The organism is Ideonella aquatica, assembly GCF_018069755.1.
In the GTDB taxonomy this organism is placed as follows: Bacteria; Pseudomonadota; Gammaproteobacteria; order Burkholderiales; family Burkholderiaceae_C; genus Ideonella; species Ideonella aquatica.
The window spans coordinates 1-55795 of record NZ_JAGQDE010000008.1 but is presented as its reverse complement, the minus strand read 5'-3'; the positions used below and the strand labels follow the sequence as shown (position 1 = coordinate 55795).

At 68.8% G+C, this 55795-nt stretch carries 54 protein-coding genes, 1 tRNA gene and 1 pseudogene (1 of these 56 cut by a window edge); 28 read left to right on the top strand and 28 right to left on the bottom strand.

All coding sequences use genetic code 11. The annotated features are described in order from the left end of the window. Nucleotides 1-2106, top strand: partial view of an ATP-dependent Clp protease ATP-binding subunit ClpA gene (gene clpA, locus KAK06_RS10805; RefSeq protein ID WP_210802086.1) — the 3' portion only. Its footprint begins 216 nt before the window's first position; only the last 2106 of its 2322 coding nucleotides appear in the window; the start codon falls outside the window, past its left edge; its stop codon occupies nt 2104-2106. A gap of 52 nt (nt 2107-2158) precedes the next feature. On the opposite strand, the gene KAK06_RS10800 is transcribed toward clpA, so the two are convergent. Genes KAK06_RS10800 through KAK06_RS10785 form a run of 4 tightly spaced genes read right to left on the bottom strand, consistent with a single transcriptional unit; the run spans nt 2159 to nt 4760 of the window. Continuing rightward, entirely contained in the window at nt 2159-2932 is a 774-nt protein-coding gene (locus KAK06_RS10800; RefSeq protein WP_210802085.1) for a M90 family metallopeptidase, read from the bottom strand. Continuing rightward, nucleotides 2920-3705: a UDP-2,3-diacylglucosamine diphosphatase gene (locus KAK06_RS10795; RefSeq protein ID WP_210802084.1), complete on the bottom strand. Its 786-nt coding sequence runs from the start codon at nt 3703-3705 to the stop codon at nt 2920-2922. Before KAK06_RS10795 ends, KAK06_RS10800 begins: the two co-directional genes overlap by 13 nt. Continuing rightward, nucleotides 3698-4201, bottom strand: coding sequence for a peptidylprolyl isomerase (locus tag KAK06_RS10790; protein WP_210802083.1), 504 nt, complete (start codon nt 4199-4201; stop codon nt 3698-3700). The genes KAK06_RS10795 and KAK06_RS10790 overlap by 8 nt, the downstream gene beginning before the upstream one ends. A 7-nt stretch (nt 4202-4208) precedes the next feature. After that, entirely contained in the window at nt 4209-4760 is a 552-nt protein-coding gene (locus tag KAK06_RS10785) for a peptidylprolyl isomerase (protein ID WP_210802082.1), read from the bottom strand. 121 nt (nt 4761-4881) lie between these two features. Between KAK06_RS10785 and cysS the strand changes: the two genes are divergently transcribed. The 6 genes from cysS (at nt 4882) to KAK06_RS10755 (ending at nt 10747) form a co-directional block, all read left to right on the top strand. Next, nucleotides 4882-6258, top strand: coding sequence for a cysteine--tRNA ligase (cysS, locus tag KAK06_RS10780; protein WP_210802081.1), 1377 nt, complete (start codon nt 4882-4884; stop codon nt 6256-6258). Nucleotide 6259: 1 nt separating this feature from the next. After that, nucleotides 6260-6919 carry a DNA-3-methyladenine glycosylase family protein gene (locus KAK06_RS10775; protein WP_310741067.1) on the top strand — a complete coding sequence of 220 codons (660 nt, stop codon included), beginning with the start codon at nt 6260-6262 and terminating at the stop codon, nt 6917-6919. 45 nt (nt 6920-6964) lie between these two features. Further along, complete coding sequence (locus tag KAK06_RS10770; RefSeq protein ID WP_210802080.1) at nt 6965-7936, top strand: acetyl-CoA carboxylase carboxyltransferase subunit alpha; 972 nt, start codon at nt 6965-6967, stop codon at nt 7934-7936. After that, complete coding sequence (tilS, locus tag KAK06_RS10765; protein WP_247652794.1) at nt 7851-9266, top strand: tRNA lysidine(34) synthetase TilS; 1416 nt, start codon at nt 7851-7853, stop codon at nt 9264-9266. Before KAK06_RS10770 ends, tilS begins: the two co-directional genes overlap by 86 nt. Nucleotides 9267-9329: 63 nt before the next feature. Then, nucleotides 9330-10619 carry an aspartate kinase gene (locus tag KAK06_RS10760; RefSeq protein WP_210802078.1) on the top strand — a complete coding sequence of 430 codons (1290 nt, stop codon included), beginning with the start codon at nt 9330-9332 and terminating at the stop codon, nt 10617-10619. Between the two features lie 34 nt (nt 10620-10653). Continuing rightward, nucleotides 10654-10747, top strand: a tRNA-Ser gene (locus tag KAK06_RS10755). Between the two features lie 101 nt (nt 10748-10848). On the opposite strand, the gene KAK06_RS10750 is transcribed toward KAK06_RS10755, so the two are convergent. From KAK06_RS10750 to mltG, 8 genes are all read right to left on the bottom strand, one after another. Beyond that, nucleotides 10849-11193 (bottom strand): hypothetical protein, encoded by a 345-nt coding sequence (locus tag KAK06_RS10750; protein ID WP_210802077.1) that lies wholly within the window; start codon nt 11191-11193, stop codon nt 10849-10851. 145 nt (nt 11194-11338) lie between these two features. Continuing rightward, nucleotides 11339-11566: a hypothetical protein gene (locus KAK06_RS10745; RefSeq protein ID WP_210802076.1), complete on the bottom strand. Its 228-nt coding sequence runs from the start codon at nt 11564-11566 to the stop codon at nt 11339-11341. Nucleotides 11567-11725: 159 nt separating this feature from the next. Continuing rightward, on the bottom strand, nt 11726-12391 hold the full coding sequence (locus KAK06_RS10740; RefSeq protein ID WP_210802075.1) for an ankyrin repeat domain-containing protein: 666 nt from the start codon (nt 12389-12391) through the stop codon (nt 11726-11728). Continuing rightward, a complete protein-coding gene (locus KAK06_RS10735; RefSeq protein WP_210802074.1) occupies nt 12388-13185 on the bottom strand; it encodes a TatD family hydrolase in 798 nt (265 codons plus the stop codon). Before KAK06_RS10735 ends, KAK06_RS10740 begins: the two co-directional genes overlap by 4 nt. A 37-nt stretch (nt 13186-13222) precedes the next feature. After that, nucleotides 13223-13600, bottom strand: coding sequence for a PilZ domain-containing protein (locus KAK06_RS10730; protein ID WP_210802073.1), 378 nt, complete (start codon nt 13598-13600; stop codon nt 13223-13225). Beyond that, nucleotides 13597-14640, bottom strand: coding sequence for a DNA polymerase III delta subunit-related protein (locus KAK06_RS10725; RefSeq protein ID WP_210802072.1), 1044 nt, complete (start codon nt 14638-14640; stop codon nt 13597-13599). The genes KAK06_RS10730 and KAK06_RS10725 overlap by 4 nt, the downstream gene beginning before the upstream one ends. A 1-nt stretch (nt 14641) precedes the next feature. Next, nucleotides 14642-15256: a dTMP kinase gene (gene tmk / locus KAK06_RS10720; protein ID WP_210802071.1), complete on the bottom strand. Its 615-nt coding sequence runs from the start codon at nt 15254-15256 to the stop codon at nt 14642-14644. Beyond that, a complete protein-coding gene (gene mltG / locus KAK06_RS10715) occupies nt 15253-16251 on the bottom strand; it encodes an endolytic transglycosylase MltG (protein WP_210802070.1) in 999 nt (332 codons plus the stop codon). Before mltG ends, tmk begins: the two co-directional genes overlap by 4 nt. Nucleotides 16252-16318: 67 nt before the next feature. Between mltG and ygfZ the strand changes: the two genes are divergently transcribed. The 3 genes from ygfZ to KAK06_RS10700 are packed head-to-tail and all read left to right on the top strand — an operon-like array spanning nt 16319 to nt 18514. Then, nucleotides 16319-17245 (top strand): CAF17-like 4Fe-4S cluster assembly/insertion protein YgfZ, encoded by a 927-nt coding sequence (gene ygfZ / locus KAK06_RS10710; RefSeq protein ID WP_210802069.1) that lies wholly within the window; start codon nt 16319-16321, stop codon nt 17243-17245. Continuing rightward, entirely contained in the window at nt 17235-17573 is a 339-nt protein-coding gene (locus KAK06_RS10705) for a DUF4936 family protein (protein ID WP_210802068.1), read from the top strand. The genes ygfZ and KAK06_RS10705 overlap by 11 nt, the downstream gene beginning before the upstream one ends. After that, nucleotides 17564-18514, top strand: a complete 951-nt coding sequence (locus KAK06_RS10700; protein ID WP_210802067.1) for an NRDE family protein — start codon at nt 17564-17566, stop codon at nt 18512-18514. Before KAK06_RS10705 ends, KAK06_RS10700 begins: the two co-directional genes overlap by 10 nt. A 19-nt stretch (nt 18515-18533) precedes the next feature. On the opposite strand, the gene KAK06_RS10695 is transcribed toward KAK06_RS10700, so the two are convergent. Together KAK06_RS10695 and KAK06_RS10690 are read right to left on the bottom strand one after the other, a co-directional pair. Continuing rightward, nucleotides 18534-19391, bottom strand: a complete 858-nt coding sequence (locus KAK06_RS10695) for a YbgC/FadM family acyl-CoA thioesterase (RefSeq protein ID WP_210802066.1) — start codon at nt 19389-19391, stop codon at nt 18534-18536. After that, complete coding sequence (locus tag KAK06_RS10690; RefSeq protein ID WP_210802228.1) at nt 19388-20302, bottom strand: alpha/beta hydrolase; 915 nt, start codon at nt 20300-20302, stop codon at nt 19388-19390. Before KAK06_RS10690 ends, KAK06_RS10695 begins: the two co-directional genes overlap by 4 nt. Nucleotides 20303-20397: 95 nt before the next feature. On the opposite strand from KAK06_RS10690, the gene gbd reads away from it, so the two are divergent. After that, nucleotides 20398-21546 (top strand): 4-hydroxybutyrate dehydrogenase, encoded by a 1149-nt coding sequence (gbd, locus tag KAK06_RS10685; protein ID WP_210802065.1) that lies wholly within the window; start codon nt 20398-20400, stop codon nt 21544-21546. Nucleotides 21547-21626: 80 nt separating this feature from the next. Here gbd and aceA read toward each other — a convergent pair whose 3' ends face one another. After that, nucleotides 21627-22943, bottom strand: a complete 1317-nt coding sequence (aceA, locus tag KAK06_RS10680; RefSeq protein ID WP_210802064.1) for an isocitrate lyase — start codon at nt 22941-22943, stop codon at nt 21627-21629. A 250-nt stretch (nt 22944-23193) separates the two neighbouring features. On the opposite strand from aceA, the gene KAK06_RS24670 reads away from it, so the two are divergent. The 4 genes and pseudogenes from KAK06_RS24670 (at nt 23194) to KAK06_RS10670 (ending at nt 24584) form a co-directional block, all read left to right on the top strand. Beyond that, a complete protein-coding gene (locus KAK06_RS24670) occupies nt 23194-23373 on the top strand; it encodes a hypothetical protein (protein WP_375140889.1) in 180 nt (59 codons plus the stop codon). Nucleotides 23374-23376: 3 nt separating this feature from the next. After that, nucleotides 23377-23493 (top strand): annotated as a pseudogene (locus KAK06_RS24665) (agmatinase); the annotation flags it as partial. Nucleotides 23494-23578: 85 nt separating this feature from the next. After that, nucleotides 23579-23875, top strand: a complete 297-nt coding sequence (locus KAK06_RS24660) for an arginase family protein (RefSeq protein WP_375140888.1) — start codon at nt 23579-23581, stop codon at nt 23873-23875. Nucleotides 23876-24038: 163 nt separating this feature from the next. Then, nucleotides 24039-24584, top strand: coding sequence for a hemerythrin domain-containing protein (locus KAK06_RS10670; protein ID WP_210802063.1), 546 nt, complete (start codon nt 24039-24041; stop codon nt 24582-24584). A gap of 30 nt (nt 24585-24614) precedes the next feature. On the opposite strand, the gene KAK06_RS10665 is transcribed toward KAK06_RS10670, so the two are convergent. Further along, nucleotides 24615-25094 (bottom strand): Lrp/AsnC family transcriptional regulator, encoded by a 480-nt coding sequence (locus tag KAK06_RS10665; protein ID WP_210802062.1) that lies wholly within the window; start codon nt 25092-25094, stop codon nt 24615-24617. A 210-nt stretch (nt 25095-25304) separates the two neighbouring features. On the opposite strand from KAK06_RS10665, the gene KAK06_RS10660 reads away from it, so the two are divergent. From KAK06_RS10660 to KAK06_RS10600, 13 genes are all read left to right on the top strand, one after another. After that, nucleotides 25305-26600, top strand: coding sequence for an NAD(P)/FAD-dependent oxidoreductase (locus KAK06_RS10660; protein ID WP_210802061.1), 1296 nt, complete (start codon nt 25305-25307; stop codon nt 26598-26600). Between the two features lie 14 nt (nt 26601-26614). Further along, nucleotides 26615-27409 carry a gamma-glutamyl-gamma-aminobutyrate hydrolase family protein gene (locus tag KAK06_RS10655; protein ID WP_210802060.1) on the top strand — a complete coding sequence of 265 codons (795 nt, stop codon included), beginning with the start codon at nt 26615-26617 and terminating at the stop codon, nt 27407-27409. Between the two features lie 90 nt (nt 27410-27499). After that, nucleotides 27500-28867 (top strand): glutamine synthetase family protein, encoded by a 1368-nt coding sequence (locus KAK06_RS10650; RefSeq protein ID WP_210802059.1) that lies wholly within the window; start codon nt 27500-27502, stop codon nt 28865-28867. A gap of 28 nt (nt 28868-28895) precedes the next feature. After that, a complete protein-coding gene (locus tag KAK06_RS10645; RefSeq protein WP_210802058.1) occupies nt 28896-30308 on the top strand; it encodes an aspartate aminotransferase family protein in 1413 nt (470 codons plus the stop codon). 173 nt (nt 30309-30481) lie between these two features. Then, entirely contained in the window at nt 30482-31597 is a 1116-nt protein-coding gene (locus tag KAK06_RS10640) for a polyamine ABC transporter substrate-binding protein (RefSeq protein WP_210802057.1), read from the top strand. A gap of 20 nt (nt 31598-31617) precedes the next feature. Next, nucleotides 31618-32730 (top strand): ABC transporter ATP-binding protein, encoded by a 1113-nt coding sequence (locus KAK06_RS10635; RefSeq protein ID WP_210802056.1) that lies wholly within the window; start codon nt 31618-31620, stop codon nt 32728-32730. Between the two features lie 10 nt (nt 32731-32740). Further along, nucleotides 32741-33670, top strand: coding sequence for an ABC transporter permease (locus tag KAK06_RS10630; RefSeq protein WP_210802055.1), 930 nt, complete (start codon nt 32741-32743; stop codon nt 33668-33670). 1 nt (nt 33671) lies between these two features. Further along, a complete protein-coding gene (locus KAK06_RS10625) occupies nt 33672-34514 on the top strand; it encodes an ABC transporter permease (protein WP_210802054.1) in 843 nt (280 codons plus the stop codon). Between the two features lie 40 nt (nt 34515-34554). After that, nucleotides 34555-35886, top strand: coding sequence for a DUF3138 family protein (locus KAK06_RS10620; protein ID WP_247652785.1), 1332 nt, complete (start codon nt 34555-34557; stop codon nt 35884-35886). A 70-nt stretch (nt 35887-35956) separates the two neighbouring features. After that, on the top strand, nt 35957-37444 hold the full coding sequence (locus KAK06_RS10615; RefSeq protein WP_210802053.1) for an aldehyde dehydrogenase: 1488 nt from the start codon (nt 35957-35959) through the stop codon (nt 37442-37444). 4 nt (nt 37445-37448) lie between these two features. Beyond that, nucleotides 37449-38783, top strand: coding sequence for a type III glutamate--ammonia ligase (gene glnT / locus KAK06_RS10610; RefSeq protein ID WP_210802052.1), 1335 nt, complete (start codon nt 37449-37451; stop codon nt 38781-38783). Beyond that, entirely contained in the window at nt 38767-39924 is a 1158-nt protein-coding gene (locus tag KAK06_RS10605) for an ABC transporter substrate-binding protein (protein WP_210802051.1), read from the top strand. Before glnT ends, KAK06_RS10605 begins: the two co-directional genes overlap by 17 nt. Further along, nucleotides 39921-40814, top strand: a complete 894-nt coding sequence (locus tag KAK06_RS10600; protein WP_210802050.1) for a DMT family transporter — start codon at nt 39921-39923, stop codon at nt 40812-40814. Before KAK06_RS10605 ends, KAK06_RS10600 begins: the two co-directional genes overlap by 4 nt. Here KAK06_RS10600 and KAK06_RS10595 read toward each other — a convergent pair whose 3' ends face one another. The 12 genes from KAK06_RS10595 to infB form a co-directional block, all read right to left on the bottom strand. After that, nucleotides 40815-42251, bottom strand: a complete 1437-nt coding sequence (locus KAK06_RS10595; RefSeq protein WP_210802049.1) for a DUF1501 domain-containing protein — start codon at nt 42249-42251, stop codon at nt 40815-40817. A 13-nt stretch (nt 42252-42264) separates the two neighbouring features. Further along, nucleotides 42265-44040: a DUF1800 domain-containing protein gene (locus tag KAK06_RS10590; protein WP_247652784.1), complete on the bottom strand. Its 1776-nt coding sequence runs from the start codon at nt 44038-44040 to the stop codon at nt 42265-42267. Nucleotides 44041-44120: 80 nt separating this feature from the next. Continuing rightward, on the bottom strand, nt 44121-45101 hold the full coding sequence (gene dusA, locus KAK06_RS10585) for a tRNA dihydrouridine(20/20a) synthase DusA (protein ID WP_210802047.1): 981 nt from the start codon (nt 45099-45101) through the stop codon (nt 44121-44123). Continuing rightward, entirely contained in the window at nt 45098-46042 is a 945-nt protein-coding gene (ylqF, locus tag KAK06_RS10580; RefSeq protein ID WP_210802046.1) for a ribosome biogenesis GTPase YlqF, read from the bottom strand. Before ylqF ends, dusA begins: the two co-directional genes overlap by 4 nt. Further along, nucleotides 46039-46890, bottom strand: a complete 852-nt coding sequence (locus KAK06_RS10575; RefSeq protein ID WP_210802045.1) for an alpha/beta fold hydrolase — start codon at nt 46888-46890, stop codon at nt 46039-46041. Before KAK06_RS10575 ends, ylqF begins: the two co-directional genes overlap by 4 nt. A 7-nt stretch (nt 46891-46897) precedes the next feature. Then, entirely contained in the window at nt 46898-48016 is a 1119-nt protein-coding gene (locus KAK06_RS10570) for an enoyl-CoA hydratase/isomerase family protein (protein WP_210802044.1), read from the bottom strand. Between the two features lie 13 nt (nt 48017-48029). Next, nucleotides 48030-48947 (bottom strand): DMT family transporter, encoded by a 918-nt coding sequence (locus KAK06_RS10565; protein WP_210802043.1) that lies wholly within the window; start codon nt 48945-48947, stop codon nt 48030-48032. Next, nucleotides 48944-50194, bottom strand: a complete 1251-nt coding sequence (locus tag KAK06_RS10560) for a hypothetical protein (protein WP_210802042.1) — start codon at nt 50192-50194, stop codon at nt 48944-48946. Before KAK06_RS10560 ends, KAK06_RS10565 begins: the two co-directional genes overlap by 4 nt. Nucleotides 50195-50202: 8 nt before the next feature. Then, the gene (gene typA, locus KAK06_RS10555; RefSeq protein ID WP_210802041.1) at nt 50203-52029 is read right to left on the bottom strand and encodes a translational GTPase TypA; all 1827 of its coding nucleotides are present in this window, start codon (nt 52027-52029) and stop codon (nt 50203-50205) included. A gap of 16 nt (nt 52030-52045) precedes the next feature. Then, nucleotides 52046-52987 (bottom strand): tRNA pseudouridine(55) synthase TruB, encoded by a 942-nt coding sequence (gene truB, locus KAK06_RS10550; protein ID WP_210802040.1) that lies wholly within the window; start codon nt 52985-52987, stop codon nt 52046-52048. 4 nt (nt 52988-52991) lie between these two features. After that, a complete protein-coding gene (gene rbfA, locus KAK06_RS10545) occupies nt 52992-53357 on the bottom strand; it encodes a 30S ribosome-binding factor RbfA (protein ID WP_210802039.1) in 366 nt (121 codons plus the stop codon). An 84-nt stretch (nt 53358-53441) separates the two neighbouring features. Further along, nucleotides 53442-55795, bottom strand: a 2354-nt coding sequence (gene infB, locus KAK06_RS10540; protein ID WP_210802038.1) for a translation initiation factor IF-2, incomplete at its 5' end; no start/stop codon positions are given.

Here is a 55795-nt window from a genome sequence, read left to right as displayed (position 1 = left end):
GAAGAAGTCGACACGCAGCCGACACTGGGTTTCCAGCGTGTCATCCAGCGCGCGATCATGCACGTGCAATCCACCGGTGGCGGCAAGAAGGAAGTCACCGGTGCCAACGTGCTGGTGGCCATCTTCGGCGAGAAAGACTCGCACGCCGTGTACTACCTGCACCAGCAGGGCGTCACGCGCCTGGACGTGGTCAACTTCATTGCCCATGGCATCAAGAAGAGCGACCCGCCCGAGCCCACCAAGGGCAATGGCAGCGAAGGCAGCAGCGGTGGCGGCAATGAGTCCGAGAAGGACGAGGGCGGCGAGGGCAAGGGCTCACCGCTGGACCAGTTCACCACCAACCTCAACCAGAACGCCCGTGATGGCAAGATCGATCCGCTGATCGGCCGCGAACACGAGGTGGAACGCGTCATCCAGGTGCTGTGCCGCCGGCGCAAGAACAACCCGCTGCTGGTGGGCGAGGCCGGCGTGGGCAAGACCGCGATCGCCGAGGGCCTGGCCTGGCGCATCACCGAGGGCGATGTGCCCGAGGTGCTGGCCGACGCCACTGTCTACGCGCTCGACATGGGTGCGCTGCTGGCTGGCACCAAGTACCGCGGCGACTTTGAGCAGCGCCTCAAGGGCGTGCTCAAGCAGCTCAAGGACAGCCCCAAGAGCATCCTGTTCATCGACGAGATCCACACGCTGATCGGTGCCGGCGCGGCCTCGGGCGGCACCCTGGATGCGTCCAACCTGCTCAAGCCGGCGCTGTCGTCGGGCGCGATGAAGTGCATCGGCGCGACCACCTTCACCGAGTACCGCGGCATTTTCGAGAAGGACGCGGCCCTGTCGCGGCGCTTCCAGAAGGTCGACGTGGTCGAGCCCACGGTCGAGCAGACGGTGGAAATCCTCAAGGGCCTGAAGTCGCGCTTCGAGGAGCACCACAACGTCAAGTACGCGCTGGGCGCGCTGCAGGCGGCGGCCGAGCTGTCGGCCAAGTTCATCAACGACCGCCACCTGCCCGACAAGGCGATCGATGTGATCGACGAGGCCGGTGCCGCGCAGCGCATCCTGCCCAAGAGCAAGCAGAAGAAGACCATCACCCGCAACGAGGTCGAGGACATCGTCTCGAAGATCGCCCGCATCCCGCCGGCCTCGGTGTCCTCGGACGACCGCGGCAAGCTCAAGACGCTGGAGCGTGATCTCAAGAGCGTGGTCTTCGGTCAGGACCCGGCGGTCGACGCGCTGGCTGCCTCGATCAAGATGGCCCGCTCGGGCCTGGGCAAGTCGGACAAGCCGATCGGCGCCTTCCTGTTCAGCGGCCCCACCGGTGTGGGCAAGACCGAGGTCGCCAAGCAGCTGGCCTACATCCTGGGCATCGAGCTGATCCGCTTCGACATGTCCGAGTACATGGAGCGCCATGCGGTCAGCCGCCTGATCGGTGCGCCCCCGGGCTATGTGGGCTTTGATCAGGGCGGTCTGCTGACCGAGGCGATCACCAAGAAGCCGCACGCCGTGCTGCTGCTGGATGAAATCGAGAAGGCCCATCCGGATGTCTTCAACGTGCTGCTGCAGGTCATGGACCACGGCACGCTGACCGACAACAACGGGCGCAAGGCCGACTTCCGCAATGTCATCATCATCATGACGACCAATGCGGGCGCCGAGACCATGCAGAAGTCCACCATCGGCTTCACCAGCAAGCGCGAGCAAGGTGACGAGATGGGCGACATCAAGCGCCTGTTCACGCCCGAGTTCCGCAACCGCCTGGACGGCATCGTCAACTTCCGCGCACTGGACGAAGACATCATCCTGCGCGTGGTCGACAAGTTCCTGCTGCAGCTCGAGCAGCAGCTGGCCGAGAAGAAGGTGGACGTCACCTTCACCGACCCGCTGCGCAAGCACCTGGCCAAGAAGGGTTTCGATCCGCTGATGGGCGCGCGTCCGATGCAGCGTCTGATCCAGGACACGATCCGCCGTGCACTGGCCGACGAACTGCTGTTCGGCCGCCTGGTCGATGGCGGCCGCCTGACGGTGGACCTGGATGCCGAGGGCCAGGTCAGCCTGGACATCCAGCCGGCCGGCAAGAGCGGCGACAAGCCGCGGGCCGAGGCCACGGCGGTCTGATCCGGCCGCACGCCAGCATCGCCAGGGGCGCCTTCGGGCGCCCCTTGTTCGTTCAGCCGGCCGCCGGATCCTGCCGGTAGTAGCTGGCCAGCAGACGGTACAGGCGAGGGTGTTCGTCGCGCAGCGCCGCCGCGGCGACGAAGAAGGCCTCGCTCGCCACGGCAAAGAACTCCTCGGGCGCCTCGGCGCCGTAGGGATCGATCAGCGTGTCTTCGCCAGCGTCGACGCGTTGCACAAAATCCTCGAACTCGGCATCCAGCACCTCGATCCAGGCCTGGCGGTGGGCCGCGGTGGCCAGCAGCGGCACGCCGTCGGCCACACCGTCGCGCATGTCCAGCACATGGGCGAACTCGTGGATCACCACGTTGTAGGCCATGTCGGCCTGCTCACCGGCCTGGGCCACGTCGTGCCAGGACAGCATCACCGGGCCGCCTTCCATGGCCTCGCCGGTCAGCGCCTCGTCGTACTCGTGGACCACGCCGTCCTCGTCGATCACGCTGCGCGGCGCCACCACCTCATCGGGCTGCACGACGATGCCAACGAAGCCGTCGTAGTGGTCCAGTGACAGCCCCAGCAGCGGCAGACAGGCCTGAGCGGCAATGCACACCGCCATCAGGTCGTCGATGACCAGGCCGTGGGCGCCATGGAACTGCTTGCGGGCCAGGAACAGGCTGCTGAGGCGGCGCAGGGCGGCCACATCGGCGGCCGAGCGCTCGGCAATGAAGGGGTAGGCCTGCAGCACCGCCTGCCACAGCCGGTCGTCGATCGCGTGGCGGGCCAGCTGGCGCTGCTCGCGCCAGTCGGCCAGCCGGCTCAGCCAACCCATTGACCGTCAGCCGGCAGCGGATGGCGCTGCCAGCCCCGCGCGGTCCAGGCCAGCACCTCAGCACGCCGGGCGTGGTCCAGGTCCCAGTCGCTCAGCACGCGGCGGGTCCAGCCTTCGGCGCGCACCTCGTCGCCAGGGCGATGGGTGTGGCCGTGCACCAAGGTCGTGGCCTGGGCGCGGTGCAGCCAGTCGCTGGCCAGCGCTGGGTCGGGGTCGGCATAGGTCTCCACGGCGCGGCCAGCCTGGCTGGCCTGCGAGGCTGCCCGCAGGCCGCCGGCAATCGCCTGCCGCTCAGCCAGAGGCCGCGCCAGGAATGCGGCCTGCCAGGCGCTCTGGCGCACCTCGGCGCGAAAGCGCTGGTAGGCGCTGTCGTCCAGGCACAGCGCGTCGCCGTGGCTCAGCAGCACGCGCTGGCCAAAGGCCTCAAGCACGCAGGGATCGGCCAGTGCGGTGCAGCCGCTGCGCTGAAAGAAGTCCTCGCCCAGCAGGAAGTCGCGGTTGCCGCGCATCACGGCCAGGGGGCGGCGCGCGCTGGCATCGCGCAGGGCAGACACGACCTGGGAAACCGAAGGCTGATCGGCCGCATCATCGCCAATCCAGGCCTCGAACAGGTCGCCCAGGATGATCAGCAGGTCGGCCTGGCTGTGAGCCAGCCAGGACAGACAGGCCTCGGTCGTGCGCGGCAGTTCTGCGCAGAGATGGAGGTCCGACACGAACTCGATGCGCCGGGCGCCCGCGGGCGCCGTCAGCACATCCAGGCCGAACTCAGGCAATCTCGGTGGCCTTGATGATCGTCACCGCCTCGACCGGCACGTCATCGTGGTAGCCCCGGCGGCCGGTGCGCACTTTCTCGATCGCATCAACCACCTCGGTGCCGGCCACCACCTTGCCGAACACGGCATAGCCCCAGCCGCTGGGCGACTCGGACTTGAAGTTCAGGAAGTCGTTGTCGGTGGCGTTGATGAAGAACTGCGCGGTGGCCGAATGCGGCGCATTGGTGCGCGCCATGGCCACGGTGTACTTGTCGTTCTTCAGGCCGTTGTTGGCCTCGTTGGGAATGGCCTCGCCGGTGGGCTTCTGGTCCATCGACTCGGTCATGCCGCCGCCCTGGATCATGAAGCCCTTGATCACGCGGTGGAACACCGTGCCGTCATAGTGGCCCTGGGCCACGTAGTCCAGGAAATTGGCCACCGACTTCGGGGCCTTGGCATCGTCGAGTTCCAGGCGGATGACGCCGGCGGAGGTGGTCAGTTCAACAGTCTTGGTCATGGTGGGTTCAGTCCTCGATCGAGGCCTTCTTGATGGTGACGGGTTGCAGCGGAACGTTCTGGTGGCCAGCCTGGTTGCCCACCGGCACGCCCTTGATCTTGTCGACGACCTCCATGCCCTCGATCACCTTGCCGAACACGGCGTAGCCGCCGCCGTAGGTGTCGAGGCGGACGTTGTCGACCACGTTGATGAAGAACTGCGAGGTGGCCGAGTCGGGGAAGCCGGTGCGCGCCATGGCGATGCTGCCGCGCAGGTTGGACAAGCCCTTGCCGGCCTCCAGCGGGATCGGCGGGCGGGTGGGCTTCTCGCTCATGTCGGGTTTCATGCCGCCGCCCTGGATCATGAAGCCGTCGATCACGCGGTGGAAGATCGTGCCGTCATAGTGGCCGGACTTGGCGTACTGCACGAAATTGGCCACGGTCTTGGGCGCCTTCTCGGCGTCCAGCTGCACCACGATGTCGCCCGCGCTGGTGGTGAGGCGCACCTTCTGGGCCCAGGCGGGCAGGGTGAGCAGGGCGGACAGGGCGATCACGGCGCCGGCCAGCAGGGGGCGTGTCACGGTAGGAGGCTCCTTGGCTATACTGCCTCGATTCTACCGAGCACCCGTTTTCCCCCGCGGCGCTCCGGCCTGTCGGCGCCATCCGTCCACGGTGCGCGCTGCCCTCCCTCCAGTCCCGTCGATGACGCTGCGCATCCACAACACGCTGACCCGCCGGGTCGAAGATCTGTTGCCACTCGAGCCTGGTCATGTGCGCATGTACGTGTGCGGCATCACCGTCTACGACCTCTGCCACATCGGCCATGCGCGCTCGAACATCGCCTTTGACATCGCCCGGCGCTGGCTGGAGGCGAGCGGCCTGCGCGTCACCCACGTGCGCAACATCACCGACATCGAGGACAAGATCATCCGCCGCGCGGTGGACAACGGCGAGACCGTGCGCGCCCTGACCGATCGCATGATCGCCGAGATGTACGCCGACTTCGACGCGCTGGGCATCCTGCGTCCCACCCACGACCCGCGCGCCACCGACTATGTGCCGCAGATGCTCGACATCGTGCGCACGCTGGAAGACAAGGGCCTGGCCTACCGCAGCAGCAACGGCGACGTGAACTACGCGGTGCGGCGCTTCCCCGGCTACGGCAAGCTGTCGGGCAAGTCACTGGACGAGTTGCAGGCGGGCGAGCGCGTGACCGTGGCCGATGGCAAGGAAGACGCGCTGGACTTCGTGCTGTGGAAGTCGGCCAAGCCCAGCGAGCCGACCGATGCCAAGTGGCCCAGCGCCTACGGCGAGGGCCGCCCCGGCTGGCACATCGAGTGCTCGGCCATGGCCTGCGCGCTGCTGGGTCAGACCTTCGACATCCATGGCGGTGGCGCCGACCTGGAGTTCCCGCACCACGAGAACGAGATCGCCCAGAGCGAAGGCGCCAACGGCGTGCCGCTGGCCCGCACCTGGATGCACAACGGCTTTGTCAACGTCGACAACGAGAAGATGTCCAAGAGCCTGGGCAACTTCTTCACCATCCGCGAGGTCCTCAAGTCCTTTGATGCCGAGACGATCCGCTTCTTCGTCGTCCGGGCCCACTACCGCAGCCCGCTGAACTACTCGGACGTGCACCTGGACGACGCACGCAACGCGCTGCGCCGCCTGTACACCGCGATGGCCAGCGTGCCGGCGCAGGACGTGGTCATTGACTGGTCCGAAGGCCATGCCGCGCGCTTCAAGGCCGCGATGGACGAGGACCTGGGCACGCCCGAGGCGGTGGCCGTGCTCTTCGACCTGGCCAGTGAACTCAACCGCAGCCGCGATCCGCGCCTGGCCGGCCAGCTCAAGGCCCTGGGCGGCGTGCTGGGCCTGCTGCAGCAGGACCCTGCAGCCTATCTGCAGGGCGGCGCCGATGACGCCGATGCCGCCCGCATCGAGGCCCTGATCGCCGAGCGCCAGGCTGCCAAGCAATCGCGAGACTTTGCCCGCGCTGATGCCATTCGCGCCCAGCTGACGGCCGAGGGCGTGCAGCTCAAGGACGGCCCGCAGGGCACGACCTGGGTCAGGGCCTGACGTGGGAACGCGCAGTGCGGCCGGCGTCACGCCGGATTACTGGGACGAGGCCTGCAAGCACCTGGCCAAGCGCGACCGGGTCATGAAGAAACTGATCCCGCAGTTCGGTGAGGCCCGCCTGCACAGCCACGGTGACGCCTTCACCACGCTGGCCCGCTCGATCGTCGGCCAGCAGATCTCGGTGAAGGCCGCACAGTCGGTGTGGGAGCGCTTTGTCGCGGCCGTGGGCGGCGCCGGTGCCAACAAGCGCCTGCAGCCCGCCGCCGTGCTGGCGCTGGATGTGCCGGCGCTGCGGGCGGCTGGGCTGTCGGCCCGCAAGGCCGAGTACCTGGGCGACCTGGCCCGGCATTTCGACGATGGGCAGGTCCATGTGCGCCAGTGGCAGGGCATGGACGATGAGGCCATCATCGATGAGCTGGTGGCCATCCGCGGCATCGGCCGCTGGACCGCCGAGATGTTCCTGATCTTTCACCTGATGCGGCCGAACGTGCTGCCGCTGGACGACCTGGGCCTGCTCAAGGGCATCAGCGTCAATTACTTCAGCGGCGAGCCGGTATCGCGCGCCGAGGCGCGTGAGCTGGGCGAGGGCTGGGCGCCCTACCGCTCGGTCGCCACCTGGTACCTCTGGCGCAGCCTGGACCCGCTGCCGGTCGACTATTGAGAACCCGTTGGGATTGGGCACAATGCATGCCCAAGGAGTGGCTGAATGAGCAAGCGACATTTCCTGGACTTCGAGCAACCGATCGCGGAGCTGGAATCCAAGATCGAGGAACTCCGCTTCGTCCAAAGCGAATCGGCGGTGGACATCTCCGAGGAGATCGACCGCCTGGACAAGAAGAGCCTGCAGCTCACCAAAGAGATCTACCAGCAGCTGACGCCCTGGCAGGTCACGCAAATTGCGCGGCACCCGCAGCGGCCCTACACGCTGGACTACGTGAACGAGATGTTCACCGACTTCCAGGAGCTGCACGGCGACCGCGCGTTTGCCGATGACCTGTCCATCGTCGGCGGACTGGCGCGCTTCAACGGCCAGGCCTGCATGGTGCTGGGCCACCAGAAGGGCCGCGACACCAAGGAACGCGCGGCGCGCAACTTCGGCATGTCGCGCCCCGAGGGCTACCGCAAGGCACTGCGTCTGATGAAGCTGGCCGAGAAGTTCGGCCTGCCGGTGTTCACCTTCGTCGACACGCCAGGCGCCTACCCCGGCATCGGCGCCGAGGAGCGTGGCCAATCAGAAGCCATTGGCCGCAACATCTACGAGATGGCACAGCTGGAAGTGCCAATCATCACCACCATCATCGGTGAGGGCGGCTCGGGCGGCGCGCTGGCGATCAGCGTGGCTGATCAGGTGCTGATGCTGCAGTTTTCGGTCTACTCGGTGATCTCGCCAGAGGGCTGTGCGTCCATCCTCTGGAAGACCGCCGAGCGGGCCTCGGACGCCGCCGAGGCGCTGGGCATCACCGCCCACCGATTGAAAGCCCTGGGCCTGATCGACAAGATCGTCAGCGAGCCGGTCGGCGGCGCCCACCGCGACCTCAAGCAGATGTGCTCGCAGCTCAAGCGCGGTCTGGTCGATGCGCTGCGCCAGGTGTCTGATCTGGCCGTGCCGGAGCTGCTGGAGCGCCGCTACGAACGTCTCAAGTCCTACGGTCGCTTCAACGACACCACCGACCGCTGAGCCCCGGCGCCCCTGCGTTGCGGTGGCCCTCAGCGGCGGCCGTGACAGCACGGCGCTGTGCCACGCCACCGTGCGAGCCGCACAGGCCTTGGGCCTGAGGGTGGTGGCCCTGCATGTCCACCATGGTCTGCAGCCCGAGGCCGACGACTGGGTGCGCCACCTGCAGCGGCAGTGTGGCCGATGGCGGCGCGCCGGCTGGCCGCTGCGTCTGCGCGTGGCCCGTCTGACCCAGCGCCCCCCTGCCGGCGCCAGCATCGAAGCCTGGGCACGCCAGCAACGCCATCAGATGCTGGCCCGCCTGGCGGCGGAGGAGGGCGCCACGCTGCTGCTGCTGGCTCACCACGCCCAGGACCAGGCCGAGACCGTGCTGCTGCAGGCCCTGCGCGGCGCGGGCGCGGCGGGCTTGGCTGCGATGCCCGCCAGCGTGGTGCGCGGCGGCCTGACCTGGGCGCGGCCCTGGCTGGCCTGCTCGCCGGATGCGATCGACCATTACGTGGACCGCCACGGCCTGAGCCACATCGAAGACCCCAGCAACCGCGACCCGCGCTTCGAGCGCAACCGCCTGCGTGTGCAGGTCTGGCCTGGCCTGCTCGCCGCCTTCCCCGACGCTGAACAGGCGCTGGGCACGGTGGCGCGCCAGGCCTGGCAGGCGGCCGAGTTGATTGACGAGGTCGCGGCGGCGGACCTGGCCACACTGCGCAGTCCGTCAGACGGGCTGGACCAGCGCGCCTGGCTTGCCCTCAGCCCGGCACGCCAGCGGGCCAGCCTGCGCCGGTGGCTGAAAGAGCAGGGTGCCGGGCAGGCCAGTGAGCGCTTCATCGAACGCCTGCTGAGCGAGTTGCCACGCGCCAGGAGTGGTCGCTGGCCGGTGGACGCGCTGTGTGAGCTGCGCCTGTACCGCGGCACCCTGCGCCTGGCACGGTTGACGCCCGGCAACACCGCCGCCACCGACACAGCCCTGTGGCCGCCGACCGCTCCCACGGCGTGCCTTGTCCTGCCGTCGGGCCTGGGCTGGGTGCAGCTGCGAGCCGTGGAGGAGGGCGGACTGCCCTGGTCCCGCCTGGCGGGCAGCACCTGGCGGCCAAGGGGGGGCGGCGAGCGTTTCTCGCTCGGGCCGGACCGCCCCGCCCGCAGCCTGAAGCAGCAATTCCAGGCGCTGGGCGTGCCCGCATGGCAGCGTCAGGGGCCCTTGCTGTGGTCCGGGGAGCAGCTGCTGTGGGTGCCCGGACTGGGCGTGGAGGCGCGGGCGCGTGCTGCGGCGGGCGAGCCACAGCTCAGCCTGCGCTGGTCGGCCGAGGCGCCGGATGCTGCAGCGCAGCAGCTAGAATAGGGGGTTTTTCGCCCGCCGTCGGCGGGCGCAGATTCCGCTTCGACCCACTCTTCCAATCCTTCCATGGCTTTGATCGTTCACAAGTACGGCGGCACGTCGATGGGCTCGACCGAGCGCATCCGCAGCGTTGCCAAACGCGTCGCCAAGTGGGCACGCGCAGGCCACCAGCTGATCGTCGTTCCCTCGGCGATGAGCGGCGAGACCAACCGCCTGCTGGCGCTGGCCAAGGATGTGTCGCCTGCCCAGCAGACCGCAGCCATGCTGCGCGAACTCGACATGATCGCCTGCACCGGTGAACAGGTCTCGGTGGGCCTGCTGTCGCTGGCCCTGCAGGCCGAGGGCATGGAAGCAGTGAGCTACACCGGCTGGCAGGTGCCGGTGCGCACCGACTCGGCCTACACCAAGGCCCGCATCCAGAGCATCGACGATGCCCGCGTGCGCGCCGACCTGGCCGCCGGCCGGGTGGTGGTGATCACCGGCTTCCAGGGCGTGGACGAGGACAACAACGTCACCACCCTGGGGCGTGGGGGCTCGGACACCTCGGCGGTGGCCATCGCAGCGGCAATGAAGGCCGACGAGTGCCTGATCTACACCGACGTCGACGGTGTCTACACCACCGACCCGCGCATCGTGCCCGAGGCCAAGCGCCTGCACACCATCAGCTTCGAGGAAATGCTCGAGATGGCCAGCCTGGGCTCCAAGGTGCTGCAGATCCGCTCGGTGGAGTTTGCCGGCAAGTACCGCGTGCCGCTGCGCGTGCTCTCCAGCTTCACGCCCTGGGACATCGACATCACTGAAGAGGCCGCCTCCGGCACCCTGATCACCTTCGAGGAAGACGAAAAAATGGAACAAGCCGTTGTCTCGGGCATCGCCTTCAACCGCGACGAAGCCAAGGTCACCGTGCTGGGCGTGCCCGACAAGCCCGGCATCGCCTACTCAATCCTGGGCCAGGTGGCCGAGGCCAACATCGACGTCGACGTGATCATTCAGAACGTGTCGCACGACGGCAAGACCGACTTTTCATTCACGGTTCACCGCAACGACTACCAGCGCACGCTGGATCTGCTCAAGACCAAGGTGCTGCCAGCCACCGGCGCCGCCGAGGTGCTGGGTGACGCCAAGATCTGCAAGGTGTCGATCGTCGGCATCGGCATGCGCAGCCACGCCGGCGTGGCCAGCACCATGTTCCGCGCGCTGAGCGAAGAGGGCATCAACATCCAGATGATCACCACCTCCGAGATCAAGACCTCGGTGGTGATCGACGAGAAGTACATGGAGCTGGCGGTGCGTGCGCTGCACAAGGCCTTCGATTTGGATGCCTCGATCGAGCCGACCGCCGAGAGCGCCGACTGAGGCCAATAATCTGGTTAGAATGCGAGCTTAGGTTGGAGACGTGACCGAGAGGCCGAAGGTGCTCCCCTGCTAAGGGAGTATGGGGTCAAAAAACTCCATCGAGGGTTCGAATCCCTCCGTCTCCGCCAACCAACGGCAAAGGCCCCGCATGAGTGATCATGCGGGGTCTTTTTCCTGGGTGCTTGGGGCTCGCGCCGGGCGCTGTGGACCCGCGTGATGCCCGCTGTGCTCAGCCCGCACGGCTGAGCATGGTGCGCAGGTCCTGCAACTCCTGGCGCACGGCGTCGGGAAAGCCGCGCCGGCCGCCTCGGCGATCGCACAGCAACTCGTCCAGCGCGGCGCCCGCGGCAGCGGAGTCCGACCACACGCTGCTCAGCAGATTGGCCAGGCGCGGAAAGCGCAGCGCCAACTCGATCGGGCGGTCATTGATGTCGAAGGACTGGATCCAGCGCACCGCGCCGAACGACAGCCGCAGGTCGCTGATCTCCAGTGCGCGGCGTTGTCCGCTCGGCCCGTCAGGGCCGGGGTCGGTCGGCGCTGGGCCGCGGATGATGGATGAGATGGGCACCGCCATGCGGCGATGCTGCGCCGGTCGCCGGTGGGACGAGAAGCCCCTAGCTTGCGGCTCCCCCTAGATCGGCACGAACGGCCCCTCCAGGAGTTTACATAATATACATTGTCACGCTTTAGACAACGGGCGCTGGCCGGCCCGGCGGCGGTCAGCTCAGATCGTCGGCGTCGCCGAGGTCCGCATCGTCGAGCTCCACCGAGCGGTCGAAGGCGGCCTGGTCGTCGATCACGATCTTCGGGATCAGCGGCTTGTCCAGCGGGCGGCACACGCGGCGCTGCAGGCGGTTCAGGCGCTCGGAGCGCTCGACGGCCTGGATGATGGCCTCGGGGTTCGTCATCATCGTGAACGGGTTGCTGCGGGTCTGGGTGGAACGCATGGGACTCTCCTGGCGGGGGCTCCGTGGGTCCGGAGCCGATGACCCAGACTGTAGAGAGGACCCTCTGCCGACAGTAGTCGGCGCGCCGACAAAGCCTGTGTCAGCGTTTGCCTGACAAGCGTGTCCGAAAGACGCGACCGGCGGCCTGGTCCGAGTCGTTCAGCGGGCGGCGCCCGCGCGCTGGCGCCGCAGGCGCTCCAGCGTCTCGACCATCCAGTCGCGGTCGGCGCCCTGGGCAAAGGCCACTGCATCGAGACCCAGGTTGTTGCGGGCGGCCAGATCGGCGCCGCGCTCCACCAACAGCTTCACTGAACGCTCGTCGCCATAGCGCGCAGCCATCATCAGCGGCGTGCTGCCATTGGCCGAGCGTGCGTCCACCGGAGCGCCCTTGTCCAGCAGCAGCTTCACTGCGGCCACGCTGGGTCCGGTGGCAGCGTAATGAATCGGCGACCAGGCTTCCTGGTGGATGGCCGCACCGCGGTCCATCAGGCGCTGCATACGCTCGATCTGCCCCTTGAGCGCTGCCATCATCAGCGGTGTCTCGCCCACGGCATTGCGCTGGTCCAGGCGGATGCCAGGCCAGGTCAGCAGCAGCTCAAAGACCTGCGGGTTGTCCTCGCGCACGGCCAGGTACAGCGCGCACTGCCCCCGCTCATCCAGCACATTCGGGTCGAGACCGCGCTCCAGCGCCGAGCGCACGCCGCTGACGTTGTCGACATTGACCGCCCGGAAGAAATCGACATAGAGGTCAGCCCGCACCCCCGGGGCCCCCAGCAGCAACCCGGCCAGAGCCAGGACAAGACCAGCGCGTCGCCAGACGATCATGCGTGCTCCTGGGGGATCTGAACGCCAAAAAGACGCTCGAAATTGCGGGTGCTGGCCTCGGCGATCTGGGCCAGCTCGGCACCACGTTCGCGGGCGATCTCGGCGGCCACATGAGGCACATAGGCCGGCGTGTTGGTCTTGCCGCGGTAGGGTACCGGCGCCAGGTAGGGGCTGTCGGTCTCGATCAGCAGGCGCTCCAGTGGCAGCATCCGCGCCACCTCGCGCAGCTCACCGGCATTGCGGAAGGTCACGATGCCGGACAGCGACACATGAAAGCCCAGGTCCAGCGCTGCGCGGGCCACCGACACTGTTTCGGTGAAGCAGTGGAACACCCCCCTCACCCGTCCCTGCCCTTCCTCGCGCAGGATGGCCAGCGTGTCGTCCGAGGCGCTGCGGGTGTGGATGATCAGCGGCAGATCCGCCGCCAGCGCGGCACGGATGTGTACCCGGAAGCGCTCGCGCTGCCAGGCCATGTCGGCGATGCTGCGGCCGCCCAGGCGGTAGTAGTCCAGACCGGTTTCGCCAATCGCCACCACGCGCGCGTCGCCGTGCGCCAGCTGCAGCAGCTCATCGACGCTGGGCTCATGCACGCCCTCGTTGTCAGGGTGAACGCCCACGCTGGCCCATAGGTAGGGTGCGGTGTGGGCAATGGCGCTGACCTCGGGGAACTCTTCCACCGTGGTACAGATGACCAGCGCCGCGCGCACCTGGGCGGCCTGCATGTCGCGCAGCACCTCAGGCAGGCGCTCGCGCAGGCCCGGAAAGCTCAGGTGGCAATGGGAATCAACAAACATGGGCGGCAGATGGGCGGCACGCCGCAGCGGCCGCGTCTCAGATGGTCTGGGTCGGCTTGGACGATGAGATCGAGGTGCCCAGCAGCTCCTCGATCTTCAGCTTCAGCAGCCGGGTTTTCTCGTCCGACGGAAAGCGCACGCCCACGCCCTGGGTGCGACCGCCCGGCGTGTTGGCCGGCGTGATCCAGCCCACTTTGCCCGCCACCGGGTAGCGCTGCGGGTCGCCTGGCAGCGACAGCAGCAGGTAGATGTCGTCGCCCAGCTGGTACTCGCGCGTGGAGGGCACGAACAGCCCACCTTCGCTGAACAGCGGGATGTAGGCGGCATACAGCGCGCCTTTCTCGCGAAAGACGAGCTGGATCACGCTGGGGCGCGTGCCGGTCGGGGCCGCGGCGCGCGGTTCGGTCTCGCTCATGGACGCAGTGTAGCCGGGCGGGGGGTGGGCGCACGCCCTGCAGGCACCCCGAACGACAGGGCGGTCTGGCCCTGCAGGACCAGCGATTCGATCAGCAGGCCGGCGTTCCAGGGGTGATCCTGCTGGCGCACCGCCTGCGCCAGTGCGCGCGACCAGGGCACCAGGGCCTCCAGCCGCAGCGTGGCAGGCAGCATGCGGCGGTCGAAGTAGCGCGGCTCGCCGCCCACCGCCACGGCCATGGCATCGTGGCACAGCTGCTGCAGCTGACGCAGCGCATCGGGTGGCGCCAGCGCACTCAGGCCCTGGGCATCGCCCCGGGCCACCTGGCGAGGCAGGTCTCGCCAGGCCTCGGCCCGCCAGCCCTGCTGGGCGGCCTGCCAGGCGCTCAGGGCCTGGCCCTGGCAGGCGCGCAGCAGTTCCTCAGTGTCGTTCAGTCCCTGCTGCACCAGCCAGGTCTGGACCTGGGCATCGTCGGGGCTGGGCAGGCGCCAGCTTTGGCAGCGGCTGCGGATCGTGGGCAGCAACTGGCCGGCGTCCTCGGTGCACAGCAGCAGGCGCAAGCCCGTGGCCGGCTCTTCCAGCGTCTTGAGCAGCGCGTTGGCCGAGACCTCGTTCATCGCATCGGCCGGCGACAACAGCAGCACCTTGCCGCGGCCGCGGCCACTGGTGGTGTGGCTCCAGTCGATCGCCTGGCGCACCTGCTCGACGCGGATGTCCTTGCTGGGCTTGCGTTTGCTGGACTTGGCGTCGGCATCGCCTTCGTCGCCCGCGGTCAGGCCCAACGCCAGTTGCCAGGTTTCGGGCAGCACCGGCCGCAGGTCGGGGTGGGCCTGCTGATCAGCCAGGTGGCAGCTGCCACACTGGCCGCAGGGCCGCGGGCCGCCGGATTCGCACAGCCAGGCGCGCGCCAGACGCCAGCCCAGGGCCAGCAGGCCGTCGCCAAAGCGCCCTTGCAGGATCAGCGCGTGGCCGCGCTGCTGGGCCAGCAACTGGGCCAGCGGCTGGTCCAGCCAGGGCAGGGTCAGTGGTTCCAGTGTCATGTCAGCAGCGCTGAGCCAGGCAATCCAGCACCGCCTGGCGCACGGTCTCCAGCGGGTGGCTGGCATCCAACCGCACCAGGCGCGATGGCGCGGCAGCGGCACGGTCGGCGTAGCCCTGGCGCACGCGGGCGAAGAAGTCGATGTCCTCGCGCTCCAGGCGGTCGGCCTCACGGGCCGCGGCGCGGCGTTGGGCGGCCACCTCGGGCGCCACATCGAACCACAGCGTCAGGTCCGGTCCCCTGCCCTGCTGAACCCAGGCTTCCAGCTGGCCCAGCTGCGCCAGGTCGAAGCCGCGGCCAGCGCCCTGGTAGGCGAAGGTGGCGTCGGTGAAGCGGTCGCACAGCACGGTCTGGCCATCTGCCAGCGCCGGCAGGATCACGGTCTGCAGGTGGTCGCGCCGGGCGGCGAAGACCAGCAGCGCCTCGGTCAGCCCATCCATGGCGCGGTGCAGAAACAGCTCGCGCAGCGCTTCGGCCAAGGGCGTGCCGCCCGGCTCGCGCGTCAGGCGCACACGGTGTCCGCGCTCGCGCAGCCAGGCGGCGGCGGCCTCGATGTGCGAGGACTTGCCGGCGCCATCGATGCCTTCGAAGCTGATGAATCGGGCACCACCGCTCATGGGCTGCGCCGTCGTTGGAACGCGTTCACCGCGCGATTATGGTCGGTCAATGAATCGCTGAAGACGCTGCTGCCATCACCGCGCGCCACGAAGTACAGCGCCCGGCTGGCGGCCGGCCGCGCCACCGCACGCAAGGAGGCCAGGCCGGGCATGGCAATCGGCGTGGGCGGCAGGCCGCGGCGGGTGTAGCTGTTGTAGGGCGTGTCGGTTTGCAGGTCGATCTTGCGCAGGTTGCCGTCAAAACGTTCGCCCAGGCCGTAGATCACGGTGGGGTCGGACTGCAGCGGCATGCCGATGCGCAGGCGATTGACGAACACGGCGGCCACCAGCGGCCGGTCGGCCTCGCGCCCGGTCTCCTTCTCGACCACCGAGGCCAGCACCAGCAGTTCGTCGGGGCTGCTCAGTGGCAGCTCGGGCATGCGCTCGGACCAGGCGCTGTCCAGCCGGCGCTGCATCGCCTCGCGGGCGCGGCGCAGCACGGTCAAGTCGCTGACGCCGCGGCTGTAGACATAGGTGTCGGGGAACAGCCGGCCCTCGGGCGAATCGGCTGCCAGCCCCAAGGCGGCGGCCACCTGGGCGTCGCTCATGCCGGCGGTCTCTGGCCGCAGGTGCTCGGCGGCGGCCAGCGCCTGGCGCACCTGGCGCCAGTTCCAGCCCTCGATCAGGCGCACGGTCTGCATCGTCTGGTCGCCGCGCACCATCATGTCCAGCAGATCGCGTGGCGTGGTGGCCTGCTCCAGCGCATAGCTGCCGGCGCGGATGCGGCGCGCATCGCCCGAGGCGCGGAACCACCAGTACAAGGCCTGGGCGCTGGTGTCCACGCCAGCGGCCACCCAGGCCTGGGCGACCTCGCGCGGCGAGGTGCCGGGCTCGATCGACACCTCCACCGCGGCCTGCCGCAGCACCAGGGGCTGGTGCAGCCACCAGGCCACGGCGCCGCCCATCAGCAGCGCGGCCAGTGCCAGCAGCGCCAGCAGCTTCAGGATCCATCTCATCGGGCGCCGGGCCTCAAATTCCAAGCCCGCCACCGGGCCATTGCGGGTGGCGATGATAATCGCCGGCATGAACGCAACCCTGCCCCTGACCGCCCCCCTCGACGGCGTGCAGCGCCTGGAGGACTGGGCCCTGATCCACGCCAGCGGCGACGATGCCGGCAGCTTCCTGCAGGGACAGCTGAGCAACGACGTGCTGGGCATGCAGCCCGGAGAGGCCCGCTGGGCCGGCTACTGCACCGCCAAGGGGCGGCTGATCGCGACCTTCCTGGTGGTGCGTCAGCCTGGCGGCGGCTATCTGCTGTCCTGCAGCGCCGACCTGCAGCCGCAGGTGCTCAAGCGCCTGCGCATGTTCGTGCTGCGCGCCAAGTGCCAGCTGACCGAGCCGCCGCTGCAGGTCTGGGGCCTGGTGGGCACCTCGGGGGCGCAACTGGTGGGTGCGCCGGCCGCGCCGATGCACGCCGCGGTCGCAGCCGGCGGTCTGGCGGTGCGTCTGCCCGACAGTCAGGGCCAGCCGCGCTGGCTGGCCTGTCTGCCCAGCGACCAGGTCCCGACCGGGCCTGCCTTGAGTGCGGGCCTGTGGTCCTGGCTGGAGGTCTGCAGTGGCGTGCCGCGCGTCAGCGCCGCCACCACCGAAGCCTTCGTGCCGCAAATGGTGAACCTGGAGCTGGTGGGCGGCGTGAGCTTCAAGAAGGGCTGCTATCCAGGCCAGGAGGTGGTGGCGCGCAGCCAGTACCGCGGCACCCTCAAGCGCCGCGCACTGCTGTGGCACGGTGACGCGCCGATGGCCGCCGGCCAGGAGGTCTTCTCCGCCGCCGACCCCGGTCAGCCCGCCGGCATGGTGGTGCTGGCCGCGCCGGCGCCCGGCGGCGGCTGGGACGCGTTGGTCGAGACCAAGCTCGACGCGCTGGCCACGCCGCTGCACCACGGTGCGCCGGACGGCCCGACACTGGCGGCCCGCCCCCTGCCCTATCCGCTGCCTGCGGATGCCGCCTGAGCGGGCTGGCCCGGTGCCCGGCACCGCCTGGTTCATCTACTATCGGGTTGATTCGCCCCAGGGCCTGAAGGTGATTGTGCAAGCCCGCGGCCTGATCGCCGAGGCCTGCACGGCCTGTCCCGGCCTGCGTGGACAGCTGATGCAGCGCCCGCAACCCGACGCCGCGACCGGTGAACTGACGCTGATGGAGATCTACCACCTGCCCCCGACGCTGGATGCCCCAGGCCAACAGGCGCTGCAAGTCCTGTTGTCCCGGCTGGCCCACGAGCGCCTGGGCGCAGCGCTGGCCGGGCGCCGCCACCTGGAGGTCTTCGAGCCATGTGCCTAGTCGCGCTGGCGCTGGACGCGCACCGGCGCTTCCCCTTGGTGCTGGCAGCCAACCGCGACGAGTTCTTCGAGCGCCCCGCCGCGCGTCTGGCCTGGTGGACGCCCGCGGGCGGCGGCCCGGCGGTGCTGAGCGGGCGCGACCTGTCGGCCGGCGGCACCTGGCTGGGCCTGACCGCCGAAGGTCGCCTGGCCGTGGTCACCAATGTGCGCAAGCCGGTGCTGCCCGATCCGCAGGCGCCCTCGCGTGGCGGCATCGTGCTGCGCTGGCTGAGGGGCGACCAGCGGCCCGAGCAGTTCTGGCCATCGGTGGCGCTGTCGGGCCACCAGCCCTTCAACCTGCTGGCCGCCGACTTCCGCGAAGGCCTGAGCTTTTGGGCCAGCAGCGAGCAGGCCTGCCCGCGCCGGCTGGAGCGCGGCATCGCTGGCGTCAGCAACGGTCTGCTGGACGAGCCCTGGCCCAAGGTGCGGTTGCTGAAGGAGCGCCTGCACGACGCGATCGACGTGGCCGCCTCGGTCGACGACCTGGCCAGCCGACTGATGGCGGCGCTGGCCGACCGCCAGGTGGCGCCGGACGACGAACTGCCCGACACCGGCATCGGCACCGAGCGCGAACGCTGGCTGTCGAGTGCCTTCATCCGCTCGCCCGATGGCCGCTACGGCACGCGTTGCTCCACGCTGGTGATCACCGAGCGCCAGCCCAAGCACCTGGTCACGCACGTTTTCGAGCGCACCTTCACCGCCGGTCCGGGCGTGGCGCTGCTGCGCCGCTCCACGCTGCACGACTGGCCGCCCAAGTACCGCCTGGACACCGATACCGAGCCCGAGCGTTCAGTCCAGGTCACCCCCGTGGCCGAAGGCCAGCTGGCCGAGCACCGGCCCGACGCCGAGCTGCCGCGCAAGCGCCGCGTGCGCAGCCTGCTGCGGCCCGCCGACAAGCTCTGAGCCCAGCGGCCTGGGGCCGCTACAGCGCGCAGACCATCTCGATGTGGGCGATGCCCGCCTCCTCGAACTCCGGCCCGCGGGGCGTGAAGCCGGCACGGCGGTAGAAGCCTGCGGCACTGGTCTGCGCGTGCAGCAGCACCTCGCGCTCGCCGCGCTGACGCGCCGCGGCCATCAGCGCGTCCAGCACATGGCGGCCGATCTGGCTGCCCCGCATGGCGCGCTGCACGGCCATGCGGCCGATCTTGGCCACGCCGGGCACATGCTCCAGCAGCCGACCGGTGGCCAGCGGCAGACCAAAGCGGTTGAAGGCCACCGCATGCACACAGATGGCGTCGGCGGCATCCCACTCCATGTCGGCCGGAATGCGCTGCTCCTGCACAAAGACCTGCTGGCGGATCGCGCCGGCCTCGCGGCCCAGTTCGTCCCAGCTGCCCACGCGCACCTCGACCATCGGCTCACCGGCCTCGAAGCCCTGCAGCACACGGCGCAGATCGGGGGGCACCGGCAGCGACTTCTTCGCCACCGGGTCGGCGAAGACATAGACCAGCTCGCCGCTGACCAGCAGTTCCTCACCGCGGAACACGCCGCTGACCCAGCGCATCGACGAGTTGCCGATGTGGTCGCAGCGGATGCCCGTCTCGATCGCGTCGTCGTACTCGGCTGAGGCGTGGTACTCCAGCGCCGCCTTGCGCACAAACAGGTCGCCGCCCAGGGCCTCCATCGTGGCGTGGTAGGGCAGCGCCAGCGCGCGCCAGTAGCCCGCCACCGCGGTGTCCATGTACATCAGGTAATGGCCGTTGAAGACGATCTTCTGCAGGTCCACCTCGGCCCAGCGCACGCGCTGGCGGTCCAGGAATCGGAAATCGGCGCGTTTCATGCGGTCCAGGCCTTTCGCAGGGCATCGGCCGCGGCCTGCTGGGCCAGGGCGGCCTCCTTCAGCACGCGGCCCATCTTGATGAAGTCGTGGGTCAGGCCCCGGTAGAGCTCCAGCTCGACCGGCACGCCAGCCAGGCGCAGCCGGTCGGCATAGGCCAGGCCTTCATCGACCAGCGGATCGCACTCGGCCAGCAGCACGCAGGCCGGGGCCACGCCGTCCACGTCCGGCGCCAGCAGCGGCGCGAAACGCCAGTCGCTGCGGTGGTGGCGGTCGATGTAGTGGTCGAAGAACCAGGCGATCGCCGCCGCATCCAGCAAAAAGCCATTGGCGAACAGCGCGTGCGAGCCGGTGTCGGCATGCGCCGTGGTGCCGGGCGTGATCAGCAACTGCAGCGCCAGCGGCAGGCCGGCGTCACGGGCCTGCAGCGCGCACACCGCCGACAGCGTGCCGCCGGCGCTGTCGCCACCCACGGCCACGCGGCTGCTGTCCAGCCCCAGTCGGTGGGCGCCGCCCTCGATCAGCCAGCGCAGCGTGCTGAAGGCATCGTCCACCGCCGTGGGAAAGCGGTGCTCGGGCGCCAGCCGGTAGTCCAGCGACAGCACCGCCCCGCCGCTGCGCAGTGCCAGTTGACGGCACAGGCTGTCGTGCGTCTCCAGGCCACCGATGACGAAGCCGCCACCGTGCAGGTACAGCAGCAATGGCAGGCGCTCAGCAGACGGGGCATACAGGCGCGCCGCCAGCATCGCCCCGCCAGCGCCCGGCACCTGCAGATCCGCCACCCGCGGCAGCGGCGCGCGCGGGGGCTCCAGCACCTCGGCGCCAGCCACGTAGGCGCGCCGGGCCTCAACGGGCGACAGGCTGTGGAAGGGCGGGCGCTTGGCGCGCTGGATCCGCTCCAGGATGCCGGCCATGGCCGGCGTCAGCAGGTGGGTACTCAAGGAAAGTCTCGGGGGCACACAGGCGCAGGCCTGAGCATACTGTGCCCTCCTCCCTCCCGAACTCCGTCATGGCCCGCATTCTGTACCTCACCCAGATCGACATCGACTTCGGCGTGGTCGCCCAACTGCCTGCCGAGTGCGCCCGCATCGGCATCCGCCGCCCACTGGTGGTGACCGACCCCGGCGTGCGCGCTGCCGGCGTGCTGGACCAGGCCCTGGCCGCGCTGGGCAACCTGCCAAACGCGGTGTTCGACCGCACGCCCTCCAACCCCACCGAGGCCGCGGTGCGCGCCGCCGTTGCCCAGTACCGCGATGAGGGCTGCGACGGCCTGATCGCCGTGGGCGGCGGCTCCAGCATCGACCTGGCCAAGGGCGTGGCGATTGCCGCCACCCACGAGGGCCCGCTGAAGACCTACGCCACGATCGAGGGCGGCAGCCCAAAGATCACCGACCGCGTGGCGCCTCTGATCGCCGTGCCCACCACCGCCGGCACCGGCAGCGAGGTGGCGCGCGGCGCCATCATCATCGTTGACGATGGCCGCAAGCTGGGCTTCCACAGCTGGTTGCTGCTGCCCAAGGCTGCGCTGCTGGACCCGGCGCTGACGCTGGGCCTGCCGCCCGCGCTGACCGCCGCCACCGGCATGGACGCGCTGGCCCATTGCTTCGAGACCTTCATGGCCGCCGCCGTGAACCCCCCCGCCGATGGCATCGCCCTGGATGGCCTGGCGCGCGGCTGGGCGCACATCGAGCGCGCCACCCGCGACGGCCAGGACCGCGAGGCGCGCTGGCAGATGATGAGCGCCAGCATGCAGGGCGCGATGGCCTTCCAGAAAGGCCTGGGTGCGGTGCACAGCCTGAGCCACAGCCTGGGTGGCGTGAACCCGCGCCTGCACCACGGCACGCTCAACGCGATGTTTCTGCCGGCCGTGATCCGCTTCAATGCCGATGCCGACAGCATCCAGCGCGAGCGGCGGCTGCAGCGCATGGCGCAGGCCATCGGCCTGCCGGGCTGTGACAGCCAGGGCACCGAGCTGGCCGAGGCCGTTCGTGAACTGAACGCCCGCCTGGGCCTGCCCAGCGGTCTGGGCGCGCTGGGCGTGACGCCGGAGCTGTTCGACCGCGTGATCACCGGCGCGATGGCCGACCATTGCCACGGCACCAACCCGCGCGTGGCCACGGCCGACGAGTACCGCGCGATGCTGCACGCCTCGCTGTGAGTCGCCCATGAAAAAAGCCCGGCCGCTGGTGGCGGCCGGGCCCGAGGTGCGCCCGCGGTCGGCGGGCGACTTTCATCCGATCAGTGGAACTGCTCTTCCTCGGTCGAGCCGGTCAGCGCCTTGACGCTGGACGAGCCGCCCTGGATGACGGTGGTCACGTCGTCGAAGTAGCCGGCGCCGACTTCCTGCTGGTGCGACACGAAGGTGTAGCCGCGGTCGCGGGCCGCGAATTCGGGCTCCTGCACCTGGTTCACGTAGTGCTTCATGCCTTCGCCGCGGGCGTAGTCGTGGGCGAACTGGAAGGTGTTGTACCAGTTGATGTGGATGCCGGCCAGCGTGATGAACTGGTACTTGTAGCCCAGCGCCGAGAGGTCTTCCTGGAACGAGGCGATCTGCTTGTCGTCCAGGTTCTTCTTCCAGTTGAACGAGGGCGAGCAGTTGTAGCTCAGCAGCTTGCCCGGGCAGGCGGCGTGCACGGCCTGCGCGAACTCGCGGGCGAAGCCGATGTCGGGCACGCCGGTCTCGCACCACACCAGGTCGGCGTAGGGCGCGTAGGCCACGCCACGGCTGATGGCCTGCTCCAGACCGTTCTTGACGCGGTAGAAGCCCTCTTGGGTGCGCTCGCCGGTCAGGAAGGGCTTGTCATTGGCGTCGTGGTCGCTAGTGATCAGGTTGGCGGCCTCGGCGTCGGTGCGGGCCAGCACGATGGTCGGCACGCCCATGACGTCGGCGGCAAAGCGCGCGGCGATCAGCTTCTCGATGGCTTCCTGGGTCGGGACCAGCACCTTGCCACCCATGTGGCCGCACTTCTTGACAGCGGCCAGCTGGTCTTCGAAGTGCACGCCGGCAGCGCCCGCGGCGATCATGTTCTTCATCAGCTCGAAGGCGTTGAGCACGCCGCCGAAACCGGCTTCCGCGTCAGCGACGATCGGCAGGAAGTAGTCGACGAACTGCTCGTCGCCCGGGTTGATGCCACGGCTCCACTGGATCTCGTCGGCACGCTTGAAGGTGTTGTTGATGCGGCGGACCATGGTGGGCACCGAGTCGTACGCGTAGAGCGACTGGTCGGGGTACATGGTTTCGCTGGTGTTGCCGTCGGCAGCGACCTGCCAGCCCGACAGGTACACGGCTTCCAGGCCGGCCTTGGCCTGTTGCATGGCCTGACCGGCGGTGATCGCGCCGAAGGCGTTGACGTAGCCCTTCTTGGCGCCGCCGTTGACCTTCTCCCACAGCTTCTCGGCACCGCGCTGGGCCAGCGTGTACTCGGGCTGCAGGCTGCCGCGCAGGCGCACCACGTCAGCGGCGCTGTAGCCGCGCTTGACGAGCTTCCAGCGGGGGTTCTCGGCCCAGTCCTTCTCGAGGGCGGCGATCTGTTGTTCGCGGGTCAGTCGGGTCATCTAAGCTCTCCTGGCAGGGGGGAAGTGAGGATCAAGATGGCGCCTAGCTTACCGCGAGCCGGGCTTGCGCGAACACTTGTGTCTTATATAAGACTACTTTTTCATTTCAATAAAAACAACAGCTTAGAAGCGACGTATCGCAGTGTGGAACCGCATTTTCCAAAATGAGAAATTTTGCGGCGCTGCAGCATCCCCGCATTTCACATCGCGCAATCCCCATTTCGTCATGGTAAACACGCAGACCATCGGGATGCCCTGCGCCCTGCCGACACTCGCTCCGGTGCCCAGCCCCGGCGCCCGCTTCGCGCCCGCCGCCATCCGCCAGGCCAGCCACATGCTGTGCGATGGCACCCACCCCTTGTTTGGCCTGGACCTGGATGGTGTGCCGGCCGATGCGGGCGACCTGCCGCTGCCCCACACCAGCCTGTAAGGCATGCGCGCCGCGCTGATGCCGCAGCTGCCGGCGCTGCTGCAGCGTCACCGCATGGCCTGGCTGGACGGTGACCACTCGATCATGCTGCCGCTGCTGCGCGCCTACCGTGCGCACCTCGGCCAGCCGCTGGCGGTGGTGCACTTCGAGGCCCACTGCGACACCTGGGACGACCACTTCGGCGAGCCCAGCGGCCCTGGCGCCCGTGGTCCAGGCCATCCGCCAGCGCTGGGAAGCGCGGGGCCGACCGCCGCTGTACCTGAGCCTGGACATCGACTGCCTGGATCCGGCCTTTGCCCCGGGCACCGGCACGCCCGAGCCGGGCGGCCTGTGCAGCAGCCAGTTGCTGACCCTGGTCGAGGAGCTGTGTGCACTGCCCTGTGTCGGCATGGACTGCGTCGAGGTGGCGCCGCCCTGCGACCACGCCGAGCTGAGCAGCCTGGCCGCCGCCCATGCGGTGTGGACCTGGCTGTGCGGGCAGCGGCGCCTGGCCGGGCTGTAGACCGGACGAACCAGGCTGGTGCCGCGCTGCGCCGCCCTGGTGCAACCCGCGCACCAGAGCGGCGCGGCGCGCAACAGCCCCGAGGGCCTTTGACATCGGACAAGGGCGACACCTGATCGGACCCGAAGAATGGGCCATCGCAACGTCGCCGGAGGATCCCGCCATGGCCCAGGCCCTGACCCCCGAACTGCAGCGTCAGCTGCAGGCCCGCCTCGCTCCGTTCGAGGCGCTTGATGCCTGCCATGCCCGGGTGATCGAACACCTGCAGGTGCTGAACCGGCTGATCGATCACCTGGAGCGCCACAGCGTCGACGCACCCGCGCGCGAGATGGCCGCGGCGGTGATGCGCTTCTTCGAGACCGAAGCCCACGACCACCACCGCGACGAGGAGCGCACCGTATTCCCGCCGTTGCTGGCCGGTCAGGACCTGGAGCTGGTGCGCCACGTCCAGCGCCTGCAGCTGGACCATGGCTGGCTGGAAGAGGACTGGCGCGAGCTGGCGCTGCAGCTCTCGGCCGTGGCCGACGGCTACAGCTGGTATGACCTGGATGCGCTGCGCGCCGGGGTTGAGGTGTTCACAGCCCTCTACCATGACCACATCGCGCTCGAGGAGTCGCTGATCTACCCGCAGGCGCGCCGTGCGCTGTCGGATGAGGTGGACGGCCTGGGCCGCCGCCTGGCCGAGCAGCGCCGCGCCTACGCCGGCTGAATGGTCTGAGCCAGCGCCCGCGCCGCCGCGCTACAGCGGCAGCGCGGTGGTCTTCTTGACGGTGCGCAGCACCAGCATCGAGTTCGACCGCTCCACGCCTGGCAGGCGCATCAGCACCTGGGTGTGGAAGCGCTCCAGGTCTTCCGCGTCCCGGTAGGTGAAGCGGATCATGTAGTCGTTCGAGCCGGTCAGGTAATAGCAGTCCAGGATCTGCGGCTCGTCGCGCACCGCCTGCTCGAAGGCTTCGAGCAGGCTGTTGGTCATCGACTCGAGGTTGATGATCGTGAAGCTGGTGCCGTGCTGGCCCACCGCCTTGGGGTTCAGCAGCGCCACCGTCTGGGCGATCACGCCCGCCTCCTCCAGCTGCTTCACGCGCCGCAGACAGGCGGATGGCGACAGGTGGACCCGCTGCGCGAGCTCCACATTGGAGAGCTTTCCGTTGTGCTGCAACTGGGTCAGGATGGCCCGGTCAATCGCATCCAATTGCAGGCGGGGGGAGCTGCTTCGCATGATCGTGCGATCTTCGCACAGATCCTCGCATGAAATTGCGCCAGACCGGGTTCCTCCGGGGTCGGCGCGCAAGCACATTGCGCGTGCCGGCGCCTACACTGCCTTCCAACGATTTTTCGGGGCAGCAGACTGATCGGCAATGATCTTGTTGGTCTGAAGCTTGCTCGATAGAGAACATCACCGCCAGAGGGCTTGCCTAGCGCATAACGTATGAGTTTCCTGAGCGTCGACCGCGATCTTGCCCGGCAGTCCTACTACGCTGCCACCGCCCCGCGCACCCAGACCTTTCCTGCCCTGCAGGGTGCGGTCGACTGTGATGTCGCCATCGTCGGCGGCGGTCTGGCCGGCCTGTGCGCGGCGCTGGACCTGGCACGGCGCGGCCGACAGGTGGTGCTGCTGGAGGCCCGCCAGGTCGGCTGGGGCGCCAGCGGCCGCAACGGCGGCCAGGCGATCCACGGCCTGGCCTGCGACCAGGAGACCATCGAGGCCCAACTGGGCCTGGATGACGCCCGGCGCGTGTGGGACATGTCGATTGAGGCGCTCGATCTGCTGCGCCAGCGCATTGCCGAGCACGCCATCGACTGCGACTGGCGCGATGGCTACCTGGGCGTGGCCACGTCGGCCGGCAAGGGCGCGGCGCTGGCCGCCTGGGCCGATCGCATGGCGCGTGTCTACGGTGCGCAGTTCACGCTGGTGGCCCCATCGGCCATCCAGGACTGGATCGCCAGCCCGCGCTACCACAGCGGTCTGCACGATCCGCGCTCCGGCCACCTGCACCCGCTGAAGTACGCGCTGGGCATCGCCCGTGCCGCAGCGGCCGCGGGCGTGCGCATCCATGAGGACAGCCCGGTCACCGCACTGCAGCCGGGCGAGGTCGTCAGCCTGAGCACCGCACAGGGCCAGGTCCGGGCGCGCCAAGTGCTGCTGGCCGGCAATGTCTACCTGCAGGGCGTGGCGCCGCAGCTCGAGCCGCGCATCATGCCGGTCGGCACCTACATCGTCTGCACCGAGACCCTGGACAGCGGTCTGGCCGACTCGCTGGTGCCCAGCCGCTCGGCGGTGTGCGACACCAACTTCGTGCTCGACTACTTCCGCACCACCAACGACCACCGCATGCTCTACGGCGGCCGCGTCAGCTACAGCACGATGACGCCGCCCAACCTGGCGGCCAGCATGCACCAGCGCATGGCGGGCACCTTCCCGCAGCTGCGCGACGCGAAGATCGAGTTCGCCTGGGGCGGCTTTGTCGACATCACCATGAACCGCGCGCCCGACTTCGGCCGCCTGGGCAGCAACCTGTATTACCTGCAGGGCTTCTCGGGCCATGGCCTGGCGCTGACCGGCCTGGCCGGTCGCCTGGTGGCCGAAGCCATGACCGGCGATGCCTCGCGCTTTGACGTCTTCGCCCGCCTGAAGCACCATCCCTTCCCGGGCGGGCGGCTGCTGCGCACGCCGGCCCTGGTGCTGGGCATGGCCTGGTACCGCCTGCGTGATCTGTTGGGATGAGCACGATGAACGACATGAGCCTGCCCCCTGACACCCCCGCCACCAAGCCGGTCGTGCTGGTGCCGGCCTGCAACCGCGTGCTGGGCGAACACCCCTTCCACATCGCCGGCAAGAAGTACGTTGACGCGGTCCGGCTGGCCGGCGCGCTGCCGCTGGTGGTGCCCGCCGCCGAGGCCGCCGAGATCGATACCCTGCTCGACATGGCCGACGGCGTGCTGCTCACCGGCTCGCCCAGCAACGTGCACCCCAGCCATTTCGGCGAAGAGGTGTACAACCCCGCCCTGCCGCTGGATCCGCTGCGCGACGGTTGGACCCTGCCGCTGATCCGCCGCGCACTGGCGCGCGGCATCCCGCTGTTCGGCATCTGCCGTGGCACGCAGGAAACCAATGTGGCGCTGGGTGGCTCACTGCACCAGGCGGTGCACGAGGTGGACGGCCACGACGACCACCGCCCCCGCGAAGGCGCGCCCGCGGCCGAGGCCTATGGCGCCGCCCACCCGGTGACGGTGCAGCCGGGGGGGCATCTGGCTGGCCTCTTCGGTGCCGGTGCGCAGTTCAGCGTCAACTCGGTCCATGGCCAGGCGGTGAACCGGCTGGCCGAGGGCCTGCGTGTCGAGGCGCGTGCGCCCGATGGCCTGGTCGAGGCCTTCTCGGTGGCCAGCGCGCCGGGCTTCAGCCTGTGCGTGCAATGGCACCCCGAGTGGTTGGCGGCCGACAACCCGCAGTCGATGGCCATGCTGGGCGCCTTCGGCCAGGCCTGCCGGGCCTACCGCGACCGCCACCGGGCCCCTCAGCCAACCCGCGCCTGAGGCGCAGAACACGCCGGGGCCCGCGCGGCCCGGCGCTCCCTGATCCAGGGGAGCACACCCAACCCGCGCGCGAAACCACCAGGTGCCGACATGGCCAGCAAAGAACTTTTCAATTTCCACGAGCTTGAACATTGGCTCAATGAACACCGCGTCACCGAGATCGAGTGCCTCGTGCCCGACCTCACCGGCGTGGCCCGCGGCAAGATCCTGCCGCGCGAGAAATTCACCGAGGACCGCGGCATGCGGCTGCCCGAGGCGGTGGTCGCCATGGGCGTGACCGGCGAGTTCCCCGAGGAGGGACCGTACTACGACGTCATCAGCCCGATGGACCACGACATGCACCTGCGGCCCGACCCGGCCTCGGTGCGTCTGGTGCCCTGGGCCGTGGACCCCACCGCCCAGGTGATCCACGACTGTTATGACCGCAACGGCCAGTTGGTGCCCTTTGCACCACGCTCGGTGTTGCGCCGGGTCTGCGATCTCTACGCTGCCGAGGGTTGGGATCCGGTGGTCGCGCCCGAGCTCGAGTTCTACCTGGTCGCCCGCAACACCGACCCCGACATGCCGCTGAAGCCGCCGATCGGCCGTAGCGGCCGCTCGGAGACCTCGCGCCAGGCCTACTCGATTGACGCCGTCAACGAGTTCGATCCGCTGTTCGAGGACGTCTACGATTACTGTGACAAGATGGAGCTCAACGTCGACACCCTGATCCACGAGATCGGTGCCGGCCAGATGGAGATCAACTTCTTCCACGCCCACCCGCTGGGCCTGGCCGACGAGGTCTTCTTCTTCAAGCGTACGGTGCGCGAAGCCGCGCTGCGCCACGACATGTTCGCCACCTTCATGGCCAAGCCGATCGCCGGCGAGCCCGGCAGCGCCATGCACATCCACCAGTCGGTGGTCAACAAGGCCACCGGCCGCAACATCTTCAGCAAGGAAGACGGCAGCCCCAGCGACGAGTTCTACTGGTACATCGGCGGCCTGCAGAAGTACATCCCGGCGGCCATGGCGCTGTTCGCGCCCTATGTGAACAGCTACCGCCGCCTGGCCCGCTTCACCGCCGCGCCGATCAACATCCAGTGGGGCACCGACAACCGCACCGTGGGCATCCGCAGCCCGCTGGCCTCGCCGCAGGCCCGGCGCATCGAGAACCGCGTGATTGGCGCCGACGCCAACCCCTACGTCGCGCTGGCCGCCACGCTGGCCTGCGGCTACCTGGGCATCAAGAACAAGGTCGCGCCCTCGCCCGAATGCAAGGGCGACGCCTACCTGGGCGAGTACCAGCTGCCACGCAGCCTGGGCGAAGCGCTGAACCTGCTGCGCGACGACAAGGACCTGGCCAGTGTGCTGGGCGAGTCCTTCGTCACCGTCTACACCGAGGTCAAGGAGATCGAGCACGCCGAGTTCATGAAGGTGATCTCGCCGTGGGAGCGCGAGCACCTCCTTCTGCACGTCTGACCTGCCGACCTGATTCGAGAGCAACACCATGCAAGACAACATCGTCATCCAGGCGCCCGCCGTGGCGACCCAGCGCAGCACCCGCGAGTGGCAGCAGGCCGACTCCAAGCACTTCCTGCACCCCTTCACCGATTTCGGCAGCCTGAACAAGAAGGGCTCGCGCATCATCACCAAGGCCGAGGGCATCTACATCTGGGACAGCGAGGGCCACAAGATCCTCGACGCGATGAGCGGCCTGTGGTGCGTCAACGTCGGCTACGGCCAGCAGTCGCTGATCGACGCCGCCACGCGCCAGATGAAGGAGCTGCCCTTCTACAACGCCTTCTTCCAGACGGCCACGCCGCCGTCGATCGAGCTGGCCGAGCTGCTGGCCCAGGTCTCGCCGCCGGGCTTCGAGCATGTGTTCTTCACCGGCTCGGGCTCGGAAGGCAACGACACCATCGTGCGCATGGTCCGCCGTTACTGGGACATCCTGGGCCAACCCGAGCGCCACGTCATCATCAGCCGCAAGAACGGCTACCACGGCTCCACCATGGCCGGCGCCTCGCTGGGCGGCATGAGCTACATGCATGCCCAGGGCGGCCTGCCGATTCCCGGCATCGTCCACATCGACCAGCCCTACTGGTACGAGAACGGCCGCGACATGAGCCGTGCCGATTTCGGCAAGGTGGCCGCGGGATGGCTGGAGGCCAAGATCCTGGAGGTCGGCCCCGAGAAGGTGGCTGCCTTCATCGGCGAGCCGGTGCAGGGTGCCGGTGGCGTCATCGTGCCGCCCGAGACCTACTGGCCCGAGATCCAGCGCATCTGCGATCAGTACGGCATCCTGCTGGTCTCCGACGAGGTGATCTGCGGTTTCGGCCGCACCGGCCACTGGTTCGGCAGCCAGACCATGGGCTCCAAGCCCGACCTGATGACCTTTGCCAAGGGCGTGACCTCGGGCTACATCCCGCTGGGCGGCGTGATGGTGGGCGACCGTGTGGCCAAGGTGCTGATCGAGCAGGGCGGCGACTTCAACCACGGCTTCACCTACTCGGGCCACCCGGTGGCCGCGGCGGTGGCCGTGGCCAATATCAAGCTGATCCAGCAACTGCGCCTGGTCGAGCATGTGCGCGACAACGTGGGCCCGTATCTTGCTGAGCAGTTCGAGTCGCTGCGGGATCACCCGCTGGTGGGCGACGTCGATCACTGCGGAATGATGGCGGGATTGCTGTTGGTCAAGGACAAGGCGAAGGGCACGCCCTTCCCGTCGGAGCTGGAGGTCGGCATGGTTTGCCGGGGTCACTGCTTCGGTAACGGCCTGATCATGCGAGCCGTCGGTGACCGCATGATCATCGCCCCGCCGCTGGTGATGTCGCGCGCACAGATCGACGAGCTGATGGCCCTGGTGCGCAAGTGCCTGGACCTGACGCTGGCCGACGCCAACCGCCAGGGCTGGCTGTGAGCGTGCTCGGGTGCCGCCGCCGTGGTGGGCGCCCGACATCCCTCGCATCCCCCGTTGCAGCCCAGGTCAACCGCCACCTAGACTCGTTCGCTGAATGGGCGCGATCCCCAGCCTCGGCTGAGGGCCGCCACTGTCACCCACCTACCCCAAGCCACCCCGGAGGTCTCACCACCATGAAGTTCAGATCCGTCCGTTCGGTCCTCGCCCTGGCGACCGCCAGTCTGCTGCTCGCAGTGGGCCCGGTCCAAGCCCAGGAGGAGGAAAAGGTCCTCAACATTTACAACTGGTCCGACTACATCGCCGAGGAGACGATCAAGAACTTCGAGAAGGAAACCGGCATCAAGGTCCGGTACGACAACTTCGACAACAACGAGATCGTCCACGCCAAGCTGGTGGCGGGCAAGACCGGCTACGACATCGTCGTGCCCTCCTCCAACTGGGCCAAGCTGCAGATCGATGGCGGCCTGCTGCGCAAGCTCGACAAGAGCCAGATCCCCAACTGGAAGAACCTCGACCCGACCGTGCTCAAGCAGCTCCAGGCCATGGACCCGGGCAACGACTACCTGGTCGACTGGCTCTGGGGCTACACCACGGTGGGCATCAATGTCGACAAGGTCAAGGCCGCGCTGGGCAGCACGCCCATGCCCGACAACGCCTGGGACCTGGTCTTCAAGCCCGAGTACATCTCGAAGATGAAGTCCTGCGGCGTGTCCTTCCTGGATTCGGCCTCTGAAGTGGTGCCGGCCGCGCTGCACTACCTGGGCAAACCGTCGTTCAGCAAGAACCCCTCCGACTACGCGGCCGCCTCGCAACTGCTGAAATCGGTGCGCCCCAACGTCACGCTGTTCAGCTCCTCCGGCTACATCAACGACATGGCCAATGGCTCGATCTGCCTGGCACTGGGTTGGTCGGGTGACATCAACATTGCCCGTCAGCGCGCGATCGATGGCAAGACCGGCCAGAACATCCAGGCCCTGATCCCGAAGACCGGTGGCCTGCTGTTCTTTGACGTGATGGTCATCCCGGCCGATGCCGCCCACCCCGGCAACGCCCACAAGTGGATCAACTACGTGCTGCGCCCCGAAGTGCATGCGCAGCTGACCAACAAGGTGTTCTACGCCAACCCCAACAAGGAGTCGAAGAAGTTCGTCAAGCCCGAGGTGGCCGCCAACCCCACCGTCTTCCTGTCGGATGAAGACATGAAGAAGATGGTGCCGCCAGACTCGCTGAACAATGACCTGCGCCGGTTGATGACGCGCACCTTCACCTCGTTCAAGACCGGCCTCTGAGGCCTCGCGACCGGAGCACCATGAGCCCCTCTCCCGCCAGCGCCAGCACCGACGCCCAGTTCCTGCAGATCCAGGACGTGGTGAAGGACTTCAGCGGCTACAAGGCCGTCAACCATGTCAGCCTCGACATCGCCAAGGGCGAGATCTTCGCCCTGCTCGGCTCGTCGGGCTGCGGGAAGACCACGCTGCTGCGCATGCTGGCGGGTTTCGAGACGCCCACCTCCGGTCGAATCATCCTCAACGGCCAGGACCTGGCCGGGCTGCCGCCCTACGAGCGGCCGCTGAACATGATGTTCCAGTCCTACGCGCTGTTCCCGCACCTCACGGTGTGGGACAACATCGCCTTCGGACTGCGCCGCGACGGCCTGCCCAAGGACGAGGTGGCGGCACGCGTCGACGCCATGCTCAAGCTGGTGCAACTGGGCAAGTTCGCCAAGCGCAAGCCGCACCAGCTCTCGGGCGGCCAGCAGCAGCGCGTGGCGCTGGCGCGCAGCCTGGCCAAGCAGCCACAGATGCTGCTGCTCGATGAGCCGCTGGGCGCGCTCGACAAGAAGCTGCGTGAGCAGACCCAGATCGAGCTGGTCAACATCATCGAGCAGGTCGGCGTGACCTGCGTGATGGTCACCCACGACCAGGAAGAGGCCATGACCATGGCCTCGCGCGTGGCGGTCATGAGCGAAGGTCGCTTCCTGCAAGTGGGCTCGCCCTCCGAGATCTACGAAACCCCGCAGACCCGTTTTGTGGCGGACTTCATCGGCAACGTCAACCTGATGGAAGGCACGCTGGACGAGGACTACGCCGATCACGTGATCATCGGCTGCGAGGACTGCAAGCACTTCGTCGGCCACGGCATCACCGGCACCGAGGGCATGCCGGTCACGGTGGCGCTGCGCCCCGAGAAGATCCACCTGTCGCGCCACAAGCCGGCCGACGACTTCAACGCGGTGCAGGGCACGATCGAGGAGATGTCCTATTTCGGCAGCTTCACCGTCTACCGGGTCAAGCTGGCCAGCGGCGCGATGCTCAAGGTCAGCCAGGCCAACACCGTGCGCCAGCGCGACGACGAGCTGACCTGGGGCGATACGGTCTGGGCGCACTGGTCGCGCTCGGCCCACGTGGTGCTGACCCAATGAGGACGCAGCCATGAAAGCCCTGGTCCGGCGCCTGCAGCGCCTGTTCACCGGCCGCACCGGCGTCATTGCCCTGCCCTACGGCTGGCTGCTGCTGTTCTTCCTGTTCCCGTTCCTGATCCTGGCCAAGATCAGCGTCTCCGAAATGGAGACCGTGACCTTCAAGGATGTGCTGACCTGGCAGGACGGCGTGCTGGCGCTGACGCTGAAGTTCAGCAACTACCTGTTCATCGCCAGCGACGACCTCTACGTCCTGACCTACATCGCCAGCCTGAAGTACGCCGCAGTGACCACGCTGCTGTGCCTGCTGATCGGCTACCCCTTCGCCTACTTCATGGCGCGCGCCAAGGTCACTCTCCAGCCCACGCTGCTGATGCTGGTGATGCTGCCCTTCTGGACCAGTTTCCTGCTGCGCGTGTATTCCTGGAAGGCCCTGCTCTCCGAGCACGGCTGGGTGTCCGACGTGCTGATCGCCACCGGTCTGGACCAGGTGCTGTTGGCCGGCGGCCTGATCAGCGCACCCGGCAAGTTCATGAACACCCCGTTCTCGCTGGTGCTGGGCATGACCTACACCTACCTGCCCTTCATGATCCTGCCGCTGTACTCCAACCTGGCCAAGATGGATCTGCGCCTTTTGGAAGCGGCGGCCGACCTGGGCGCCACGCCCTGGCAGGCCTTCTGGCGCATCACGGTGCCGCTGTCCAAGGCCGGCATCATCGCCGGATCGATGCTGGTGTTCATCCCCTGCGTGGGCGAGTTCGTGATCCCCGAGCTGCTGGGCGGCCCAGAGACGCTGATGATCGGCCGCGTGGTCTGGGACGAGTTTTTCTCGAACAACGACTGGCCGATGGCCTCCAGCGTGGCCGTGGTGATGATCCTGCTGATCATCGTGCCGCTGGCCATCTTCAACAAATACCAGGCCGAAGCGCAGGAGAACCGCTGACATGCGCTTGACGCCCAACTTCAACCGCCGTTTCGGCAAGGGCTGGCTGGCCGGTGGCTACCTGTTCCTGTACCTGCCGATCGTTGCGCTGATCCTGTACTCCTTCAACGATTCGCCGGTGGCCAATGTCTGGCGCGGCTTCACGCTGAAGTGGTACGGGGCACTGCTAGAAGACCAGGAGATGCTCAACGGCCTGTGGCTGTCGGTGAAGATCGCCTTCTTCACCGCCTGCGGCTCGGTCGTGCTGGGCACCTTTGCCGCCTTTGCACTGGTCAAGTACAAGCGCTTCTTTGGCCGCACGGCGTTCTCCGGCATGGTCAACGCGCCCCTGGTGATGCCCGAGGTGGTGGTGGGCCTGTCCTTGCTGCTGATGATGGTGTCGGTGCAACGGGCCGTGGGTTTCCCTGAGCGCGGCGCCCTGACCATCTGGATGGGCCACCTGCTGCTGGGCATGGCCTACGCCACCGTGGTGGTGCAAGCCCGTCTGCAAGAGCTCAATCCGCAACTGGAAGAAGCGGCCATGGACCTGGGCGCCCGCCCGCGGCAGGTTTTCTTCCTGGTCACGCTGCCCATGATCGCGCAGGCGCTGATGTCAGCCTGGCTGCTGACCTTCACGCTGTCTCTTGACGACGTCGTGCTGTCGGCCTTCCTGTCCGGCCCCGGCTCGACGACCATGCCGCTCGTCATCTTCTCCCGCGCCCGACTGGGCCTGAATCCCAGCGTCAATGCGGTCGCCACGCTGATCGTGCTGGTTGTTGCCATCGGCACGGTGCTCGCCAGCTATGCGATCGCCAATGCCGAGCGCAAGCGCCAGCGCGAAATGGCCGAAGCCGCCCGCCACTGAACACCACCACCGAGACAACCCCAGCCAGAAGGAACCCTCCATGAGCTTGTTGCTGCGTCCGACCCTCCTTGCCTTGGCCGTGTGCGCCGCCTTTCCGGTGGCCGCGCAGTCCAATGAAGAACTGCTCAAGGAGCTGCGCGCCCTGAAGGAGCGCGTGGCCGACCTCGAGAAAAAGCTCGACAGCACCGCCGCCACCAAGCCCCAGTGGGGCATGACGCCCGAGCAGGCCGCTGAGTTCAACCGTATCGCGGTCAAGACCGAGTCCATCCAGGACAACTTCACCGACCAGGGTTACAAGGGACTGAAGCTCTCGGGCTACATCGAGCCGGTCTTTGTCTACAACCAGCGCCAGAACCGCGCTGGCGTGCAGTTCCTGAACCAGCAGGGGGATGGCTACAACTACGACACCTCCTACATGGGTGCCGCGGTGCTCGACTTCACCAAGGAAACCGACAGCGGCGTGATCTGGAAGCTGACGCTGGCGCCCAACCGCGGCACCGGCGCGGTGGTCGACGGCCAGTCCATCGTGCAGGAAGCCACGGTCTCGGTGCCGCTGGGCAGCCTGCAGACGCGACTGATCGCCGGCCAGATTCCGGACTGGTCGGGCTACGAGTACCAGCAACCCACGCTGAACCCGCTGACCTCGCACAACCTGCTGTACGACTTCACGCTGCCTACCCATTACACCGGCGTCGGCCTGGACATCAAGGAAGGCAAGTGGTGGCTGCGCGGCGCGATCGGCAACGTCAACAAGACGGCCAAGGACAGTGGCGACAAGCGCCCGGTGCTGACGGCCCGCGTGGACTACGCCAAGGGTGAGTTCGCCGGCTGGGGCGCGGCCGCCCTGCTGGGCCGAGCCACCAACTACAACACCGGCCTGCCGACGATGGCCCAGTTGCTTGAGGTGGACGGCTACTTCACCCGCGGCGACATCACGCTGCAAGGCCAGGTCAGCTATGGCCGCCACAAGGGCGCGGCCACCAACGGCGGCGATGCGCAGTGGTGGGGCCTGTCGGGCCTGGCCGGCTACCTGTTCGACCCGCGTCTGCAGGGCCTGATCCGCGCCGACTACATCCGCAACGACAAGAACGGCGGCGGCCTGTTCGGCTACACCGGCTTTGTCGACGCCAACGATAACCCGACCACCTTCGATGGCCGCAATGGCATCGGCGCCAACCCGGCCGACCCCAACCGCGGCGCCAACCGCTGGGCGGTCACCACCGGCCTGAAGTACCTCTTTGACACCAGCACCACGCTGAAGCTGGAGTACCGTCTGGACGGTGCCGACCGCGCGGTGTTCGAGGACGTCAAGACCGGCGCCCTGAAGAAAACCAACAACATGGTGGCAGCGTCGGTGGTCGTGGCCTTCTGACCCTGTTGCTGCCGGCCGCGCGGGCTGACCGGTTCGCGCGGCCGTTTCGTTTCCAGAACCGAGATCTCCCATGAGCACGATCGACTGGGCGGCCCGCGCCGCCGACCTGCGACCTGACGGCCGCGCGCTGATCGACGGCAGGCGTGTAGAGGCGGCCGATGGCCAGACCTTCGCCAAGCATTCACCGATCGACAACCGCCTGCTGGGCGCCGTGGTGCGCGGCCAGGCCGCGGACATTGACGCGGCCGTGCGCGCCGCGCGCACCGCCTTCGACGACCGCCGTTGGGCCGGCAAGGCGCCGGCAGTGCGCAAGAAGATCCTGCAACGTTTCTCCGAGAAGATCCTCGCTGCCAAGGAGGAACTCGCCCTACTCGAGACCCTGGACATGGGCAAGCCCATCCAGTACGCGCTGTCGGTGGACGTGCCGTCCACCGCCCGCTGCATCGCCTGGTACGCCGAGGCGGTGGACAAGATCTACGACGAGATCGCCCCCACGCCCGACAGCGCGCTGGCCCTGATCACCCGTGAAGCCATGGGCGTGATCGGCGCGATCGTGCCCTGGAATTACCCAATGATCATGGCGGCCTGGAAGCTGGGGCCGGCACTGGCGGCGGGCAACTCGGTGGTGCTCAAGCCCAGCGAGAAGAGCCCCTACACCGCGCTGCGCCTGGCCGAGCTGGCCATCGAGGCGGGCATTCCGCCGGGTGTGTTCAATGTCGTGCCCGGCTTCGGCCATGAGGCCGGCGAGGCGCTGGCGCTGCACATGGAGGTCGATGCGATCGGCTTCACCGGCTCCACCCGGGTGGGTCGGCGCATGCTGGATTACGCCGGCCGCTCCAACCTCAAGCGGGTCTACAACGAACTGGGCGGCAAGTCGGCCTTCCTGGTGTTCGATGACTTCAAGGACCTGGGTCGCGCGGCGCGCACCGTGGCCGGCAGCATGTTCTTCAACCAGGGCGAGAGCTGCAACGCCCCGTCGCGCGTGCTGGTGCACGAGTCGGTGGCCGAGGAGTTCGTGGGCCTGATCGCTGCCGAGGCGCCCAAGTATGCGCCCGGCGATCCGCTGAACCCGGCCACCGAGCTGGGCGCATTGGTGGACGAAACGCAAATGAAGACGGTGCTCGGCTACATCGATGCCGGCCACGCCGACGGCGGCCGCTGCGTGGCCGGTGGCCAACGGGCGCGTGCCGAGACCGGCGGCTTCTACGTGGAGCCCACGGTGTTCGACGGCATCCGCAACGACATGAAGATTGCCCGCGAGGAGATCTTCGGCCCGGTGATGAGCATCATCCGTTTCAAGGACGAGGCCGAGGCACTGCAACTGGCCAACAGCTCCAGCTACGGCCTGCAAGCCAGCGTCTGGAGTGACAACATCAACCGCGCCCACCGCGTGGCGCGGGCGCTGCGGGCCGGCACGGTACATGTCAACCAGTATGACGAGGACGACATCACGGTGCCCTTTGGCGGCTACAAGCAAAGCGGCAACGGGCGTGACAAGTCGCTGCACGCCTTCGACAAGTACACCGAGCTGAAGACCACCTGGATCCGCATTGACTGAGCCCTTGACTGACCTCTCGGCGCTGCGCGAGCAGCTGGCCGCCCAGGGCGTGCACACGCTGCTGGCCCAGTTCACCGACCTGCACGGCGTGGCCAAGGGCAAGTACGTGCCCCTGCACCAGCTGGGCGAGCTGCTCAAGAGCGGCGCGGGCTTCGCCGGCCCGTCGATCTGGGGCACCGACCTGCCACGCACCGGCGCTCGCGCCGAGTACTACGCGCGCGGCGACCAGCGACGCATCACCGTCATGCCTTGGCAGCCGGGCTATGCCCGCGTGATCTGCGACGGCTTTGTCGCCGGCCAGCCCTTTGACGCCTGCCCGCGCCAGGTGCTGCGCCGCGCCACCGCCCGGCTGGCCGAGCGCGGCTGGACGCTCAAGACCGGCATCGAGCCCGAGTTCTTTCTGCTGCGCCGCGAGGCCGGCCGCTTCGTGCCGGTGGACGACCACGACCGCCTGGACAAGCCCAGCTACGACCTGAAGTCGCTGCCGCGCCAGGCGAGCTTCCTGCACGAACTGCGCGGCGTGCTGGAGGCCTGGGGCCTGACGGTGCTGCAGATCGACCACGAAGACGCCCACGGCCAGTACGAGCTGAACTTTGCCTTTGACGAGGCGCTGGCCAGCGCCGACCATCTGATGGGCTTCAAGCTGGCCGCACAGGCGTTGGCCGAGGCCCGCGGCATGGTCTTCTCGATGATGCCCAAGCCCTTTGCCAACCAGCCGGGCAGCGGCCTGCACTTTCATGTGTCGCTGTGGGATGCGGCGGGGGCCTGCCTGTTCCAGACCGACGAGGCGGACGAGGACCTGTCGCTGCTGGGCCGCCAGTTCGCAGCCGGCGTGCTGGCCCATGCGCCGGCGCTGTGTGCGCTGGCCGCGCCCACGGTCAACAGCTACAAGCGCCTGGTGGTGGGCGAAAGCCTGTCGGGCACCAGCTGGGCCCCGGCCTACATCGCCCACGGGCCCAACAATCGCTCGGCCCTGCTGCGCACCCTGCCCGGCCGTTTTGAATGGCGCGTCCCCGATGCCAGTGCCAACCCCTACCTGGCCACCGCCGCGCTGATCGCCGCGGGGCTGGATGGCATCGACCGCCAGTTGGCGCTGCCGCCGGTCTGCACCGACGACCTTTTTCAGCTGGACCTGCCGGCGCTGCGCGCGCGCGGCATCGGCCTGCTGCCGCAGTCGCTGGGCGAGGCGGTGGATGCACTGGAGGCTGACCCGGTGGTTTGCCAGGCGCTGGGCGAGACCCTCTCGCGGGCCTTCGTCCGGCTCAAGCGGGCCGAATGGATCACCTACGCCCGCCATGTCAGCGACTGGGAACTCCAGCGCTATGCCGCAGCCTTCTGACGGCCTGCGTCGCCGCGACCTGCTGCTGGGCGCCAGCGCCTGGTCGGCTGGTGCGGCGGCCCAGTCCGCGCCCGAGGTGATCCGCCTGGGTCAGTCGGTGCCGATCAGCGGACCAGCCCAGCACCTGGGCATCGAGGTCCAGCGCGGCCTGCAGCTGGCGGTGGATGCCGCCAATGCCGCCGCGGTGCTGCCCGGTCGGCGGCTGGAGCTGGTGTCGCTGGACGACCAGTACGAGCCCGAGCTGGCGCTGGAGAACACCCGCACGCTGATCCAGCAGGACCGCGTCTTCGCGCTGGTGGGCTATGTCGGCACCGAGTCGACCCAACGCTGCCTGCCGGTGGCGGTGCAGGCGGGCGTGCCGATGATCGCGCCGCTGACCGGCGCCGAGTCGCTGCGCACCCGGCCCTCGCGCTGGCTGTACCACCTGCGCCCGGGCCTGAGCAGCGAGTTGGGCCTGATCGTGCGCACGCTGGCCACGATGGGCTGGCAGCACCTGGCGGTGGTCCAGCAGGCCGATGCCGACGGAGACGCCGGGCTGGAGGCCTTGCGCGCCGCATTGTCCCAAGCCGGCCAGCCGGCGCCGCTGGCGATCACCCGCATCGAGCGCAATTCCACCAACCAGGTGGCGCTGGAGCAGCGCGACGTGCTGCAGGTGACCCAACAGATCCTGGCGGCGCGTCCGCAAGCCGTGCTCTTTCTGTGCGCCTATGCCCCCACGGCAGCCATCCTCAAGCGCTTGCGCCTGGGCGGCTTTGCAGGTGGCGCCTATGCCACCAGCTTGGCCAGCTCCAGCGCACTGGGCCCCCTGTTGGGACCGCAGGTGGCCGGTCTGAACATCACCCAGGTCGTTCCATCGCCGGGCGACGTCTCGCGGCCCGTGGTGTCCGCCTACCGCCAGCGCCTGGGCAGCACGGCGCCCGAGCATGTCTCGCTGGAGGCCTGGATCGCCGGCCAGTTGGTGATCGAGGCCCTGCGCCGAACGCCGCTGCGCGCCAACCGGACCGCATTCCTCACGGCGCTGGAGTCGCTGGGCGGCTGGGACCTGGGCGGCTTCGTGCTGCAGTGGGACCCGCTGCGCCGCCAGGCCTCGTCCCAGGTGGCGCTGACGGTGCTGGACGCCCGGGGACGCCCGCAGCGATGAGCGCACCCCGGGTGCCCTGGCTGGCCTATGCCAGCCTGGCGGCCAGCATGGCGCTGGTGGGCAGCTATGTGGGCCTGTCGCGCATGCTGGTGGCGGTGCTGCCGGTGTTCCTGCTGGCCTGGCTGCGCTTTGGCATTGCGGCGGTGGCGATGCTGGGCTGGCTGCGCCGCACCCCGGGCGAGCCGCCGCTGGCACCGCATGAGCGCGGGCTGCTGTTCTGGGAAAGCTTCCTGGGCAATTTTCTGTTCTCGATCTGCATGCTGTTCGGCGTCGCGGCCACCTCCGCGGTGGCAGCGGGCGTGGTGATGGCGGCCATTCCGGCCCTGGTGGCACTGCTGTCGTGGCTGTTCCTGGGCGAGCAGATCGGCCGCCGGGTGGCCATGGGCATTGGCTGCGCCGTGACCGGCGTGGCCTGGCTGGCGCTGGCGGGTTCGTCATCATCGGCGGCTGAAGCGCCCTGGTGGGGCTACGCACTGCTGCTGGCCGCCGCGGTCTGCGAGGCCTGCTATGTGGTGATCGGCAAGCGGCTGACCGCGGCGGTGTCGCCGCGCCGCATCAGTGCGCTGATCAACCTGTGGGGCCTGGCACTGGTGACGCCGCTGGGCCTGTGGCAAGCCCTGTCCTTCGACTTCAGCGCGGTGGCCCCACCCATGTGGGCCTTGCTGTTCTTCTATGCGCTGGCCGCCAGCATGATCACCGTCTGGCTGTGGATGCGCGGGCTGCGCGAGGTGCCCGCGCCGAGGGCCGGCGTGTTCTCGGTGCTGCTGCCGCTCAGCGCCACCGCCGTGGGCGTGGTGTTCCTGGGCGAGTCACTGGGCCTGGCCCAGGTGGGCGCGCTGACGTTGGCGCTGGCCGGCCTGCTGATGGCGACCTGGCCAGCGCGCGCCTGATCAGATGAAACCCAGCGTGCGTTGGCTGCCAAAGTTGGCCAGGTTGGGCAGCACGTCGTTCAGATCAGCATCGGCCACGCCGAACCACCCCAGCAGCGTGGCGGCGTACTGATCGACCGAGCTGCTGGGAATCCAGCGGCCCTGCAGCTCCCAGGCCTCCAGGCCCACATCGTCCGGACCGCCCAGCTGCAGCGTCGGGTAGCTGCCATAGGTCTGTCCGCCATGCACTGCGCCACCCAGCACCAGCTGGTGGTTCCCCCAGGCATGGTCGGTGCCACGCGACTCGTTGGGGGCAAAGGTGCGGCCGAAGTCGCTTTGCGTGAAGGTGGTCACCTGCGGCGCCAGGCCCAGCGCCACCAGCGCGTTCTGGAAGCAGGACAGGGCCAGGGCCAGCTCGCCCATCAGCGCCGCGTGCGTGCCTTCGGTGGCGGTGCCACCCACCTGGTTCAGGTGGGTATCGAAGCCGCCCATCTGCGCGAAGAACATCTGCCGGTTGCCCTGCACCACCGCGTTGGCGGCGATCAGCTTGGCGGCCTGGTAGAGCTGCGGCCCGAGCTGGCCCGTCACCGCACCACCATTGATCAGCGGCGCGAAGGCCGCATCGATCTGCGGGATCGCGTCGGCGTCGCCGGGGCGAATGCCGACCAGCCCGGCCAGACGGCTCGAGACATCGAACGCACTGCGTTGCTGCGTGGCAAACGCGGCGCCCAGCTCCAGCGGCTGCGGCGCGGCGTAGAGCGCATCGATCGCGGCCTTGCGCAGGCGGTTGGGCTCCCAGTCCTGGTCCTCGGGCCGCAGGCCATAGGCGCCAAAGCCGGCACCGGGGCCCGGCAGGACCAGCGGCATGCGCAGATCCTCCACACCAAAGTGCCCGTTGCCGCCCAGCGAGATCACCGGATTGACCGTAGCCAGGTGCTGCGAGGCCCGACCGCCCCAGCCCGTGCGGGTCTGCGAATCGGTGGTGCCGGTCTCCCACTGGATTTGCTGGTCGGAGTGCGAGAACAGGCTCTCGGGCACGGTCTCGGAGCCTTCTGGTGCATCGCGGTACTGCTGCTTGGTCAGCGGCTCATGCAGCGGTCCGAGGTTGAACACCGGCGCCAGCATGCCGCTGTTCCAGTGCGCTGCCAGCGGCGCCATGGCCGGGTGCAGACCGTAGTCGCTGCCCGACAAGGCCACCAGACTGCTGCGCGGCAAGGCCAGCGGCCCGCGCACCGCCGCATAGGCGTCGTGGCGCGTGGTGTCGGTGGGCACCACCATGTTCATGCCATCGTTGCCGCCGTACAGCACGATGCAGACCAGGGCCTTGTAGTCGGCGGCCCAGGCCGTGCGCGGCACCAGCAGCAGGTTGGCCAGGCTGCCCGCACCCAGGGCCGCGGCCAGCGCACCACCGGCACCCAGGAAGCGGCGGCGGCTGTGGAAGTGGTGAATGTGTGTCATCAATCGGCCCTCCTCAGCGCTGCACCTGGTAGTCGGGCGAGGCCAGCAGCAGATAGGCTGCGGTGGCCACCCGGCGCTCCCGCCAATGGTCCTTGTCGACATCGCTGGTCCAGAACGACACCGCGTCGACCACCGTCTTGCGCGGCCCCTTGGCCAGTGTTCGACCCAGCAGCGTCAGGCTGATGCGGTCCACCAGGGGACCCGCACTGCCGGCCATCGGGGTGAAGTCGCTCAGGTCGACGCCGGTGCCCAGCGCATCGGGGATGTCCGGGTTCGGCGCCGAGCCGCCCCAGTCGAACAGCCAGGTCAGCACGTTCAAGCGCTCCAGCGCGCCATTCGTGTTGTGGATGCCGAACTCGGGACCGACGCGGCCGGTGCCCGGCACCGGGTAGTCCGGCGGATAGAAGCCGAACACCGACGGCGACATGAACATCTGCTGGTGCAGCGTGTCGCCCCACCACCAGTTGAAAGGCTCGCCATCAGTATGGCCCTTGAAGGCGCGCAGCGCACCGGTGAACAGCAGCGCCGGTGCGCGCAGGTGTCCGGCACGCGGCGCATCGGGCGCCTCATTGCGCGCCAGCGGGTCAAGCAGCACGGCGGCCACGGTGGCCGACAGGTCGCCCTTGTGCGAGGTGCCAAAGACATGTTCGCCGCTGGTGTCGGTGTAGACGAAGCGGCCGGTCTCGAAGGCCGCGGACACGCGCCCCACATAGGCCGGTTCGGGGTCGCTGGACACCAGGTGCTGAATCAGCCGGCGCGCCACGAAGGGCGCCATGTTCGGGTGGCGCATCAGGCTGTCGAGCACCTGGTCCAGCGCGGCGGGCGCTGGCGTCAGCGGTGCGACGCTGACCTTGGACAGCAGGCTGCGTGCGCGCCGGTCGCGCAGGCGCGGTGCCTCGACCATCTCGCCGCCGTAGTACAGGCAATTGGCGCCCTGCGGCCAGCAGCCCCAGGGGCTGGCGCCGCCGGGCGGATAGGTCCAGCCGGTCAGCGCGAAGGCGTAGTTGCGCACCATGGTGTTGTCGTACACCGGCCGGCATCGGCCGCCCTTGAGCGTGCCGTCGGCCTCCAGCTTGCAGGTGCCCAGCGCAAACAGCTGCAGCAACTCGCGCGCGAAGTTCTCGTTGGGCGCGAAGCGGTCGTTGTTGACATGGTCCAGGTAGTCGCCCATCACCGGGGACAGGATCACCTGGCGCAGCAGCTGGCGGTAGTTGTCGAAGGCCAGCGCCAGCAGCTTGTTCTGGTAGTTGCGCAGGCCATAGGTGCCCGAGATCTCGTAGCCGCTGACCACCAGAAAGTGCGACAGCGCCATCGCTACCCGTTGGCGCAACTGGTCGGGCTGGCCCACCGCATTGCGGTAGAAATCCCAGACCAGCGGCTCGGTCGAGTAATAGTCGCGCCAGCAGTACGGGTTGTCCTTCTGAGCGCCAGCGTCGCAGAACGGCACCGTGCTGGAGCGGGTGTGGATGCGGTCATTGCCGCCGCGCTGGTAGCGCGACAGGTCCAGCGTCATCTGCTGCTTGATCCAGCTGGCCGCACCGGCGGCCTGGATCTCGGCCACCAGGGCCTCGCTGGGGCCAAAGCTGGCCTGATGCGCCAGCCGAACGGCATCGGCCACCGAGGTGCTGCTGGGGCTGCTGGTGCCCTGCGGGCTGAGCGATTGTCGCGTGGCCTTGTCGACCGAGGCAGCGGCCTCGTCCTGCGGCTGGCTGCCGCCACAGCCAGTCAGAGCCAGCACGCTGGCCAGACCGAGCAAGGGCAGCCACCGCCCGGTGATGCTGGTTCTCATGCGCTCCTCCCGACGAGCCCGTGAAGACGGCATGGTGCCGCGGAGCCCTGGATCGCACTGTAACCGTGGGTTGCGAGGTGTCAGCGCACTGGCGCCATGTCACGCAGCTGTTGCCAGACCGCCTGCGCTGGCTGGCCCTTCAGGCGGTGGTCGCTCCAGACCTGGCGCCAACGGCGCGCGCCTGGCAGGCCGTTGCGCAGCCCCAGCATGTGGCGCGCCACATGCGACCAGGGCACGCCGCAGCGGGCCATGTAGGCCACCAGCGCGGCTTCGACCTGGTCGCGGCTGTCGGCCGGGTCGTCGGCAGCCCCCAGGAAGCGGCTGTCCCAGTCGGCCATCAGCCAGGGCTGGTGGTAGGCCTCGCGACCGATCATCACACCGTCAACCTGGGCCAGGTGGGTGGCGATATCCTCGTTGGACTGGACGCCACCATTGAGCACCACGGTCAGCCGCGGAAAGTCACGCTTGAGCCGGTAGACGAACTCGTAGCGCAGCGGTGGCACCTCGCGGTTTTCCTTGGGCGACAGACCCTGGAGCCAGGCATTGCGGGCATGGACGATGACCACCTCGCAGCCAGCCTCGGCCACGGTGCCGACGAAGTCACGCACGAAGTCATACGACTCGGTGCGGTCCACGCCGATGCGGTGCTTGACGGTCACCGGGATGCGCTGCACCGCGTCACGCATGGCCTTGACGCCATCGGCCACCAGCCGCGGCTCATTCATCAGACAGGCACCAAAAGCACCGCGCTGCACGCGTTCGCTGGGACAGCCGCAGTTGAGGTTGACCTCGTCGTAGCCCCAGCGCTCGGCCAGACGGGCGCAGGCCGCCAGGTCCTCGGGCTCGCTGCCGCCCAGTTGCAGGGCCAGCGGGTGCTCTTCCGGGTTGAAGTCCAGGTGGCGGTGCTGGTCGCCATGCAGCAGGGCCCCGGTGGTGACCATCTCGGTGTAGAGACGGGTGCGTCGGGTGATCAGGCGGTGGAAGTAGCGGCAGTGCCGGTCGGTCCAGTCGAGCATGGGCGCCACCGACAGGCGCCAGGGCGACAGCGGCGCGTGCGTCATTTGCGGGCCTTGCGGCGCTGGCGCGCGCGTTCCTCGCGGATCGCGGCGCGCTCTTCGCGGCGGCGGGCGTCCTCGGCCTCGCCCTCGGCAATCCAGGTGGCGATCTGCGCCGGCGTCTCCAGCGTCACGCGGCCCAGCGCGCCGGAGCGGAAGTCGTTGAGCACCACCTCGGCGGCCTTCTGCAGGTCGACCACGCCACCGCTGCGCACCGCGCCGCGGAAGCGGCCGATGCGCTCCAGCAGGTCTTCGGCCGCGAGGGTGTCGACCTCGGTCTGGCGCCAGCGCGCCGCCACCAGCCCGCCGAAGCCGGCCTCGATCAGCGATTCCAGCAGCTCCAGCGCCACCTCTTGTTCGTCATAGGCATTGCGACCCACCGCACCGCTGGCCGCCAGGTGAAAGCCGCAGCGCGGCGCGATGATCTTGGGCCACAGCATGCCCGGCGTATCGAACAGGTAGGCGTCTTCTGCCAGCGTGATGCGCTGCTCGTTCTTGGTGATGCCGGCTTCGTCGCCGGTCTTGGCCGCCTTGCGGCCGGCCAGCGTGTTGACCAGCGTGGACTTGCCCACGTTGGGCACGCCGCAGATCAGGATGCGCAGCGGCCGGTCCATGCCGCCGCGCTGCGGTGCCAGCTCACGGCAGGCCGCGACCAGCCGCTGCGCAGGCGCTCGCTCGCTGGCATCCAGGCCGATGGCGCGGGTCTGCGGCTGGGCGTTGTAGTGGGCCAGCCAGTCGGACGTGCGCGCTGCATCGGCCAGGTCCTGCTTGTTCAGCACCTTCAGGCCGGGCCGGCGCGCGGTCAGCTCGGCCAGCAGCGGGTTGGCGCTGGAGCCGGGCAGGCGCGCATCGAGCAGCTCGATCACCACATCGATGCCCGCCTTCATGCGCTCGGCGATCGCCTTGCGCGTGGCATGCATGTGGCCGGGGAACCATTGAACGCTCATCGGGCGGCTCCTGGCCGGGCGGCGTTGGCGGCGATGCCGGCGGCCCAACGCGGCATCAGCGGCAGCGGGAAGTCGTGGCCCATGCCGGGGATGATGTCCAGCGTCGAGCCCGGCAGGTGTCGGGCCAGGTGTTCGGCGGCGGCCACCGGCACCAGCGGGTCGGCGTCGCCGTGGATGATGTGGACGGGTGCCGTGATGCGGGCGAGCAGCGGGGTGCGATCGCCGTCGGCCATCACCGCAGCCATCTGTCGCGCCGTGCCCTGCGGTCGCCAGGCACGCTGCACCTGGCGCTGCCAATGGGCCATGAAGGCCGGCGGCTCCGGCGCGTAGGCCGGGCTGCCCAGCACGCCGAAGCTGCGCACCATGTGCTGCGCCAGCTGGTCGATTGCAGAGCCTTCAGGCCGCGCGCTGAGTGTGGCCAGGGCCTGCGGCGTGGGCGCTGGCAGGCCGCGGGCACCGGCGGTGGTCATCACCAGCGTCAGGCTGGCCACGCGCCCGGGGTGGGCGGCGGCCAGGCGCTGGGCGATCATGCCGCCCATGGACGCACCCACCACATGCGCGCGAGCCACGCCCAGCGCGTCGAGCACACCCAAGGCATCCTGCACCATGTCGCTCAGCGTGTAGGCCAGGCCAGCGGCCAGCGCTGTGGCGTCAAAGCCCTGCGACAAACCGGCATCGCGGTTGTCGAAGCGCAGCACGCGGTGACCGCGGCCGACCAGGTCATCGACCAGGGCCTGCGGCCAGTCGGTGAGCTGCATGCCCAGGCCCTGGATCAGCAGCACCACCGGACCGGACATCGGTCCCTGGTCGTCCACCTCGATGGCCACGCCGTGTGCGCTGATCTGCATGGAAACCTCAGTCGAGTGCGCGCAGCGGGTGCACGTGGGCCGGCCAGGGGCTGGCAAAGAACGGCGCCACCATCTCGGGCGTGACGTCAGCGATGTGCGGCGGATTCCAGCGCGGGTGGTGGTCCTTGTCCACCGCCAGCGCGCGGATGCCTTCGACCGTCTCGCTGGCGGTGCCGGGGCGCAGCCAGAAGCAATGGCGCACCAGGTCGCGCTCGAGGCGCAGGTCCTCGGCCAGCGTCATCTGGCGGGCGCGGCGCACCTGCTCGAGTGTCACGGCCATCATCAGCGGCGAGCGCTTGGCCAGTGCCTGGCGCGTGGCCAGGGCGAAGGCGCCGCCGGCTCCGGCCAGCGCGGCATCAATGGTGGCCAGTGCGTCGCGGCTGAAGCAGGCGTCGATCTCGGCGCGGTGAGCATCCAGCGGCGCCGCACCCACTGGCGTGGCGAAATGGCGCGCCGCGGCCAGCACGCCATCGGCGGTGGGGTCCTGCAGCGAGGCCAGCGCATCGATCAACGCGTCCTGGCGCGCGGCATCGACCCGGATGTCGGCCAGGCCGGCAGCGATCGCGTCCTCGGCGCCCAGGATGTGACCGGTCAGCGCCAGGTACTCGCCCAGGTGACCCGGGCAGCGCGCCAGAAACCAGCCACCGCCCACATCGGGGAACAGGCCGATGTGGGTTTCGGGCATCGCCAGCTTGCTGTGCTCGGTGACCACGCGCAGCGCCGCGCCCTGGCTGATGCCCATGCCGCCGCCCATGCAGATGCCGTCCATCAGCGCGATAAAGGGCTTGGGGTAGCGGTGGATCAGGTGATTGAGGGCGTATTCCTCGGTGAAGAAGTCCTCGAGCCGCGGGTCGCCGGCCAGCGCCGCCTGGTGAAAGAAGCGGATGTCGCCGCCGGCGCAGAACGCGGGGGGCTTGCCCTCGCGTCCGGCGCCGCGCACCACCACGCCGGCCACCGCGGTGTCGCTGCGCCAGTCCAGCAGCACCTGGGTCAGGTCGCGCACCATCGCCAGCGACAGCGCATTCAGCGCACCCGCTCGGTTCAGGGTGATCAGGCCGATCGCGCCGCGGCGCTCGGCCAGCACATGGCCGTCGCTCGAGACGGCGTGGGCAGACGTGAAGCTCATGGTCATGATTTTCTCAGGCCTGGGCACGCTGGCGCAGTGCCAGGGCCTCGTTGCCGGCCAGGGCCAGCAGCACCAGGGTGCCGCCGCCGATCACCGCCGGCGTAGGCGATTCAGCGGTGCCCAGCCAGGTCCAGGTGACGCCAAACAGGATCTCCAGCAGACCCAGCAGCGCCGCCTCGGGGGCCTTCAGCACCCGGCCGGCGGCCACCGCCAGCACGCAGGGAATCGCCAGTTGCACCACGCCCAGCATCACCAGCAGGCTGATGTCGTGGCCTGAGGCGGCCAGCGGCCAGGCGGGCGGCAGCGTCAGCAAGGCCGAGGCCAGTGAGCCCAGCAGCACGGCCGGGGTCATGTCGCGGTGCTCGTCCGGGTGAGCCTGGGCGTTGTGCTGCAGCAGCGTCCACATGGTGCCGCCGGCCAGCGGCACGGTCAGAGCCACCAGGGTGCCCAGCAGGTCGCGCGGGCTGCCGCCGGCCACCTGCGAGCCGTACATCCAGGCGATGCCGATGCCGGCCAGCACGATCGCCACCCAGGTGCGTCCCGGCAGCCGGTGTTTCAGCCAGACCCGGCTGATCAGTGCGGTGACCAGCGGTGCCAGCGACATCGTCACCAGCACATTGGCCACCGTGGTCAGCGTCATCGCCAGCATGAAGGAGGTGAACATCACCGTCCAGCAGGCCGCTGACAGCCACAGCAGGCGCCCTCCCCCGCGCACCTCGGCCCACAGCGTGGCCGGCCCTTTCTGCCAGCCCAGCAGCACGGCCAGGGCCAATGCGTTGGCAGCGCTGCGCCAGAAGGTCACCTCGAATGAGGCCGCCGACTCAAGATGGCGCGACACCACGCCGGCGATCGACCACAACAGGGTGACCAGCAGCATGATCGCCACCGCCTGCGGGTGGCTGGGATGGGTGAACGCTTGGCGCCAACTCATGGGTGTCCTCGGCTGGTCGGGCCCGGCGGGCGCCGGTTCAAGGCCTCGGTGTCGTACTGGGTCCAGCGACCGCCCCAGCCTCGGCGCAGGATCAGGGTGTGCGTCGAGCCGTCGGCCTGGGCACGCCAATACGGCGCCGACAGGTCGACGGCGATCTCCGGGCAAGGCGGCGACGCGCCCTCCGGACGCAGACGCGCGGCGTCGGTGTCCAGGACGCAGCTCACCGGCTGGGCCGGCGAGAAGGCGCGCGCCCAGGCCAGCGGTGCCTGATGAAGGTTCCAGCCCAGCACCACCACCATCATCGCCGCGGACAGCCACTGGGCGACCCGCAAGGACCAGCGCGACGACGGGTCGGCAGGCATGGGCGGCGCGAGGACACCGAACCAGGCCAGGGTCAGCGTGCCTATCAGGGCGCCGATCGCCAGCCAGTGGGCGCTTGACCAGGGCTGCACATAATGCTGGAAGCGCGACAGGTGCAGCAGCACCGCACCACTGACGGTCAGTGCTGCCAGCGCCAGCAGCACCACGCGCAGGCGGGGATGGGCCATCAGGTCCGCCCCCGCGGCGTGGTCGCGCAAGGATGTCCAGGCCGGCAGGACCACGCCCTGGGCACGCAGCGCCTGTATCAGCGGCAGCGCCTCAAAGCGCTGCTGCAGCCAGGCGGCGTTGGCGGGGTGGCGCCAGTTGATATAGCCCAGCGGCCGGTGGGGCGGCTGGCTGGAGGACGCCTCGGCGCTGCCCTGGCCGAGCGGTCGCCAGACTGCCGGCCGCAGGCCTCGCAGGCCGGAGAGTCCCCAGCCCAGCCGAATCAGCGCCAGCCCCTGGCTACCCACGCCGAGGCCGGTCAGACGGAGCCGGGTGCGACCGCTGCGCAGGTCGTCCAGAGCCAGCTGCCAGTCGAGCCAGCGGGCGAACAGTGGCACACCGCTGGCGTAGCTCAGCGTCCGCTCGTTCAGCGTCAGGCGACCATGGCGACGCTGCATCCAGGTCCCCCAGGCGACCAGGCCGGCCGCCATCAGCGGCGCCAGCGCGGCAAGCCACCGCGGTCCGCCCCATGCCCCGCGGCCGTCCAGTGTGCGCGCCAGCGCTTCGCGCCAGATCGCGGGCGGAAACAGCGCGTAGAGCTGCCAGCCAATGAGGACGACGCCCAAGGCTGCCAAGGACAGCGCCCAGCGCGTGATCGCCGGGACGGCGACCGACGCCATGACGAAGACCTGCGCGCCCTCGGCGCGGTGGCTGGGCGTCATCCGGGCGATCAGGCCTCGCGCGCGGCACGCTTGCGATCGTGCTCGCTGAGGTGGCGCTTGCGCACGCGGATGCTCTTGGGTGTGATCTCGACCAGCTCGTCATCGTCGATGAACTCGACGCCGTACTCCAGCGTCAGCTCGATCGGCGGCGTCACCTTGATCGCGTCTTCCTTGCCGCTGACGCGGAAGTTTGTCAGCTGCTTGGTGCGGGTGGCGTTGACCACCAGGTCGTTCTCGCGGCTGTGGATGCCGACGATCATGCCCTCGTAGACCGGGTCGTTGGGCTTGACGAACATGCGGCCGCGGTCATCGAGCTTGCCCAGCGCGTAGGTGAAGATCTCACCGGCGTCCATGCTGATCAGCACGCCGTTCTTGCGGCCGGCGATCTCGCCCTTGTGCGGCTCGTAGCCGTCGAAGATGTTGCTGATCAGGCCCGAGCCGCGGGTCAGGTTCAGGAACTCGTTGGAAAAGCCGATCAGTCCGCGCGCCGGGATGCGGTACTCCAGGCGCACGCGGCCGCGGCCATCAGGTTCCATGTTGACCAGCTCGCCCTTGCGCTCGCCCAGCGCCTGCATCACCCCGCCCTGGTGGGTTTCCTCGACGTCGGCGGTGACCAGCTCGATCGGCTCATGACGCACGCCGTCCACATCATGGAACACCACGCGCGGCTTGCTGACCGCCAGCTCGTAGCCCTCGCGACGCATGTTCTCCAGCAGGATGGTCAGGTGCAGCTCGCCCCGGCCGGAGACTTCGAAGACACCGTCCTCGTCGGTCTCGGACACGCGCAGCGCCACATTGCTCTGCAGTTCCTTCTGCAGCCGGTCCCAGATCTGGCGGCTGGTGACGTACTTGCCTTCGCGACCAGCCAGCGGGCTGGTGTTGACGCAGAAGTTCATCGTCAGCGTCGGCTCGTCGATCTTCAGCATCGGCAGCGGCGCCGGGTTGGCCGGGTCGGTGATGGTCACGCCGATGCCCAGGTCCTCGATGCCGTTGATCAGCACGATGTCGCCCGGGCCTGCCTCGGTCGCCTGCTGGCGCTCCAGGCCCTGGAAAGTCTGGACCTGGTTGACGCGGCCCTTGTAGGACTTGCCGTCCGGACCTTCCATGACCAGCACATCCTGCGCCGGGCGCAGCGTGCCGGCGTTGATGCGGCCCACGCCGATGCGACCGACGAAGGTGGAGTAGTCCAGCGCCGAGATCTGCAGCTGCAGCGGTGCGGACGGGTCGCCCTGATGCGCCGGCACATGCTTCAGGATGGTGTCGAACAGCGGGCCCATCGAGGTGCCCCAGGCCTCGCCGGCCGGGCCTTCCTCGAGCGAGGACCAGCCATTGATGCCCGAGGCGTAGACCACCGGGAAATCGAGCTGTTCGTCGGTGGCGCCCAGCTTGTCGAACAGGTCGAAGGCGGCGTTGATCACCTTGTCGCAGTTGGCGCCCGGCTTGTCGACCTTGTTGACCACCACGATCGGGCGCAGGCCCAGCGCCAGCGCCTTCTTGGTGACGAAGCGGGTCTGCGGCATCGGGCCTTCCTGGGCGTCGATCAGCAGCAGCACACCGTCGACCATCGACAGCGCGCGCTCGACCTCGCCACCGAAGTCGGCGTGGCCCGGGGTGTCAACGATGTTGATGTGGGTGCCGTTCCAGCGCACCGCGCAGTTCTTGGCCAGGATGGTGATGCCACGCTCGCGCTCGATGGCATTGCTGTCCATCACCGTGTCGACGACCTTCTCGTGCTCGGCGAAGATGCCGCTCTGGCGCAGCAGTTGGTCCACCATGGTGGTTTTGCCATGGTCGACGTGGGCGATGATGGCGATATTGCGGATCTGACGGCTCATGAGGGGCCTCGGTTTCTCAGGATTGCAGCAGGGCCTGGACCTCGGGCGGGCTCAACAGGCGGTCGGCGATGAGTTCGCCGGCGGTGATGTGGGCGCTGCCCAGGAAGGCAGCGGGTTCGGGGCCATAGACGCGCACGGCATCGGCATCGGCCAGCGGGGTGCGTCGGCGCAGGCCTTGCAGGAATCGGGCCGCCTCGTTGGCGGGCAGGCGCACCTCAGGCTGGTCGGCCAGCAAGCAGTCGGGTCGGCGCAGCAGGGTGTCGCGCTCGGGCTCGGTCAGCGCAGCTAGCTGGTCCAGGGTGACGGCATCGGCCAGGTCCAGGCCGCCGCTGGCGGTGCGGCGCAAAGCGCTCAGGTGTGCGCCGCAGCCCAGCAGCTCGCCGATGTCCTCGGCCAGCGTGCGGATGTAGGTGCCCTTGGAGCAGCGCACGTCCAGCACCAGTTGGTGCTGCTCGGGTGCCCAGGACAGGATGTCGATCGCGTGGATCGTGACCTGGCGCGGCGCACGCTCTACCTCGATGCCGGCACGGGCGTACTCGTACAGCGCCTTGCCGTCCTTCTTCAGCGCCGAGTGCATGGGCGGCACCTGCTTGATCAGGCCGCTGAAACGGGCACAGGCCGCGGCGATGGCGTCGGGCGTGACCGCCACCGGCCGCTCGCGCAGCACCTCGCCTTCCAGGTCGCCACCGGCGCGGGTCTGGCCCAGACGCAGCGTGGCGGTGTAGCGCTTGTCGGCGTCCAGGCTGGCCTGCGAGAACTTGGTGGCCGCGCCGAAGCACAGCGGCAGCAGGCCGCTGGCCAGCAGGTCCAGCGTGCCGGTGTGGCCGGCCTTCTCCGCCCGCATCAGGCGCTTGGCCTTTTGCAGCGCGTCGTTGCTCGACAGGCCCACCGGCTTGTCGAGCAGCAGCACGCCATGCAGGGCACGGCGCGGGACGCGGGGACGCAGGGGCGCGCTCACAGGCTCACTCGTCCTTGGCGCGGGTGGCGTTGGCGCGCTGGATCAGCGCATTGAGTTCGGCCGCGCGCTCGGTGGTCTGGTCGAACTTGAAGTGCAGCGTCGGCACGGTGTGGATCTGCAGGCGCTTGAACAGGCCGTTGCGCACGAAGCCGGCGGCCTCATTCAGCGCCTCTTCGGTGGCCTCGGGGCTGCCGACCAGCAAGGTGAAACGCACCGTGGCGTGGGCATAGTCGGGCGTGACGTCGACACCGCTGATCGTGACCATGCCGATGCGCGGATCTTTCAGCTCGCGGATCAGCTCGGCCACATCGCGCTGGATCTGGTCGGCCACGCGGAAACTGCGGTTGGGAATGCTGCGCTTGTGTCGCATGGGATGCTCCTGACCATCGGTCGCCTCAAGCAAAAACCCCGCCGCAGGCGGCGGGGTTGATCGGAGGACGTCCGTGCCGCCGGTTTACAGCGTGCGGGCGATCTCCTTGATTTCGTAGACCTCCAGCACGTCACCTTCGGAGATGTCGTTGTAGTTGCGCAGCTTGATACCGCACTCGAAGCCTTCCTTGACTTCCTTGACATCGTCCTTCTCGCGACGCACCGACTCGATCTCGCCGGTGTAGATCACGATGTTGTCGCGCAGCAGGCGGAACTTGGCGTTGCGGCGCACCAGGCCCGAGGTGATCATCGAGCCGGCCACGGTGCCGATCTTCGAAGCCACGAAGACCTTGCGGATCTCGGCCGTGCCCAGTGCCTCTTCCTTCTGCTCGGGCGCCAGCATGCCGCCCATCGCCGCCTTCACCTCATCCACGGCGTCGTAGATGATGTTGTAGTAGCGCAGATCCACCCCGTTGTGCTCGGCCAGCTTGCGGGCATTGGCATCGGCACGGGTGTTGAAACCAATGATGATGGCCTTGGAGGCGATCGCCAGGTTGACGTCGGACTCGCTGATGCCGCCGACCGCCGCATGGACGATCTGCACCCGCACCTCGTCGGTCGACAGCTTGAGCAGCGACGAGGCCAGGGCCTCCTGCGAGCCCTGCACGTCGGCCTTGATGATGAGGGGCAGCGACTGCGCGGCTTCCTGGCCCATGTTGGTGAACATGTCCTGGAGCTTGGCGGCCTGCTGCTTGGCCAGCTTGACGTCGCGGTACTTGCCCTGGCGGAAGGTGGCGATTTCACGGGCGCGGCGCTCGTCGGCCAGCACCATGAAGTCGTCGCCAGCCAGCGGCACCTCGGTCAGGCCCTGGATCTCGACCGGGATCGACGGGCCGGCAGCGTCGGTGGCCTTGCCGTCTTCGTCGAGCATGGCGCGCACGCGGCCATAGCTCGAGCCGACCAGCACCACGTCGCCCTTCTTCAGGGTGCCCGACTGCACCAGCACGGTGGCCACCGGGCCGCGGCCCTTGTCCAGGCGCGCTTCAACGACCAGGCCCTTGGCGGCAGCCTCGATCGGCGCGGTCAGCTCCAGCACCTCGGCCTGCAGCAGCACCTGCTCAAGCAGGGCATCGATACCCTGGCCGGTCTTGGAGGACACGCCCACGAAGGGGCTGTCACCGCCGAAGTCCTCGGGCACCACCTGCTCGGCCACCAGCTCGCTCTTGACGCGCTCGATGTTGGCCTCCGGCTTGTCGATCTTGGTCATCGCCACGACGATCGGCACCTGGGCCGCCTTGGCGTGGGCGATGGCTTCCTTGGTCTGCGGCATCACGCCGTCGTCGGCGGCGCAAACCAGGATGACGATGTCGGTGGCCTTGGCACCGCGGGCGCGCATGGCCGTGAAGGCCTCGTGACCCGGGGTGTCGAGGAAGGTGATGACACCGCGCGGCGTTTCGACGTGGTAGGCGCCGATGTGCTGCGTGATGCCGCCCGCCTCGCCCGCGGCGACGCGGCTGCGGCGGATGTAGTCCAGCAGCGAGGTCTTGCCGTGGTCGACGTGGCCCATGACGGTGACCACCGGCGCGCGCGGCTTGGCCTCGCCATCGGTGGCGGCGTGTTCTTCCTCGAGGAAGGCATCGGGGTCGTCCAGCTTGGCGGCGAACGCCTTGTGGCCCATTTCCTCGACCACGATCATGGCCGTTTCCTGGTCCAGCTGCTGGTTGATGGTGACCATCTGACCCAGCTGCATCAGCTTCTTGATGACCTCGCTGGCCTTGACCGACATCTTGTGAGCCAGGTCCGCCACCGAGATGGTCTCGGGAACGTGGACTTCCTGGGTCTGCGGCTCGGTCGGCATCTGGAAGTTGCTGCCACGGTCGCCATCGCGGCTGTCGCCACGGCGGCCGCCGCGCGGGGCCTTCCAGCCGGCGCGGCCGGCGTTGGCGTCCGGTCGGCCCTTGCCGGCCGGCGTGCCGCGCTTCTTGTCATCGGCCCAGCTCGACGACAGCTTCTCGGACTTGACCGACTTCTTGTCGCCCGGCTTGGCGGTACCAGCCGTGGTGGTGGTGGCGCCCGGGGCGGCCTTGGCCTTGTGGATGGTGCCCTTGATGCCTTCCTTGTTGGCGGCAGCCGCCGGCTCGACCGGCTTGGGCTCCTCCTTCTTCGCGACCATGACCTTCGCCTTGCGATTCATCATCTCGCGAATCTTGGCGGCCTCGTCCTCGGCAGCCTGGCGGCGCTTGGCCAGCTCGGCCATGCGCTTTTGCTCGTCGGCATCGGCGGAGGTGCCCTTGACGAGGCGAACCGTCGGCTTGGGCGGCTCGGCCGGCGCGGGAGCCGCTGCCGGGGCGGGCGCAGGGGCCGGCGCCGGTGCGGCCGCCGTGGCGGCAGTCTGCTGCGCGGCAGCGGCCGCGGCGGCCTGGGCAGCAGCCTCGGCCG

Coding starts and splice junctions, on each gene's coding strand:
- KAK06_RS10800 (WP_210802085.1), bottom strand. CDS start 2,932: ATGGGTTGGCTGAGCCGGCTGGCCGACTGGCGCGAGCAGCGCCAGCTG.
- KAK06_RS10790 (WP_210802083.1), bottom strand. CDS start 4,201: ATGACCAAGACTGTTGAACTGACCACCTCCGCCGGCGTCATCCGCCTG.
- cysS (WP_210802081.1), top strand. CDS start 4,882: ATGACGCTGCGCATCCACAACACGCTGACCCGCCGGGTCGAAGATCTG.
- KAK06_RS10770 (WP_210802080.1), top strand. CDS start 6,965: ATGAGCAAGCGACATTTCCTGGACTTCGAGCAACCGATCGCGGAGCTG.
- KAK06_RS10760 (WP_210802078.1), top strand. CDS start 9,330: ATGGCTTTGATCGTTCACAAGTACGGCGGCACGTCGATGGGCTCGACC.
- KAK06_RS10750 (WP_210802077.1), bottom strand. CDS start 11,193: ATGGCGGTGCCCATCTCATCCATCATCCGCGGCCCAGCGCCGACCGAC.
- KAK06_RS10745 (WP_210802076.1), bottom strand. CDS start 11,566: ATGCGTTCCACCCAGACCCGCAGCAACCCGTTCACGATGATGACGAAC.
- KAK06_RS10740 (WP_210802075.1), bottom strand. CDS start 12,391: ATGATCGTCTGGCGACGCGCTGGTCTTGTCCTGGCTCTGGCCGGGTTG.
- KAK06_RS10735 (WP_210802074.1), bottom strand. CDS start 13,185: ATGTTTGTTGATTCCCATTGCCACCTGAGCTTTCCGGGCCTGCGCGAG.
- KAK06_RS10730 (WP_210802073.1), bottom strand. CDS start 13,600: ATGAGCGAGACCGAACCGCGCGCCGCGGCCCCGACCGGCACGCGCCCC.
- KAK06_RS10725 (WP_210802072.1), bottom strand. CDS start 14,640: ATGACACTGGAACCACTGACCCTGCCCTGGCTGGACCAGCCGCTGGCC.
- tmk (WP_210802071.1), bottom strand. CDS start 15,256: ATGAGCGGTGGTGCCCGATTCATCAGCTTCGAAGGCATCGATGGCGCC.
- mltG (WP_210802070.1), bottom strand. CDS start 16,251: ATGAGATGGATCCTGAAGCTGCTGGCGCTGCTGGCACTGGCCGCGCTG.
- ygfZ (WP_210802069.1), top strand. CDS start 16,319: ATGAACGCAACCCTGCCCCTGACCGCCCCCCTCGACGGCGTGCAGCGC.
- KAK06_RS10705 (WP_210802068.1), top strand. CDS start 17,235: ATGCCGCCTGAGCGGGCTGGCCCGGTGCCCGGCACCGCCTGGTTCATC.
- KAK06_RS10700 (WP_210802067.1), top strand. CDS start 17,564: ATGTGCCTAGTCGCGCTGGCGCTGGACGCGCACCGGCGCTTCCCCTTG.
- KAK06_RS10695 (WP_210802066.1), bottom strand. CDS start 19,391: ATGAAACGCGCCGATTTCCGATTCCTGGACCGCCAGCGCGTGCGCTGG.
- KAK06_RS10690 (WP_210802228.1), bottom strand. CDS start 20,302: ATGGCCGGCATCCTGGAGCGGATCCAGCGCGCCAAGCGCCCGCCCTTC.
- gbd (WP_210802065.1), top strand. CDS start 20,398: ATGGCCCGCATTCTGTACCTCACCCAGATCGACATCGACTTCGGCGTG.
- aceA (WP_210802064.1), bottom strand. CDS start 22,943: ATGACCCGACTGACCCGCGAACAACAGATCGCCGCCCTCGAGAAGGAC.
- KAK06_RS24670 (WP_375140889.1), top strand. CDS start 23,194: ATGCCCTGCGCCCTGCCGACACTCGCTCCGGTGCCCAGCCCCGGCGCC.
- KAK06_RS10670 (WP_210802063.1), top strand. CDS start 24,039: ATGGCCCAGGCCCTGACCCCCGAACTGCAGCGTCAGCTGCAGGCCCGC.
- KAK06_RS10665 (WP_210802062.1), bottom strand. CDS start 25,094: ATGCGAAGCAGCTCCCCCCGCCTGCAATTGGATGCGATTGACCGGGCC.
- KAK06_RS10660 (WP_210802061.1), top strand. CDS start 25,305: ATGAGTTTCCTGAGCGTCGACCGCGATCTTGCCCGGCAGTCCTACTAC.
- KAK06_RS10655 (WP_210802060.1), top strand. CDS start 26,615: ATGAGCCTGCCCCCTGACACCCCCGCCACCAAGCCGGTCGTGCTGGTG.
- KAK06_RS10650 (WP_210802059.1), top strand. CDS start 27,500: ATGGCCAGCAAAGAACTTTTCAATTTCCACGAGCTTGAACATTGGCTC.
- KAK06_RS10645 (WP_210802058.1), top strand. CDS start 28,896: ATGCAAGACAACATCGTCATCCAGGCGCCCGCCGTGGCGACCCAGCGC.
- KAK06_RS10640 (WP_210802057.1), top strand. CDS start 30,482: ATGAAGTTCAGATCCGTCCGTTCGGTCCTCGCCCTGGCGACCGCCAGT.
- KAK06_RS10635 (WP_210802056.1), top strand. CDS start 31,618: ATGAGCCCCTCTCCCGCCAGCGCCAGCACCGACGCCCAGTTCCTGCAG.
- KAK06_RS10630 (WP_210802055.1), top strand. CDS start 32,741: ATGAAAGCCCTGGTCCGGCGCCTGCAGCGCCTGTTCACCGGCCGCACC.
- KAK06_RS10625 (WP_210802054.1), top strand. CDS start 33,672: ATGCGCTTGACGCCCAACTTCAACCGCCGTTTCGGCAAGGGCTGGCTG.
- KAK06_RS10620 (WP_247652785.1), top strand. CDS start 34,555: ATGAGCTTGTTGCTGCGTCCGACCCTCCTTGCCTTGGCCGTGTGCGCC.
- KAK06_RS10615 (WP_210802053.1), top strand. CDS start 35,957: ATGAGCACGATCGACTGGGCGGCCCGCGCCGCCGACCTGCGACCTGAC.
- KAK06_RS10605 (WP_210802051.1), top strand. CDS start 38,767: ATGCCGCAGCCTTCTGACGGCCTGCGTCGCCGCGACCTGCTGCTGGGC.
- KAK06_RS10600 (WP_210802050.1), top strand. CDS start 39,921: ATGAGCGCACCCCGGGTGCCCTGGCTGGCCTATGCCAGCCTGGCGGCC.
- KAK06_RS10595 (WP_210802049.1), bottom strand. CDS start 42,251: ATGACACACATTCACCACTTCCACAGCCGCCGCCGCTTCCTGGGTGCC.
- KAK06_RS10590 (WP_247652784.1), bottom strand. CDS start 44,040: ATGAGAACCAGCATCACCGGGCGGTGGCTGCCCTTGCTCGGTCTGGCC.
- dusA (WP_210802047.1), bottom strand. CDS start 45,101: ATGACGCACGCGCCGCTGTCGCCCTGGCGCCTGTCGGTGGCGCCCATG.
- ylqF (WP_210802046.1), bottom strand. CDS start 46,042: ATGAGCGTTCAATGGTTCCCCGGCCACATGCATGCCACGCGCAAGGCG.
- KAK06_RS10575 (WP_210802045.1), bottom strand. CDS start 46,890: ATGCAGATCAGCGCACACGGCGTGGCCATCGAGGTGGACGACCAGGGA.
- KAK06_RS10570 (WP_210802044.1), bottom strand. CDS start 48,016: ATGAGCTTCACGTCTGCCCACGCCGTCTCGAGCGACGGCCATGTGCTG.
- KAK06_RS10565 (WP_210802043.1), bottom strand. CDS start 48,947: ATGAGTTGGCGCCAAGCGTTCACCCATCCCAGCCACCCGCAGGCGGTG.
- KAK06_RS10560 (WP_210802042.1), bottom strand. CDS start 50,194: ATGACGCCCAGCCACCGCGCCGAGGGCGCGCAGGTCTTCGTCATGGCG.
- typA (WP_210802041.1), bottom strand. CDS start 52,029: ATGAGCCGTCAGATCCGCAATATCGCCATCATCGCCCACGTCGACCAT.
- rbfA (WP_210802039.1), bottom strand. CDS start 53,357: ATGCGACACAAGCGCAGCATTCCCAACCGCAGTTTCCGCGTGGCCGAC.